The organism is Novosphingobium sp. Sphag1I, assembly GCF_056279125.1.
In genome coordinates this window covers 1-57,671 of the sequence record NZ_JBWBQS010000001.1, presented here as the reverse complement: position 1 = coordinate 57,671, position 57,671 = coordinate 1, and the positions used below count along the sequence as shown (strand labels likewise).

Sequence of the window (57,671 nt, the reverse complement as noted above, 5' to 3'; positions counted from 1 at the left end):
GAATTGCCGCAAATCTTCAACGTCCTGTTCGGCACGATGAGCTGGGTCGGACCGCGCCCCATCGTCGCGGGTGAGGTGATCCGTTACGGCCACCGCTTTACCGCCTATTGCAAGGTGCGCCCCGGCATCACCGGCCTGTGGCAGATCTCGGGCCGCAACGACACGTCCTATCGCCGCCGCGTGGCCATGGATGTCCTGTATGTCCGCACGCGTAGCCCGATGCTGTACAGCAAGATCATCTTTGGCACGATCCCGGCCGTGCTGCGCCAAAGCGGCTCTTATTAAGCTCTCTTGAGGCTATTATCGGGCGGTTGAGCTTATCAATTCAATCGACTGCTCCCGCCCGATCCCATTTCCCTCCCGAAATATCACATTTTAACAGGCCCCATCAGATCGGCGTTCGGTGCGATCTGGTGGGGCTTTTTTCATCGGCGCCTTATTGGACGTGGCGAACGACCGCCGCGCTCAAACCCGCAAACAAGACGCTCATGCCTAAATATGGAAAAACCCGTACTCCAATGGAATTTATGATAAACCAGTGATGCTAACGAAGAATAAGTCCTAGTTGTGTAGAAAGAGGGCACAGCAGAAGGATGTGTCAAATGAAACTGAACAGTGTGATCGGACTTTCTTTGGCAACCGCGAATAACGTGGACCACAATCCGCAGGACAATCGAGTTATCAAAGTGATGTTCGAAAAGCATTCTCGCCGCACCAGCAAGTATCGCATCGTGCCGCAGAAGGTTGTTTCGGAAACGGTTCGCTTTGACGGCAAATATTCTCCCGCAGTGCGCCTTGGCCTTCTGGCTGCTGGCACGGCACTGACTTGGGGCGCGGTTTTTGGTCTCGCCAACCTGCTTCTTAATTAACACATTACCGCTTCGATTCGGCCGCAGCCCATGCGGCCTCTCCCTCTTGCGCCTTGGGCTGTCGACGCAAACTGTCCCAGCCCTAGCAAGCCATTCGCTCCAATCTGGTTCGGCACGCCCCCGGCACGATCGGCCCCATGGCCCGTCATGCCGGGCATTTGCCGTGGTGGCATGCGTGGGCCACAAACCTATGGCCAGATCAGCACCAGAAATCCGCCCGAAACCTTAACCGGCAAACCCGGTGTTTGCTTCAAAACGAACACAGTTACGGCCTGATACATATTATTTCATGCTACGCACAATCACCTCATGCGGCTTGCTGATGCATGTCCGCAAACTTTCACCTGATCGCGTTGACGACAGGTTATTTGTCAGGAGTGATTGGTCCATGCGCTCAACACAAGCCGGCAGGCATTTTCTTGGCTTGGGTCTTGCTCTTATCCTGTCCATTCCCTTGGGAATGTCACAGGGTGTGGCCCAAACCGCCCCCGCCCCCCGCATCAACGCCGCCAATGTGGCCGATGCCGCCTCTTCCGTGCCCAGCGACTATCGCTTTGGCGCAGGGGACCGGTTGCGCATCACCGTTTACGGCGAAACCTCGCTGACCGGCGAATATGCGGTGACCAGCGGGGGCCTGATCTCCTTTCCACTGATTGGGGATGTGGTGGCGGGAAACCGGACACGCAGCGAGATTCAGACGACGATCCACGACCGACTGGCCGCGGGCTATCTGCATGATCCGCGCGTGGCGGTCGAAATCGTCGATTTCCGCAATTTCTATGTCCTGGGCGAAGTGAACAAGCCGGGCGAATATCCCTATCGCCCCAACCTCTCGCTGGAACAGGCCATCGCGACGGCGGGCGGCTTCACCTATCGCGCCAGCCAGAAGAAAATCATGGTCCGGCACAATAGCGAGGACAGCTATCACCCGGTCAAGGCCGACGCCAACACGCCCTTGCAACTGCAACCGGGCGACACGGTCAAGGTGGGTGAGCGCTTCTTCTGATCCGGGGCGGAGGGGCAATCGCCACGCGGTCAAAGCCCTCCCAAACCCGCAGCGCATTCCAACCCTTTGGCGGCAGGTAACAGGAGCATGGGATGATTGTTTCGGCCAGGCGCGATGACATTGACGGCCTGCGTTGCGTCGCCATTCTGTCGGTGCTGCTGTTCCATTTCGGGTTCAGCTTCATCCCCGGCGGTTATACCGGCGTCGATGTGTTCTTTGTGATTTCGGGTTATGTCATCACCAAGAGCATCCATCACGATATTGCCAAAGAGCGTTTCAGCATCGGCAATTTCTATTTCAAACGCTTTCGCCGCATCACGCCGGCCTTTGCCGCCACGCTGCTTTTGACCAGTGTTGCGTGCTATTTTCTGCTGCTGCCCGATGATCTGATCGATTTTGGCAAATCGGCGGCGGCGGCCAGCGGCTTTGCCTCTAATTTCTATTTCTGGAAAACATCGGGCTATTTTGCCAGCGCGGCGCAAACCAAACCTTTGCTGCACACTTGGTCGCTCTCGGTCGAAGAGCAATTCTATATTTTCGCGCCGATCCTGATCTATGCCCTGACGCGCCTGTCCACGCGCAAAAGCCTGTGGGCGCTGGCGGTCATCATGTTGATCAGCCTGTGCGCCAGCGTTGCCGCGATCTTTCTGGCGCCGACATTCGGCTTTTTCGGTCTGCCCTCGCGCGCTTGGGAATTGCTGATCGGGGTCTGGCTGGCCACGCGCGATCCCGATTTGTCATTGTCCCGAACACAGCGAGAAGCGCTTGGTTTTATCGGCGCGGGTTTGATCGGCGCGGGCATGTTGTTCCTGCATGAGGATGACCCGTTCCCCGGCTGGTATGCGCTGCTCCCCTGCCTTGGCACGGCATTCTGCATTGCGGCCGGGACGAATGCCCGTGGTCGTTCGGAATTGAGCATGGTGGGCCGCGCTCTGTCATGGCGTCCCGCCGTGTGGATCGGGTGGATTTCCTATTCGGTCTATCTGGTCCATTGGCCCATCGCCGCGCTGTTCCAATATCGCATGTTGCGCGCACCCACCCCGGTTGAGGGCCTGATCATGGCCGCCATCAGCCTGATGCTGGGCCTGCTGTCATGGCGCTTTATTGAACAGCCCACCCGCCATATCGATCCGCGTTACATGCGCCATGTGATTGTGGGCGGCGTGGCCACGGGGCTGGCCGGGGTGGCTTTTGGACTGGTTCCGGTAATGGGCGATGGCTTTGCCGGACGCTATCCCCTTTGGCATCAGCAAAAGGTCGCCGGTCTGGAGGATTGGGGCGGCGCGCAATGTTTCCATCAGGACCCCACCACGCCCATCGATTGGGATGCGGCCAAATGCACCCGCATCCACGGAGAAAAGGGGCGCATTCTGTTGTGGGGCGATTCCTTTGCCGCGCAATATACGCCGGGCATTTTGCGCCATGGCGCGCTGATCAACTCGGACGTGTTGCAATATACGTTTGCCGGATGCCCTCCGCTGCTCAGCTATAATTCGCTGGCGCGCACGGGATGTCGGAAATCGAACCAGCGTATCCCCGATCTGATCCGTCAGCAGCATATTGACACCGTCGTAATGGCCGCGAAATGGACCGATGTGCCCCGGCACACCCTGCTCGAATTGCCCGATACGATTGAGACTCTGCGCCGTGCCGGGGTGCGGGTGATCATCATCGGCCAATCGCCCGAATTTGCGATGGACGTTCAGCGGATCGACTATCTTTCGGGTCAAATGGCGCAGGGGGACAAAAGCCGGTGGATGACGTCGGTGGACGCCGATTTCAACGCAAAGATGGTCGCGCTCACCAAGGGTGCAAGCTTCATCGACCCGATGGGCGCCTTTTGCGATGGCCGCCTTTGCCAGTACAAGTCCGGCTCGGCCTATTACTTCGTCGATTACGGCCATTTCTCACGCGAAGGCAGTATGCGGGCGGTCGAGGCCTATTTCCCCTCGATGGCGCAACATCGCGGCGTGCAATTGTAATTTCATCTCTGAAAAGGGGCCAGACGGGTGAACAACCTTGCTGACACAATGATGACCGCTTCGACCGACGCGCCTGAACAGGTGACGGTCGCGATCTGCACCCTGCGCCGCCCCCAGATCGAGGATGCGCTGCGCTCTTTGGGGCAACAGATCATGCCCGATCAGACGCAGTTGCGCGTACTGGTGATCGACAATGATGACCATGATCGCCGCCGCTCCGACATCGTTGCGATGGGACGGGCAAACGGGCTGGATCTGGAATATATCCACGCGCCGCGCTTCAACATTTCCACGGCGCGCAATGCCGGGCTGGACGCCTGCACGACGCGCTGGCTGGCCTTTATGGATGATGATGAAGTGGCGATGGACGATTGGGTCGCCAACCTTCTGGCCCATCGCCAAGGGCAGCAAGCGGTGTTCGGCATCGCCCGCGCGATCTATCCCGAAAGCGGCGCGCCATCGTGGATCGCGGGGGAAGATTTCCACTCGAACCAGATGGCCCCGCAGGACCCGCCGTGGAAGGGGTATACGTGCAATGTCCTGATCGACATGGACTTTGTTCGCCGCCACGGGCTGCGCTTTCGCGAAGAACTGGGGCAAATCGGTGGGGAGGACACGATCTTCTTTCGCGAAATGTACATGCACGGTGGCAAGCTGGCCTATGCCCCCGGCGCAGTGGTCGAGGAACCTACGCCGCTTTCACGCATGACGCTGGGCTGGTTGATCAAGCGGCGGTTCCGCAGCGGACAGGTCCATTTCATCGTCCTGCGTCAGGATGGGCAGATGATCAAAGGTTCAGCCATGGCCATGGTCAAGGCCGGCATTTTCCTGCTACTGGCCGCGCTCAACCTGCCCCGCCCGCCCAAGGCCGCCGGCCATGTGTTGCGCGCCGCGCTGCACGTCGGGGTCTTTGCCTCGGCGCTGGGATTTGCACCCTATCGCGAATATTCCGCCCCGGCCTAGGGGCAAAGTGGATTAAAGGAAGATGCCTCCGGCGGGCAAAGGGCGGGTGCCCTTTGCAATCCCCTTACTGTCCCTGTTGCGCCCGAAAGGCAATGACGCGCCCCGACGCCGACCGACTGGTTTTGAAAGCCGCTTCGCGGCGGGGGGATGTCGGCAAAGTTTTTGGGGGGGCATAGCGCTGGCTATGGCCGGGATTGGTGGGAAGCTGCCGTTGGCTGTCGAGAGCGGCACGACTTCAGCGATCTTCAAGATTGGCCCGCCCGTGAAATGGCAATAACCAAGCACCATCATCGCACCCGGCCACTCAGTTTCACATTGCCCAATGATGCCGACCATCGTGTAGCGCGCAGCCCGTTGGGGAGCATGCTCAAGAACTTGCTCGCGAGCGTAGATGCCAATGCGATGACCTCTAACTGACCGATCAGAGTTTGAGCTATTAGCGTTGGCTTGGCTCGCACGCCTAAAGAGGGCGCGGCGCGCCCAGAAGCCTTGGACCGCCACACAGGTGCCGTTCAGCGCTTCAGCTCGCCGTAGCACGTCGTCGAACGAAAGATGAAGGGCAATTGTTCGATTGCATTTCGCCGGATCAGCCCAGGCCCCGCGTATAACGTCCCCTGAATTGTCAGGTGGGTTGCCGACCGTCTGCGCGGTAGCAGCTGTGGCGAATACCGCAACGGCAGTTGTCAGAAGAAAGCGAGCGTGCATGGTTCAAACTATCATGTGTCACTTCGTCCGCAAGTGGGGCGATTGCTGTCATTCAGGCAGCCGAAGCTTTGGCACCGTCTCCGGAGCGTTAGCTTCAAGACGGAAAACCTCAAAATCCGTCGATTTGCATCGACCAGCGCCGCCTCACATGGCGCAAAAGCTTCCGCGTCAATCACCTACTGCCCCCCACCTCCCGCACGCCGCCGCGATCAAGCGCGAACCGCAGGCCGCAGCATCCGCCGCCAGTCGCCGCCCGCCATGATCTGATGAACCACCCCCGCCACCAACAGGGCTGCCCCGCCCGACATGGCCCAAAGCGCAACCGTCCCCATCCAGCCATAGGCGACGGCCTGCGCCCCGCCGGCCAACACCACCGCCAGAGCGCCCACCATGCCCACCGCAGGCAGGCCAATCACGACCGCGCCGAAATCACGCAGCGGCATCAAATGACGGGTCAATCGCGCCGACCACAAGCACACCGCGACATTCTTGAGCGTGATCGCCCAAGCCACCTCCGCCATGCCGATCCAGCGCGCCAAAGCCACAAGGCCAATGGTCATCGCCGTCGAAATCAACGTGCGATTGCGCAGCAGCCGGTTTTGTCCATGGGTGGAAAAATAGGCCCCCTGAACATTGGCGATCACCCGCGAATATCCGCCAATCGCCATCGCTTGCACCACGGGCGCGGCCATCATCCATTGCGCGCCGAAAATCAGCGACACCACCGTATCGGCATGGACCACCAGAACCGCGCTGGGCACACCGAACAGAAAGGTCATCATCGCCATCGCCTTTCGGAAATCGCGGCTCAGACCATCGCCCTGATGCGCGGCAAACCGGGGTTGATAGAGCGTGGAAACAAAGGCCTGCGACGCGGCAATCTGGGCCATATCCACCCTCTTGCCCAGATTATACATAGCAAGGGTGGCGGGCGTCAGGATCGCACCGATCAACACCTGATCGAGGAAATTGTTGAGCGTACCGATCGCCCGCACCTGGCTGGACATCCATGCCACCGGCATCAGGGGCGCGGCCTTGCGCCAGTGGAGCGACACCGCCGCCCCGCCGCCCGCGACAATCACTGCCAGCCAGTTGAGCATGGATTGCCCCAGATAATAGCCCACCATGCCCCAGACCGGCCCCACCCGATCCGACATGGCCAGCCCCACCACAATACCGCCCACATTGCTCAACAACCCGCGCGAGGCCATGGCGCCATAGGCCTGCCTCCGGGCGAGCAAAGCGGTGGGATGCTGGGCCAGCGTGTCAAAGGTCAGTTTCGCCCCGACACAGACCGCCGCCAGTGTCAGCCCCGCACCGCCCATGCGCGGCAAGGACAACAACACCACGCCCATATAAATGGCACTGGCCCCCAAAGCGCAGGCCATCAGCAATCCGCCCGCCGCCGCGTCGCGCGCGCGATCCGCCTCGCGGTCGACCAGCATGGCCTCGTACAAGCCATTGGGACACAGGGCCTTCAACACCTCAACCCAGGCAAGGCAAAAGGCCATCACCCCCATGATGGTCGGGGGCAAATGGCGGCTGAAATAGACAAACATGCCCAACGGCGCCAACACCGCCAGCCCGGCATTGACCGCCGAAATCGCCGTATGCATTTTGCCATAACCGGCCGCCCCAGACATAAGTGCCCCCTAAATCCTTACGAAATTTGCGGCGATCAATCGCGCGCCATGGCGTCGGGCAATTGCCAGACGCGGATATAATCCAGCTGCATCTGCGCCGGAAATTGCGTGCTGGCGTCAGGATTGCCCGGCCATTTGCCCCCCACGGCCAGATTGGCCAAAATGTACATCGGCCGCCGCATCGCCGGGCAGGTCGGCGCCTCGGCCACCTGTTGCCCGTCAACATACCAGTGCAGGCGTTGTGCCGTCCATAACAGGCCAAATGTATGAAACGCCGTGGGATTGGCCAGTTTCCTGTCGCCCGCAGGCTGACTCCGCTGACCGGGGCAATGGGGGGTGAAATAGAGATGGTCCCCGCCAATCGCCTCAACAATGTCAATTTCCGGCGGCCAGCTTTTGTCTATCGGCAACAGCCAGAAGGCGGGCCACAATCCCTTTCCCACCGGCAAAGCGGCGCGCATTTCGAAATAGCCATAACGCTGGGCAAAGCTGAAGCGTGAGGCGATCATGCCGGAGGTGTAGTCCAGCCCCCAGATCGCCGCCTTGGTCGAAGGCGTCGCTTTTTCCGCGGTGATGGTCAAAACGCCATTGGCGACATGGAACGGATCGACGTTGATCGTTGCGGCGCCCACGCCGCGAAAAGCGCGATCAACATAGGCCTGCCGCTCTCCATTGCTGACCAAGCTGCGGCTTTCGACCGCCGATGGGCCGCCATAGCCGAATTGAGTGCGCCAACGTCCGGCAAAGCTGTTTTCGTCAAAGAGTGAGAAGTCGTCGAATTCATCCTGAAAGGTCAAATGCACGGCAAAAGGCAGGCTGGCCGAGGGCGCGGGTTCCGCCAAGGGCGTCGGCGGGCTTTCCTTTGCCCCGGCGCATCCGCCCGCCCATGAGAGCAAAGCCGTACAAGCCACGGCCCAGAGCCCAACACGGCCACGCCTAATCATAGCGCGCCATTTCCGCTTTACGATGCCCCGCATGCGGCCATGCCATGCCCCATGCGACCCAGACCAGCACCGTGGTATGATAGAAAGGCAGCGGCCCCAAAGCCTCAATCGGAATGCGCGTGCATTCATACGCAAGGATCGCCAGCCAACAGGCCGCGGCCGTTTCACCATGGCGCATAGACCGGAGCAACAGGCCCGCCGTCCCCACCAAGGCCGTGACACCCAGCACGGTCACGCCGACATAGCCAACCTCGACCAGGTTTTCGATGATCGTGTTGTGAAAATTGAAACCGGACCGCGCCGGAATACGCGCCCAGGTCCACAGTCCTTCGGCATCGATATTGCCCGGCACCCAGAACGCGCTGTAGCCCAGCCCCAGAACCGAATGACCGGCAATAATATCTTCCGATCTGGCCCAGAGATATTGGCGCCCGGTCAGCGTCGGATCCTTGTTGAACATAGCCAGCAAGGCCTGCATCAACGCATCGCCCGCCACCAGATAGGCGGTCAACGCCAGCAAAGCCGAAAGCGCCAGCAGGATCAGCAGCCACGCGCGAACAACCGGCCCCACACGCCCCATGACCACCATCAGCACCATCACCACGCAGCCACCGAAACCGGCCACAATCGCCCCTGCCGATTGCGAGAGGATAATGGCGTTCACCTCCGCCAACAGAGCAAGCAAGAGCAGGAAGGTGACAATCGGACGCTTCATCCAGATTTCGAAATGCAGCCCGACCATGGCCAGAATGCCGATGGCGGCAATATCACCAAACAGATTCTTGCCCGAATTGAAGCCGGAGAAAGCCGTTTGGCCCGGCGTCAGCCCCACCGCCACCGTTTGCCCCAAAACCAGCGCCAGAAGCAGATAGACCATGCCCGCCAGCGCAAGCCCGGCCAGCACGTCACCGGGGCGCGGAGAACCCGCCAGCCACAGGCCGATATAGATCGTAAAGATAAGCTCCAGACTGAGCCGAAGCGTGGTGATCGGTTCAATCGACCACGCAACCGAAAGCAAGGCAAAAAATCCCGGGGCGAACAAAATCCACCGCCCCTGCATCCGGCGCGTCGATTCCGCCGGGCGGAGGATTGTGATCACAGTGTAAAGGCCGATGAGCAGATAGGGCGAGGCCCCATGCGATTGGGGCAGGAACAGGAGCAGCGCAAAGGTCGCCAGCGAAATCCACGTTTCCCCCGTCATGCGCAGCGCGCCATGAATGGGGCGCACCGGGGCAACCGGACCCATGGGAATAGGCGAGAACAGAGGCTGACTGAATTGGTCCATGGATCACCCAGTAAAAAATGGGATAGATTCGAAGACGATCAGCCAGAATGCCGCCCCTTCTTCCTAAACGCTAATCCGCAAGGCCGTATAGGGGAAAGGACAGATGGATCGCCTTTGGAGGAGATCAGGCGCAAGTCGCACCCATCGGCATTTCACACCAGCGAAGCCGCAGGAACGAATCGACGCGGTCCCATAACGGTTTCATGCGCAAGATTGCGCCGAACGATTGTCGCGAAGATTTCTCCATCACCCCATATCGGCCCACCACGAAGGCAAATTCGCGGACCAATATTTAAGTATTAACCCTTAATTTAATAAACTTAATCCAAAATACCTCTTTTCTTGCAACCAAAATTACTCCAAGCTATTGTTTGCCACGGCATATTCACTTGATAAATTTTGGTTCATAGTGGTTTGAAAAGTATTTTTTTCGTATTTACCACTTTCTTCTTTGGACTAGAATGCAAAGCGAACTGGAGGGGAATGATTAGATTCGGTCCGCCAGTGCCAGTGGAGGCGATTTTATGGCTACCTATAACTATACCTATTCAACCAGCGCAGTGACCCAGACCCTCGATAACAGCGGCAACACCGTCTACGGCTCGGCCTATGGCGACACGTTCATCGGTGGCACCGGCAACGATTATCTTCTGGGCGGTGCAGGCGATGACAAGCTGTACGGCGGCGCCGGTAACGACCGTCTTGACGGTGGCGCAGGCAATGACACGCTTTGGGGCGGTTCGGGCATCGACCGCATGTCGGGCGGTGCGGGCAATGACACGTTCCTGATCAAGGCCGCCGATCTGGACGCCTCGCTCTCGGGCGCGACGACCCAGAAGCTGATCACCGATTTTCAGGGCGCTGCGACCTGGGTTTCGGGCAACAATGACCTGCTGCTGCTGACCGGCTTTGGCGCTGGTTCGACCCTGACCGTGACGGGTACGTCGACGCATTATACCGCCCCGACGACCAGCCCGGACGCTGTGCTCTATTACTACAACCTGCATGACGCCGCGACCGGCCATGACTATACGATCGGCATCGTGTCGCTCAATGGTCAGGCCCTGTCGTCGGCTTCGGGCGATATTAAGTGGTATTGATTTGATGTGAACGCATTCGCTGAATGCAGTCACTCAAAAAAAGGCGCCGGCGTGTTCGCACACGTCGGCGCCTTTTTTCATAAATCATAAAGAATCATACCGCGCGCCCGGACAAAGTCGATCCAAATACGCGGGTTCTTACTTATAATCCCACCAGAAAAGAGCCATTTGGATGAGCCATGGCCGGACAAGGCTGATAGATTTGACGGCGCAGGCGCTGAACCTTTGACGCCATGATGCGCAAGGTGATCGGCGGGCTGCACAGCTTATTTATAAAGGCGGTGCCATGCCGACATTCGACGTTTCGATCATCATGCCGAACTTCAATTGCGAACCCTATATCGCGCAATCGATCCGCTCGGCCCTGCAACAATGCGGCGTTTCGGTCGAGGTTGTGTTTGTCGATGACGCCTCATCCGACGGCAGCGTGGCGGTGGCACAGGCCATGGCCGATGAATTCCCCGGCCTTGTCCAAGTGCATCGGCTGGAACGCAATTCCGGGTCGGCTGTCGCGCGCAACATGGCGCTGCGCCACGCCAATGGCCGATGGCTGGCCGTTTTGGACAGCGATGATCTGATGTATCCGCACCGCCTTGCCAAGCTGATCGAGGCCGCCGATGAACAAGGCGCGGATATTATCGCCGATGATCTTTTGACCTTTTACGATGATGGCAAACGTGCGCCCCACGGCCTGCTGGGGGGCAATCATGCGCGCGGCGGGCATCATGTCTCGTTGGCCGATTTTGTGCGCGGCAATCCGATGTATGGCCGGTATGGTTCGCTCGGTTATGTCAAACCGATGGTGCGCGCCGAAAAATGGCGGGATAGCGGCGTCTGGTATGACCCCGCCCTACGGTTGGCGCAGGATTATGATTTCCTGCTACGCCTGCTCGAACATGGGCTGGAATTCTACCTTCTGCCCGAACCGTGGTATTTCTATCGCAAGCATTCCAGCTCCAATTCGGCCAAGTTGAAGCGCGCCCAGATTGAGGCGCTGAAGCAGGCCGATATCGAATTTTCACAGCGCATCGCGGGACAAACCGAGGTTGAGGCCGCCAGACTGGAACGACATGCGTCACTGGATCGGGCGCTGGCCTTTGACACGCTGGTCGGCGCGATCAAGGGGAGGCAATGGGGCGTCGCATTGGCCGAAATGGCCCGTAATCCGGGGGCGGCGGCCCTGCTTGCCTTGCCGATACAGGCGCGGGTGGATCGGATGCGGAGGCAACGCGCGACCGCCGATTTGCCCGGCGCATGTGCGGCGGTGCTGACGTCGCGGGTGCTGGATGATGAAGGCCGCGCCCGTCTGGACGCCATCGGCCTTGCCTTGCGGGAAAAGAGCCTCAGCCCCCGGTTGGTCCTGCCCTTTGCCCCTGACGCTCAAACGCCGGACAGCTTTCCTGCGGCTGATCTGGGCAGCTATGATCAAGTCTCCATGGCCGGGTGGGAGCGGCGCGGCGACCGCTATGTCAAAGTGGCCGGCCCTTCGTTTGAACCGCTGATCGTGGCGCAATCGGCCTATCCCAGCCTGGAGGCGGTGCTGGTCGATACGCCCAAGGCGGCGGATGCGGAAAGCTTTCTGATCAAGCCGGTCGAAACGCGCCTGGCGTGGGATGAACAAGCGGGCGCGCTGGTGGCGGCGTGACCATTGCCGAACCGCTGATGGATCGTGTGCGGGCTTTGGCCACGATTGATTATGTGCCCGAAGCCTTTTCCATGCAAAATCAAACCCCCATGGGGCGACAGGCGGCGGGCGAAGGATTTTTACGGGCCTATTTGAAACATTCCGGTGGCGATGATTTCGGCGCCCTCGTGCGTTCCGCCGCCGACGGAGCCAGCTTTGAACAGGTGGTCAAGCAATTGGCCCCGTCAGCCCGCGCCCATTGGATGAACACCCGTGACGTTTCGGGGCTGGAACAAGCCGGGACTCTGTTCTGCTATCACCCCAGCCTGACCGAACATGCGTGGCGCAGGCGCTATTTTGGCGCGGCGCGCTACAGCATCTGTGGCTTGACCCATACTTTGTCCAGCGACCGGGCGATGCGCGCGGTGACCGAATTGGTATCGGCGCCGTTCCATGCGTGGGACGCGCTGATTTGCCCGTCGCGGGCGATCCGCGATGTGACCCTGCGCCTGATTGAGCAGCAGCAGGCCTTCGCGGTGGAGCGCTATGGCGCGCGCGCGCTGGATTTGCCGCAATTGCCGGTGATCCCGCTGGCCGTGGCCGCGAATGACTTTGACGGGTTGGACGGATTGCGGAACAAGGCGCGGCAAAAGCTGGGTATCGACCGGCATGACGTGGCCTGTGTCTATGTTGGCCGCCTGTCCATGCATGCGAAAGCCAATCCGGCGCCGATGCTGATGGCGTTGGAGCGCGCAGCGGCCCATGTGCCCCATGGCGGAAAAATGGCGATGTTGTTTGTCGGTTGGTTCGCCAATGACCACCAACAGGCCGCCTTTCGCCAGGCGGCGGCACGATTGGCCCCGTCGGTCCGCGTTTCCTTTGTCGACGGGCGCAAGGCAAACCTGCGTAGGGAAGCGTGGGCGGCCGCCGACATCTTCTATCAATTGGCCGACAATGTTCAGGAAAGCTTTGGACTGGCCCCAGTCGAGGGCATGGCGGCGGGGCTGCCGGTGGTGGTGTCCGACTGGGACGGTTTTCGCGACAGTGTCGTGGATGGAGAAACCGGTTTTTTGATTCCCACCACTCAACCGCCGCCGGGACATGCCGGTGACATTGCGCGATTTTACGCCGAAGGGTGGATCAATTACGACGCCTATATCGGATCGGTCAGCCAGTTCACCAGCGCGGATATTGATGCGGCGGCAAAGGCTCTCTCGACACTGGCCGCCGATCCTGCGTTGCGGGTCAAGATGGGGGCCGCGGGCAAGGCGCGCGTCAAAGCCCTCTATGTCTGGCCCGTGGTGATCCGGGCGTATCAGGACCTGTGGGCCGAATTGGCCGAGATCAGGGCAAAGGCTCCGCCCGCGCTGATGCGCCACCAATCGCCCGATCCGGCGGCCAGCGATCCTTTCACCATCTTTGCGGGATTTGCCACGCGCCACCTGACGCCCAATGTTTGGGTGGGGCCGGGAGCCGATGCTGGGGTCAATCTGGACGCCACGCGGCTGGTCGAAAACTTGCTGCCTCCCGCCGAACTGATCGCCCGGATCGGGGCCATCATGAATGGTCAGAAGGTTCAGATCGGCGCCCTGATGACCGCGATCCCCGATGTGCCGCCGCCGATTTTGCTGCGCCATGCGGCGTGGTTGATCAAGGTGGGCTATCTGAACGTCGTTGAATAAGGCACATATGAAAAAGCCCCCTTGGCGGTGTGGAAACCGCCAAGGGGGCTTTTTCTATGCCTGATTACAGCTCATGCCCGCTGCGCCACAGGGCCTGACGGAAGGGTTCCAGCAGATATTCCATCAAAGTGCGCTTCTTCGCCTTGACCAGCACCTGTGCGGGCAGGCCCGGCTTCAAAGCGGAGGTCCGCCCCTTGAGCTGGTTGATCTTTTCAATATCGGCCGGATCGACCGTCACCTCGATCGTGTAATAGGATGTGTTCGACTTTTCATCCGACAGGATATCGGCCGAAACCCGCGTCACCTTGCCCTCAATCATCGGCAAACGACGTTCGTGCAGGGAAGGAAAGCGCAATTCGGCCACATCGCCGACACGCAGGTCATTGGCCTCATTGGGATTGACCTTGGCCGTGACGACCAGATTGGCCTCCTTGGGCACGATCTCCATCAATTTCTGGCCCGCGCCGATGACGCCGCCCACGGTAAAGACCGACAGGCCCACCACCGAACCCGATGCCGTCGCCCGGATCTTTGTGGCTTCGACCAGATGACGCGCCGCATTCCATTTGGGCAGGATGTCGGCCAGATTTTCATCCACCTTGCGCATTTCATCGGCGGCCACGCGGTCATTATCGGTGCCCAAAGACATCGACCGCATTTGCGTTTCGCCCAATTGCGCCCCCACCGAGGCGTGATCGGCCGACAGGCTGGCATTTTGTCCCGACAATTGCGCCCGCGCGCGTTCCAGTTCGCGCACGCGGTTCATACTGGCATAGCCTTGTTCGGCCAGAGCCCGCACGCCCGCCAATTCATCATCAAACAGCGACGCCTGCTTTTCGGCGGAGGTCAGTTGCTTGGTCAAGCCGCTGCGGCGTTCCTGCAACTGGGCAGCCTGTTTTTGCAGGATCCGACGCTGTTGCCCGATGGCGGTGTAATGCGCGTCCAGCACGGCCCGCTGAAGCCGCATGGCATCATCGGCCAGCTTGCGGTCTTGCGGATCGAGGTGAGCAAAGCTGACCGGTTCATACATGGCACGTTGACCGACCAATTCGGCCATCAAACGTGCCTTTTCCGCCTGAAGCCCGATCACCTGACTGGCCAGAGCGCGTTCATTGGCGACCACTTCGCCGCCGTTGAGTTCGAGCAGGATTTGGCCCGCTTTAACCTGCTGCCCTTCCTGAACATAAAGCGCGCTGACCACGCCGCCATCGCGGTGCTGGACCGTCTGGCGGTTGCCATAGACCGTCACTGCCCCTTCCGCCGTGGCGGCGCTGTCCAACGGAACCATGAAGGAGAAGATGCCAAAGCCCAGAAAGAACAGCAGGATAACAGCCCATCCGCCCCAGATATCGCGCTGGCTATCCTCCTCGATCGTTCTGATCCCGCTAGAGATCATCATCTTTTCGGTGCTGACGACCTCCATCGCAACGATATTACTGTCCGACATAGATCAATCCTCCGCCGCTTTTTCCGATGGTTGCGGCGCCATGACCGCTTGACCGCCCGACAGGCGCTCCATCACATCCTTGCGTGGGCCGAACATTTCCGCGCGGCCGTCACGAATGACCAGCAACTTGTCCACATCGGCCAGAATGCCCGCGCGATGGGCGACAACGACGATGGTCACCCGCCTTTTGCGCAATTCGGCCAAGGTTCGGATCAGATGCATCTCACCATCAGCGTCCAGCGCCGAATTGGGTTCGTCCAGCACCAGCAGGCGCGGCCCGCCAAACAGCGCCCGCGCCAAAGCCACGCGCTGTGCCTGTCCGACCGAAAGGCCGCTGCCATTATAGCTGAGTTCGGTGTCATACCCCTTGGGCAGGCGCAGGATGAATTCATGCACGCCGCTCAATTGCGCCACACGCACGACCTCGGCGTCGAGGCCGCCTTCGCCGGGGAAGGTTTCCTGAAAGCGGGCGATATTCTCTTTGATTGTCCCGCGAAACAGCGTCGGTTCCTGTGGGACATAGCCGATGGCGCTGGTCAATTGGCGTTCGGGCCAATCGGCCAGAGCGGCGCCATCAATGCGCACCGCGCCATTCACCAAAGGCGCAATCCCGACCAGCGCGCGCGCCAAAGTCGATTTGCCCGCCCCGCTCGGCCCGATCACGCCCAGCATATCGCCCGGCAGCAGGCCAAAGCTGATCCCCTGAAGCAGGAGGCGATCGCGCGCAGGAGATGCCACGCTCAAGGCTTCGACCTGAAGCCGCCCCTGAACCTCGGGCAGCCACGTGCGTTGCGGCACCGGCCCGACGCCTTCGAACAGGTTTCCGATCTGCTCATAGGCCGAACGCGCCTGCGCCAGACTTTTCCACGCGGCCGTGACCATTTCGATCGGCGACAAAGCGCGCGAAACCAGCAGCGAGGCCGCAAAGATCGCGCCGGGCGACATCTGCTGGCTGATCACCAGATAGGCGCCCAGCCCCAGCGCCAGCGATTGCAGCATCAACCGGATCGCCTTCACAAAGGATGTGATGACCGCCGTCTGCAACCCGGCCCGCGCCGTGATCAGATTGGTCGAAAGCCTCTCTCCAATCTGGATCCGGACAAAGGACGGGCGCATGCCCAAAGCGCCAATGACACCGGCATTGTTCAGCGCGCTGTCCATGGCCTGAAAAACCGACTGGTTTGCACCATGGACCTTTTGAATGGCCGCCTTGGTGATCTTTTCGTTCACCCAACTGAGCAAGCCAAGAATCAGCCCGCCCACGGTGGCAAAAATGCCCAGATAGGGGTGTAATATCGTACAAACGATGATGTAGATCGGCGCCCATGGCAGGTCGAACAGGGCCAGCATGCCTTGCCCGGTCAAAGCCCCGCGCAATTGGTCAAATTCACGCATCAGCGTGGAATTGGTGACCGTCCCGCTGTTGGCCCCCGCCCGCATCAGGGCGTCGAAAATCTTGCCCGACAGTTGCACGTCCAGCCGCTGGCTGGCGATCACGAACAAACGGGTGCGGATCAGGTCCAGCACCGCAATGGTCGCCGCCGAAGCGACAAACAACAGGGTGAGCAGCCCGAGCGTGGCAAAACCACGCGTCGGAACCACACGGTCATAGACCTGAAGCATATAAATCGTGGGTGCGAGATAGAGAATGTTCAGGAAGGCGCTGAAAATTCCCGCGTTCACAAAGAACACGCGGCACATTTTCAGCGCTTCCTGGATCTGCATCTCCCGCCCGGATTGGGGCATTCGCGCCTTATTCACGGCATCCTCCATTCCGCGGGGATCATATTCTCGCCCAATTTACGAATGATAGGTCGCAAGGCTACGATGATAGCCATAGGCCTCGCCCACGCCGATTGAGGCATATTTGCGGGTATCGACCAAAGACAGCGCCGTACCCACCACGCGAGCGCCGGATTGGTTAAGGATATCGACCGAAACCTTCGCGGCCTTGATGCTGGATTTGCGCCAGCGGCAGACCATCAGGGTCGAGTCCGAAAGCCAGCCCAGCAGGCGCGTATCGGCCACCGCCAGAACAGGCGCCGTATCGATGATGATGACGTCAAACTGTTGGCGCAACTGGGTCATCAGCGCGCCGATGGCTTCGGCCTGAAACGCGCCAGACGACATTTCCTTGACCAGAGCGGGCAGGACCACAAGGTTGCTCCGCTCATCCTTGACCAGTGCATCGGCCAGCGAAACCTTGCCATCGAGCACGTTGATCAGACCATGACGCGCGCCCGGAACCAGCAACTGGCTGGCCGAACAACGGCGCAAGTCGCCATCGATCAGCAACACCCGCGCATGCCCTTCGGCCAGAACGCGGGCCAAACTGATCGCCAGAGTCGTCTTGCCCTCACGCGGCAACGAGGAGGCCAGCGTAATGACCTTGGACGCGCCGGGCCGGTTCAATTTGAGGAAAGCGCCAATGTTGCGCACGGCCTCGGTATAGACCGAGAACGGGTAGTCGAGGACGTAATCCTCCGGCGCGCATTGCGCCTGAACCTTGGGCAGCTTGTTGATGTCGGGCAAACCGCCCGCATATTCAACATGCAGGTTCTTCACAATATCCTGACGCGTGCTGATGCTGTCATCCAGATATTCGGCCACCGCCACGGCCACCAGACCGAGCATGACCGCCACAATCCCGCCCAGCATCAGGGCCAGCGGATAATTGGGCCAAAGCGGCTTTTCACCGGGGCGCGCGATGGCGGCAATGCTGGCATCGGGCAGCGGAACCTTGACCTGCCCCTCAACTTCCTTCGAGCGCTGAAGGAAATTGGCATAGACGGTCTTGCTGGCCTCTGCCTTGCGCTGAAGATCGGACAGGCCGACCTGCGCCGAGCCATTGGCCACCAGCGAGCTGCGCGCACCGCCAAGGCTGGCCTGAAGCGAGGCAAGGTTCGAACTGGCCGCCGACACATCGGCACGCAGCGAGGCCAGAATTCGCGCCGTTTCCGCCGCGATCTGTTGACGCACATCGGCCAAATTGCGCTTGGCCCGGATCACATCGGGGTGCAGATCGCCATAACGCGCCTGCAATTCGGCCAGTTGCGCGCTCTGTTGCGATTCCTGGATGCGCATCGAACGGATCGTTTCGGACTGGACCACCGCGCCCACGCCGCCGCTGCCGCCGCTCGACAATTGCGACCGCGCGGCCTCGTAACGGGCCACGGTCTGGGCGTAATTGGCGCGCGCAGTGGCGATCTGCTCGTTAAGAGTCGAAACCTGCTGTTCGGCAACCGTTGCGCCCTGTGCGCTCATCAGGTTGTGCGAATTGATATAGGCCTGCAGCTTGGCATCGTCTTCCAAAGCCGTGCGGCGCAATTCATCGGCATGGGCCGAAACAAAGGTGCCGGCCTGTTCGGTCTCATTCTGCTTGGTCGCGCGCTGGGTCGCCAGATATTGCCGCGCAATGCTGTTGGCGATGGCGGCGGCCATGTCGGGCGATTGCGCCGTGGCCGTCACATCGATGACATAGGTCAGACCCGACCGCTGAATCCGCAGGCGGCCCAACAGGCTGGCCACGGCATTGCGTTCACCCGCCGTCATCGGCACGGCCTGTCCGCCGCTGTCCTTCACCGCGGGCAGCGCGGTCGAATTGGACGTATCCGCCCGGCGAAATTCCGGATTATCGGCCAGTTTCAACTCTCGCACGGTGGCCAGCGCCACTTCGGGCGCACCGATCAGGCGAGTTTGCGTATCGACCACATAAGTATCGGCGGGCAGGCCCGACATCACCGGCGTCCCGCCAATAGGATCGAGCTTGCGCGGTTCAATAAGAATGCTGGCCGTTGAAGAATAGATCGGCTTGGTCATGAACAAAGCCGCCAAAACGGCGCTCATCACCAACAATGCCACACAAACAAAAACAACGATTCGCCTTAGAAAAATCGCCAGAAGATGACGCGGATCGGGCAGGATCTCGCTTTTCTCCTGTGGTGGACTTTCATACCTAATCTCAGCTGATGCGGTGGCCATTAGCTTTCTCCTTACCGTAAGGGTATTCCGGTAACTCTTGGCCAAGCACAACCAAAGTTGGGTCCGAAACGAAGACGACCAGTCCAAAGCGGCTTTGGTTCGGAGAAGGTGATCGATCAAAGCGATCACGCCATGTGTTGAGTCGCGGCACGATATTAAACAGGCATTGAAAGCCCAGCGCCCGACCATCGACCTATGTTAACAATATTGGGAAATTCACCCGCGATTAACCGTCATCTTGTGTGCCATTTGCATGGAATTTTTCCATGCCGTCCGAATCGGGCGAGAGCGAGATGCCGAATGTCGAAAAAAGGGAGCCGCCTTGCCAGACATAACGCGATCAATGAGCATCCGTATTTGCATTCAATCCGATCTGGATAAAACCGTAATGGTTTTTCCGGGGCGATATTCACCCTCCTGAATCGCACAAATTGGCCGCGAAAAATGGATATTGCGCAATAATCCGAAAATCATTCTTGCGAAATGAATAGGTTCACGCCTCCGCGATAGTGCCATATTGGTAATTGACGCGAATGAAATGCGATCAATTCGGCGGCATCGCGGCATGAACCCTGCCCTCAACTGTGGCAAAACTCGTGCGTCAGCCAAAAGGGAGCGCCCGAGGCGAAACGCAGTTTGACCCCCTCACCTCATCTATCCACCACTCCAATTGGCAATCTGCCGGACAGGGATGGCGCCATACGGCTGCATCCCTCCCGCCTCAACGCCAACACCGCGTCGGACGGCGTCGCCTCGGCCAAGATGTCGCATGCCCGCCTGCCCTTTCTGGATGGATGGCGTGGCGCCTCGATCCTGCTCGTGCTTGCCGGACACTTCCTGAACATATCGTCTTTCGAGGCGGGCAAACTGGGCGTGGAATTGTTCTTCGTGCTCAGTGGGCGGCTGATGGCGGAAATCCTTTTTGTCCAGCAGATGCCCCTGCGGCAATTCTATCCCCGGCGGATCGCGCGTATCTATCCCGCGCTGCTGGCCATGGTGCTGGTCGCCACACTGGCGCTGATGCCCAGCGATCTGGCGATTGGGCCAAAATATGCGGCGGCGGCCATCCTGCTGGTTTACAATTATGCCGCTGCCCTTGGCTATCACGCCGGGGCGGTGGATCACATCTGGTCGCTGTGCGTCGAAGAGCATGCCTATATCACGCTGGGCCTGATCGCGACGATCAGCTCGCATCGCCCCCGGCTCGCATGGGCGCTGATCCTGACATTGTGCTTGCTCGCCATGGTCAATGGCGTGATCAGCACCGCGGTTCTGGGACAGGACTGGTATCAGGCCTATTGGCGTTCGGACGTGCATGTGGCCTCCATTCTGGCGCCTGCGGTCCTGTTTCTCAGCCGCCAATGGCATCCCGATTTCTGGGCGGTTCGCGCATGGATGGTTCCGGCGGCGCTGATTTTGGGGGCGGCCTGCTTTGTGGGTGATCTGCATCATCCGCCCTTTTGGACCGGCACGTTGGGCACGGCGTCCATCGCCTTTGCGGTGGTCTGGATCGACAAGGGCCCGGCATGGATGGTGCGCGCCCTGTCGTGGCGCGGGCTGGGGGCCATCGGCCTGCTCTCTTACTCGCTCTATCTCTGGCAACAGCCGTTTTACATCTATGCGCGCGATGGGGATCTGACGCTGCGCATGGGTGCCTTGGGCTGCGCGATCGCGGTAGCGCTGGTCAGCTATTTTGCGGTCGAAACGCCCGCTCGTGTCTGGCTGAACCGACGCTATGCGCGCTGGCTGGCGCAATCGCATGACAAATCGCGTGGCAAGGGGAAGAAATAATGGCCCCGCCCTATATCGCCTCTGTCGATCTCGATTTGCCGCCGCCCGGTCCGGCGGCACGGCCTAAAGTGCTCTATCTGGTGCATAACCGCGATGACGCGGCGGTGCGCCGCCGCCTGACCATGTTTGAAACGCATGGGGCCAAGGTAACTCTGGCGGGCTTTTGTCGCCACAATGCCCAAAAGGAGCCGATCGGTTCGGCCGCGATCATCGATCTGGGCGTCACGGCGGATGGCCGGTTGATGCAGCGCGCGTGGCTGGTCTTGCGCCATTGCCTATCGCCCGGTCGGTTAAGGCAGTGCGCAGAGCAGGCCGATGTCATCGTCGCGCGCAATCTGGAAACCTTGGTGATCGGGCGCCGGATTCTCTATCCGGGGCAAAGGCTTGTCTATGAATGCCTCGACATACATCGGCTGCTGTTGGGTCAGGGGTGGAAGACAAGGTTGCTGCACCGGATCGAACAATGGGCGCTGTCACGTACCGCCTTGATTCTGGTCAGCGCGCCGCTCTTCATGTCCGAATATTTCAAACAGCGGCGCGGATGGACGGGGCCGCATCTGCTGTCCGAAAACAAGGTGCCGCCGCAGGCCGTTCCCCATGCCGTGCCTCCGCCGCCCCCGGCCGGGCCGCCATGGGTCATCGGGTGGTTCGGCATGTTGCGCTGTCAACGCAGCCTGGCGATCCTGCGCCAACTGGCCGCAGAGGCGCAGGGGCGGATCAAAGTGGTGATCGCGGGTATCCCGTCCGAGGCGGAATTCGGCACCGATTTTACCGATAGATTGGCCGATGATCCGTATGTGGAATTCTTGGGTCGTTACAGCGCCGCTGATCTGCCCGACCTCTATCGCCGCATCCATTTCATCTGGGCCATCGACTATTTCGAGGAAGGGCTCAATTCCGCGTGGCTGCTGCCCAACCGCCTTTATGAAGGGCTGGCCCATGGCGCGATCCCGCTGGCACAGAACAATGTGGCGACCGGGCAGTGGCTGAACGAACATGGGGTGGGCGTCACGTTCGACGAACCGGCTACCGAATTATCCGCCTTTCTCGGCGGTCTTTCCACGCGAGACTATGCCGCATTGCATCAGGCCGTCAACACCCTGCCCGCAGAGGCGGTGTGTCAATCGGACGCCGAAAACCTCAAAGATTTCCATATCATCACAGGTGCCGCATGAACGCTATGACTCTGGAAAGTTCCAGCGCAACGGCGCAGTTACCACGTGCAGAAGAGGCATTGGCCCAGGCGCTGATCGTCATTCCCTGCCTGAATGAAGAAGCCCATCTGCCGGGCCTTCTCGATCAATTGCTGAAACAGAGCGGGGCGGCCACCATCGTCGTGGCCGACGGGGGCAGCACGGATCAAAGCCGCGCCATCGTCCGGCAATTGGCGGCGCAGCATTCCAACCTGATCCTGCTGGACAACCCGCGCCGGATTCAGAGCGCGGGTATGAATCTGGCGGTACAGCGGTTTGGCGCGGCGCATCGCTGGCTTGTTCGGATCGACGCACATTGCCTCTATCCCGACCATTACGCCGCCACTCTGATCGCCAGAGCGCAGGCGACCGGGGCCAGTTCCGTCGTGGTGCCGATGGTGACCGATGGCAAGGCGTGTTTTCAAAGCGCGGTGGCGGCGGCGCAAAATTCCCGGCTGGGCACGGGCGGCGCGGCCCATCGCCACATGGGGCATGGGCAATGGATCGAACATGGGCATCACGCGCTGTTCGATCTCTCGCTCTATTGTCAGGCGGGGGGGTATGATGAAGCCTTTTCGCACAATGAGGATGCCGAACTGGACAAGAGGCTGTCGGCGCTGGGCGGGCGCATATGGCTGGAACCGGCCTGTGCGCTGACCTATTTTCCGCGCCGGACGCCGCGGGCCTTGCTGCGGCAATATCGCGGATATGGCTATGGCAGAGCGCAGAATGTAGCGCGCCATCGCACACCGCTGCGCCTGCGACAGGCTATTCCCGTGCCCTTGGCCCCCGCCGGCTTGGTCGGCGCGCTGGCGCTGATGCTGTCGATGGTGGAACCTTGGGCCGCCCTGCTGGCCGTGCCGATGCTGTTATGGCTGTCGGCCTGCGCCGCCTATGGCGTGGTGCTGGCGGTGAAGGAGCGGTCGGGCTGTGTGCTCCTTTCCGGTCTTGCTCTGGCCACCATGCATTTTGGCTGGTCGATGGGCTTCTGGCAATTTGTGTTGACCCGCCCCGGCGATAGTGGAGCGCCATCGGCCATTGTTTTGGGCAATACAAACATTGGCCACTGAAAGACGCATCGCCCACACAAGATCGGCGGCTTAATTTAGGTTCGTCTTGGATGCGATCCTTTGCCCGAGTTTTTCGGAAAGAGCTATGAATACATGCACTTTCTGTAAATCATTTCGATCGGGTGATGTCTTGTCATGCGTATTGCTCAACTCTCTTTGGTAAAGACATCGCTGATGCTGGGCATCGCGGCGGTTGCGGTCATTCCGCATGGCGCGGGCGCGCAAAATATGGCCCGAAAGGTCCAGATCGCCCCCGTCATCACCCCCACGCAAGAAGGCGATGAGGCCGCCCTGCCCAAGGTTGATCCGGTATCAACCGCGGGCGAACCGATGGTGTGCCGTGCGGACATGGACTGCCCTCTGGCCGATCCGGTCCAAAAGACCCGCCCGCGCAGCCCGCGCGAAATGAACGTGTCGCCCCCCGTCACCAATCTGGGCGATGCCATTGCCTTGGCCTATAAAAACAATCCCCTGCTGCTGTCCGCCCGCGCGCAGACCCGCTCGGCCGATTATGGGGTGCCGGTGGCGCGTTCCGCCTATGGGCCTTCCTTGACGGTGACGATGGCCGACACATTCACCCGCACAAAGGAGGAATTGCTGGCCGGCCTTTGGGTCGGCGCACGCGGCTGGGCCTATACGGCCTCCGCCGTTTTGAGCCAGCCGCTCCTGACATTTGGTCGCAATGCCGCCAATGAACAGGCCGCCATCGCCGCCGTCGAATATCAGCGCGAGGCGCTGCGCCTGACCGAAATGCAGGTGTTGGGCAATGTCGTGGCCGCCTATATCGCGGTTCGGCGCGACACGGCCTTGTTGACCATCGCGCGCGAAAATGTGGCGATTCTGGACCTGCAATTGCAAGGCAACCGGGCAAGGTTCAAATATAAGGACCTGACCAAAACCGATCTGGACCAAACCGAATCCGAACGCGAAACCGCCGAGGCGGTCATGCTGCGGGCGCAGGGGCAATTGGGCGTCTCGCAAAAGCAATTTCTGCAATATGTCGGCGCGCCTCCGGGCGAACTGGCCGATATTACCTTGCCCGATGTGCCCTTCACCAATCTGGCCGATGCCTATTCCTTTGCCGAACAGAATAGCGCGCTGATCTCCTCCGCACGGGCCAAGGAACGCATTTCCCATGCGCAGGAACAGGCCGCCCGCGCCGAATTCCGCCCCCGCATCGATGCACAGGGCAGCGTCGGCTATTCCAGCAATTCGCCCTATAACAACCAGTTGCGCAACACGCAGGTCGTGGTGCAACTGGCGCTGACTCAACCTTTGTTCGATTCCGGCCTGCGCATGGGCCGATTGAACGAGGCCAAGGAAAACAATGAATCGGATTGGCGCCTGATCGATTCGGCCCTGCGCGACACGCGTGAGGCGGTGGGGACGGCATGGGACCAATTGGCCGCCGCGCGCCTTGGCATTGTCCATTTCCAGAACGCGATGGAGCGCGCCAAGAGCGCCTATGTCGGGGCCGTGCGCCAACAAAAGGCCGGCGACCGAAGCACGTTCGACGTGCTGGTTCTGGCCAGCACGTTCCAGTCTATGCGCAACAATTACTATAATGCCGTGGCCACAGAGGCTTCGGCCAAGCTCAACCTGCTTGGGGCGATGGGCCTATTGGAAACGCGTTTCCTGAACCCGAATGTGAAACTGTATGATCCGGCGGTCCACTATGACAAGGTGTCGAGGCAGGGCAATATCCCCGTCCTGACCCAGATCCTGTCGCATGTCGACCGCAGCTTTAACCCCGGCATCAGCCGCGCGCGCCCGGTCCGCGATGAGGGCGCCCGAGAGGCGCTGAAATCCAGCGTTACCGAGCCAAACCCATAAATGGCCTACAAAAAAGGGGGCGGATCAGTCAGCCTGATCCGCCCCTTTTCGATATGCTCCATTCCGCGCCCGGTCAGAGCGTCAGCACGGCCTGTATCATCACCCGGTTTTCATCAAACTGCCACTGCGGGTTTTGCGACGTCCGGCTTTGGTGCATCGCGTCCAGCGTCAGATTGAGGCGTCGGCTGACCAGATAGCGAACCTGTCCACCACCCGCGGCAACTTTGCTCTTGGGATCATTGCCCAGTGGGGTCAGGTCGGCATAGCTCCCCCGCCCCGCGATCAACAGGCGGGGTGACAATTCATGTTCGACCGACAGGCTGCCCTCGGTCACCCGTTGCCCTGCGGCATTGACCGAGGTGTTTTCATCAATCCGGCGGTCGGCCTTGATACGGACACTGGTGGAACGGCGCGGGGTCCAAACCACATCGGCGCTGAAGGCCAAACCGTTGAAGGATCGCAGGCGCGTATCGGCATAATCGACGCCCATCCAACCGGCCTTGACCATGCCGACCAGAGAATCGGTAAAGTCAAAGCGCAGCCCCGCCTCCACCCGCTTCTTGTGCGAATTGCGCAGCAGATTGTTCGTCTGCAACGCCTGGGCCACCGGCAGGCTGTATCGCGCCACCGTATAGGCGCCATTGGTGATGACCCTGACCCCTTCGGACAGGCGATAGCTGACGCTGCCCTGATAGGCGAGGAAGTCGCCGTTGCGGAATTGCTGATCGATCAGCGTTCCATCGCGGGCAATTGTATCCTGATATTCCAGCCGTGTTGCCTTGACCGCAGCGCTGACCTGAAACCGGCCAAAGCTTTGCTGCACCTTGCCCTCGGCAAAGTGGCGGTCATACATCACCGGTTTCAACGCATTGCTGGGACTGGTAAAATCGCTGCGGTCCAACGTGCCGCGCTCGCTGCTGATCACCGCGGTCACCGCCCCGGCCCGCCCGAAATCCAGCCGCCCGTCGATCACCCCGCCAAAGGTGGTTGTATCCTCCCGCCCATAACGCGCGTGCAGGTTATGTCCGGCAAACGCCTGAATATCGAAAGCGTGGCGCCCCCAATTGGAGGTCAGCATCATCTGACCATTCATGCGGGTGGTCACGTCGCTGGCCTTGTAATTGTTGTTGGCGAAGAGGTTGTCGCTCGCCTCCACCGACGTGGTCAGGCGGGGATAGAGAAAGAAGGAGCCGATGCGCCCGCCAATCGGAAAGAATTCCGGACGATAGCGCCCCATGACCGTCGCCGTGCTGGGAACGGTCAGCGTTTGCATCCGCACCTCGCTCGATTGCCCCTGCGTCACGATGGAGCGCCATTCAAGATCCGTCGATTGCGCCAAGGCGGGCGCCGAGGTCATCGCCAGCAACGCGCAAGCCCATCCCAAGGTCGACGAAGAAACAGAATGACAAATAGATGAAGCAATATTGGGCACAGCATGGCTCCTGATTGACCCGTATAGGTTAGGTATCATTCCTAGGTCAGGTCAATAACTTGGCCGTTACAATTGCATCGGATATCATTCCAATTAACCAAAACTGCGGCCACTTTGATCGGAGCCGCCGCGCCTCGCTCTCTTTTCGACTATTTCGATGCAAAGGCCCCCAAAGGCTTTATGCCCAAAACGACTGAAGCCGCCCCGCCTTATCGGCAGAGACGGCTCCAGCCCCCGACATAACCAGTGATCAATAGAACTTGATGTCCGAAGTCATGGCCAGGTGCTGTCCATTCTTCGACAGGATGCCGATCACATAATCGATGCCCGTCACACCGTCATGGATGTCATAATATCCCAGCGAGGAATTCGACGGATCATCGGCCATCCATGTGATGGTCGAACCGGCACCAAAACCATTGAGGACCAGCACGTCATTGCCACCGGCAACCCAGCAATTGGCGCCTTCAAAGTCGGTGATGACTTTCTGAACGCCGCTGCCGCCCATCGTGCCGTCCAGCGCGCTCCTCGACAGCATGAAGGTGTCATTGCCCGCGCCGCCGGTCAAAAAGCTCGATTCCGTGGTGGACTTGATGATATCCGCGCCCAGACCACCCTTGATCTCATTGGTCAGCGAACCGCCGGCCAGAGTCTGGGCAATATTGGTCAAACCCGTTTGCTCAATCGTCCCCGATGTCGCCAGCGCGGCCTGAACCTCGGCCGTGGTGGCGGTTTCGCTGATGCTATAGGCGTGGACATAGTCGATCTGCATCGTGGCCTTGTCGGGCGTCCCCACGATGCCCCCGCCCCAACCGCCGCCAACCGCCAGGTTGAGCAGCATGTACATCGGGGAATGCATGTCGTCGGGCGTGGCGGTCTTGGCCACAACGGCGCCGTCCAGATACCATACGATATCGGTCGCTGTCCAAAGCACGCCATAGGTGTGATAGTTCTGGGTCACATCGCTGACATGGACAACCGACTGAAGCGATTCGTTAAACTTGCCGTTCGCGCTGGTATGGGCGGTCATGTAAACCGTTTCGGGGTCCTTGCCCAATTGCTCCATCACGTCCAGTTCAGGCGGCCAGGTGCCATCGGCGGGCAGCAGCCAGAAGGCGGGCCACATGCCCTGCCCGGCGGGCAGCTTGGTGTTGACTTCGAAATAGCCATAGAGCTGCGAGAAGGTCGACTTGGTGGTCAGCAGGCCCGACGAATATTGCAGCCCCCAGTTTGATGCCGACTGTTCCGCCGTCAGCTTGGTTTCGGTGATGTTCAGGATGCCATTGGTGATCGAGAACGGATTGATCGGCGTCATCTTGCCGTCGGTGCCGCGCCAATTGGCATCGGTATAGACCTGGGCCTCGTCGTTCAGCGTACGGTTGCTCTTGGCCATCGCGCCGCCGTAACCATAGGTCGTGGTCCAGGTGCCCGAAGTGCCATTGTACAGGTTCAGGCTGTTGAATTCATCGGCAAAGGTCAGCTTCAGCTTGCTGGTGTTCAGGCTGCCGGTGATATCATTGGCGGTAAAGTCGCTGATCAGATGGTTGGTCAGGGTGACTGAGTCATTGGTGCCCAGCTTGATGACCACATCGCTGCCGACTTGCACCATCTTGGCCTTGATGCTTTCGAACGAGGTCAGACCCGATCCCGAAAGGCGCAGCGTATCGACGCCGGTGGTAAAGTCGACAATCTTGTCCATGCCTTCACCCGCCTTGTGAAAGAAGGTGTCAGCGCCGGTCCCGCCGATCAGGACGTCATTGCCCAGACCACCGTCCAGCCAGTGCGTGCCGCTGCTGGAGGCGATGATGTTGTCGAGAGCATTGCCCACGCCCCAGGTGTTGGTGCCATCAAGGCGCAGGTTTTCGAAATGATCGGCCAGTTTCCAGTTCACCGTCGAGTAAACCGTGTCGACACCATTGCCCGCCGTTTCGATCGGCTTGTCCTTGGTAGTATAGACATAATAGCTGTCATCACCGGCGCCGCCAACCATAGAGGTTCCGATGCCCTTGCTACGAAAAAGGTCAGCCTTCAAAGTACCCTCTACATAAGTAACACCAGTACCAATGCTGACACCGTTAGTGGGAGTTGAGCTGGCCTTCAACAGAACACCGGCGGCATTATAAGTTGAAACGATGCTACCCATTTGCTTCATCCTTTGACTTGATGAAGTCATTTATGGGCGCAATAAATTAACGGCCAAATCCACGGAACTGGTAAATAACCGGGTGATTTGACTTTCGATTTAGGAAATTTTTCAAAAGTTAATTACGTATATCGCCGGATCGCAAAATTCACTCCATAATTCCTATGTTAATAATTTCGTTCAAACGCGCCGACTTATCGCCACTCTGGAACAGATTTTTGCGAAACAATCGGTTTCATGCCCAATGATCGGATCATTTTTTCGCGACGACGCGATTAAAAAAATTTTCCCTGCCTCAATGACGCCATCGCAAATAGTAAATCGCATTTGACGCGATTCACGGTAACCATTCCCCCGCCCGCCTTGCGATCCGCGGCCAGAAGCCGTGAACTTATCCCCAACACAAAGAGAGGCGGCAAAGCCACATGGCAGTCGCGTCAGGCACAGCCCGCTGGCCGCCTGCGCCGCTTAAACACCGCAGACCGGAATCGAATTCGCGCCAGTGGAGGCAGGCCCAGAGAATATTGCGGACATGGCATGCCCAATCGGTGATTCGGCCAAACCCGAAATTCGCCGCCCAAAAATTATGATATGTCAGACATAAGGCGCCAATTACATGCCGCGCGCGGTGCAAATTGTCTGGGTACTTCACATGCTGCAATGCACACAGACCTGACCGCGTCAAAAATATTCGGTCATTTGCCGTTTCCTACACACTTGCCGCCGGAATCCTGTGCAAGGGGCCTCGACGAAAGCGCCTTCTGCTGATAGCGCATAGGTATGTTGTGCAGCCAAAGCATTCGAATTCACGCTTGCATTTGGCAAAGGCGAGGAACGCGATGACCCAAGACACCCTTTCCCTCGATTCGGTTATGACCGCCCCGACCCGCAATCAAAAGCTGATTGACTGGGTTGAAGAGGTCGCGGCCCTGACCCGGCCCAAGGAAATCGTGTGGTGTGATGGTTCTCAGGCCGAATGGGATCGCCTGACCTCGCAGCTGGTCGATGCCGGTACGCTGGTACGTCTGGCGCAGGATAAGCGCCCCAACAGCTTTTACACCCGTTCGGACCCGCGCGACGTGGCCCGCGTGGAAAGCCGCACCTTCATTTGCTCGGAAACGCCCGAAGGCGCAGGCCCGACCAACAACTGGCGCGACCCGGCCGAAACCCGCGAAACGTTGAACGGCCTGTTTGCAGGCTGCATGGAAGGGCGCACGATGTATGTCGTACCCTTCTGCATGGGCCCGCTGGGTTCGGAAAGCAGCGTGGTGGGCGTCGAGCTGACCGACAGCGCCTATGTCGTGCTGTCCATGCGCATCATGGCGCGCATGGGTCAACCCGCTCTGGACATGCTGGGCCGCGATGGTTTCTTCGTCCCTTGCGTCCACACGGTCGGCATGCCTCTGACCGAAGGTGTCAAGGACGTGGTGTGGCCCTGCAACGATGACAAGTGGATCGTCCACTATCCCGAAACGCGCGAAATCTGGTCTTATGGTTCGGGCTATGGCGGCAATGCGCTGTTGGGCAAGAAGTGCCTTGCGCTGCGCATCGCCAGCGTGATGGCGCGCGATGATGGCTGGCTGGCCGAACATATGCTGATCCTGAAGGTCACCCCGCCGGTGGGTGATGCGCATTATGTGGCGGCCGCTTTCCCCTCGGCGTGTGGCAAGACCAATATGGCGATGCTCGAATCCACCCTGCCCGGATGGAAGGTGGAAACCATCGGCGATGACATTGCATGGATGCGCCCCGGCAAGGATGGCCGCCTCTATGCGATCAACCCCGAGGCGGGCTTCTTTGGCGTGGCGCCGGGCACCGGCCCCGACACCAACAAGAATGCCATCGACACGCTTTATGCCAATGCCATCTACACCAACACGGCGCTGACCGCCGATGGCGACGTGTGGTGGGAAGGGTTGACCAAGGACGTTCCCGAGGGCCTGATCGACTGGCAGGGCAATCCCTATGATCCGGCCAGCGGCAAGCCTGCGGCCCACCCCAACGCCCGTTTCGCGGTGCCTGCATCACAGTGCCCCTCGATTGCGGCGGAATGGGAAGATCCGGCGGGCGTGCCGATCTCGGCCTTCCTGTTCGGCGGCCGCCGCGCGACCTCGGTGCCGCTGGTGACCGAAGCATTCGACTGGAACCACGGCGTGTATCTGGCGGCCAATCTTGCCTCGGAAGGCACGGCGGCGGCGGAAAACAAGATCGGCGCGCTGCGTCGCGATCCCTTCGCCATGCTGCCCTTCTGCGGCTATGCGATGGGCGATTATTTCAAGCATTGGGTCGATATGGCCGGCAAGGTCGCCAATGGCGGCGCGAACCTGCCCAAGATCTATCTGGTCAACTGGTTCCGCAAGAGCGGCGGCAAGTTCCTGTGGCCCGGCTATGGCGACAACATCCGCGTGGTCAAATGGGTGATCGAGCGCGCGCAGGGCAAGGCGGATGCGGAGGAAAGCGTCATTGGCCTGCATCCGGTCGAAGGCGGCATCGACCTGTCGGGCCTGTCCATCACGCCGGAACAATATGCCGAACTGATGACCGTCAGCACCGACAACTGGCGTGAAGAAGCCGAAGGCAACGGCCGCGATCTGGCCGCGCTGGGCACATTGCCGCAGGCCATCCTTGACCAGCAGGCCGCGCTGGAGGCGCGTCTGGCCAAGGCCTGATGAATTCAGACATGCCCTCGTCGCCATGCGGCGGGGGCATTGCATGGATTTGACAACAATTGCGTGACGTAATTGTTATTGGACCATTTCGGCATCAAGCCATTGACGAGCCATGCTGCAAATACGAAAAGGATAGGAGTTGTCCTAGAGGCCGCGGTCGGCCTGATCCAAGATCATGTCCGCATGGCGGCCCCTCCGTTCGCGGGGTCACGATTGGCGCGAGTATCCTGAATGAAAATCGCAGTTTTTGGCCTTGGTTATGTCGGGCTGTCCAACGCTGTTCTGCTTGCTCAGCACAATGAGGTCGCCGCCGTCGATATTTCGGCCGATCGCGTTGACATGCTCAATGCACGTAAATCGCCGATTTCCGATGCCGAGCTTGAGGATTTTCTGGCCAACCGCCCGCTCAATCTGCGTGCCACACTCAGCCCGGATGAAGCGCTTGCCGGGGCCGATTATGTGATCGTGGCAACGCCCACCAATTACGATGTCGAAACGAACAAGTTCGACACATCCTCGGTCGAGGCCGTGATCAAGACTGCCATGGAGCTTAATCCCAAGGCGACGATCGTGGTCAAATCCACCGTACCGGTCGGATTTGTGGAAAGCGTGCGTGCGCGTCTGGGCACACAGCAGGTTATCTTCAGCCCCGAATTCCTGCGCGAAGGGCGGGCGCTTTACGACAATCTCAACCCCTCGCGCATTATCGTGGGCGAACGTTCGGAACGCGCACGCATCTTTGCCGACCTGTTGTTGCAGGGCGCGGATAAAAAGGATGTCGAAGTCCTGTTCACCGACGCCAACGAGGCAGAGGCGATCAAGCTTTTCGCCAACACCTATCTGGCCATGCGTGTCGCCTTCTTCAACGAATTGGACAGCTATGCCATCGCGGGCGGCATGGACACGGGCCAGATCATCAATGGCATCTGCCTCGATCCGCGCATCGGGCGGCATTATAACAACCCCAGCTTTGGCTATGGCGGCTACTGCCTGCCCAAGGATACCAAGCAGCTTCTGGCCAATTATTCAGAGGTGCCGCAAAACCTGATCCGCGCGATTGTCGATGCGAACCGCACGCGCAAAGACTTTCTGGCTGACCAGATTATCGCCAAGAAGCCCAAAATGGTTGGCGTGTTCCGCCTTGTGATGAAGGCGGGTTCGGACAATTTCCGGCAATCCTCGATCCAGGGCATCATGAAGCGGGTCAAGGCCAAGGGCATCCCGGTCGTGGTTTACGAACCGTCGATGACGCAGGACGAATTCTTCGGCTCCAAGGTCTATCGCGATCTGGACGCCTTTAAGCAGGATTGCGATGTCATCATCGCCAACCGCATGACCTCGGCCATTGACGATGTGAAGGACAAGGTCTTCACCCGCGATCTGTTCGGATCGGATTGATCACCCCATGCGGTGATGGAAAACCAAATACCCCCGGTGCCGCGCGCCGGGGGTTTTCCTTGCGCGCTATGCCTTGCGCCGTTTGGGCCAGAGCGCGCCCATCACCACCCCCGCCCCCAATGCGCCCAGTGCAAAGGCGGCGGCATCCAATTCCGCATGATCGCGCCGCCAATGCGGGCGCAGGCGTTTCAGCAAGGGCTTGCGCCGCCCCAGCGGCTCGAACATTTCGCCCGGCCCTTCGGGGTCCAAAATCTTGTGATCGGCCAACCACATGCGCACCGCGTCCAGATCGGGCACCGCATAGGGCCGCAACGACCGCCCATCCCCGCGCAAGGCCTCGATTGTCTGGATGATCGATCCGGTCTGTTCGATGCTCTGTTCGATCACCTCGACCGGACAATCCAGATGTTCGGCCAGAAGCCCATTGCGAATCCCGGCAATTGTCGCACGTTCATCATCATTGGCAGGCCTTTCGGCATCGATCACCACATCGCATTCGGTATCCAGCCGCAGCGAGCGATTGTTGAAATTGGACGATCCCACGCGCAGGATCAGATCATCCACCACCGTCACCTTGGCATGAACATAGATCGGCTGTCCCCCGGCGGTATAGGGGTGATAGAGTCGCAGGCGGCCATAGGGATCCTGCTCATGCAGCGCCTCGACCAGACGGGCGCGGGCCGAATCCATCGCAACGGGTTCCAGCCAGCCTTGCGCCGAATGCGGGTGGACGATGACGAATTCCGGCCCATCGGGTTCGGACAATCTTTTGGCGATGGCCTCGGCCACCTTGCGTGAGGCGAAATACTGGCTCTCGGCATAGACGAACCGCCGCGCCCGCGCGATCAGGTCGACATAGAGCGCCTCAATATCATAGCGCGGTTCCTGATCGGCCATTTCCGGCACGGTCAGGGCGATGCCCACCTCCACCTCGGTAAAGTCGGTTTCCCGGCCATCGGGCCAGCAATCCGCGCCATGCTGGACCGGGGCGATGCGGTCGCCGCCTGACACCTCCCACCGGTCGCGGCACATCTGGCCAAGCGCCCCCGCGACGGGGCCTTGCAACATGGTGGTCGCATCATGCCACGGACCATAGGCGCGGCCATCGGGGCGGATACGGCGAGGCTCCTCATCGGCATGATCGCGCGTATCCCATCGGTCGACCGTCATGTCGATTCCGCCGCAAAAGGCGACATCATCATCGATCACCACCACCTTTTGATGATGCGACCCGGCCGGAGGATGATGGCCATCAAGCCGCACATGGATCTGTGGATCCTTTATCCATTTGGCGATGCGCAGCAGCGTTCGCCCATGGAACAGAGTCTTGATCGCGCCCGTATCCCACCGCAGAATATAGATATTCAGCCCCGGCGTCCGTTTGACCAGCCAGCTGAGAAAGGCCCCGACGCGCACCGGCGCCCCGTCATTTTCCCCATCACCAAAGCGGATTCTTGCGTCAAAATCCCATCCGACCAGCAGGATCTGCTTGCGCGCCTTCAACATCGCGGCCCGCGCCGCCTTGAAATAATCATCGGCGTCGATGATGACCTTGGCCCGGCGGGCATGTTCAATCCGCCAGCAATTGCGGTCCGGATCGAGCAGAGTTTGGTCCATACCCCTGATAACGGGCCAAACGCGCCATCGTTCCATGGGCCATCGCGTGACCATCAGTTTGGGAAAGTGGAGCGGGTGAAGGGAATCGAACCCTCGTATTCAGCTTGGGAAGCTGCTGCTCTACCATTGAGCTACACCCGCGAGCGCATGGAAAGCATGCCAGCTTTCATCCGCGTCGGCCGGAAACAGGGCAACACCCCATCAGGCAGGCGGGCCGATTGCCACACTCGGTCGGCATCGGTCAACACAAGTTTTCGCAATTTTGGCAGGCAAACGGGCTGGATACTTTCCTTTGCCGCCGATCTGCCTAAAACGCCGCGCCATGACCAACACGATCCGCCCCGCAACGCGCCAGGACCTCACGCTTATCGCCCAATTGATCCGTGATCTGGCCGAGTATGAAAAGCTCAGCCACGAGGTCCGTTTTGACGAAGCCACGTTGGAGCGCCACCTGTTCGGCCCGCGCCCAATGGCCGAAGTGGTGATTGGCCAGATCGATGGAACCCCGCAGGGCTTTGCCCTCTTCTTTCACAATTTCTCGACCTTTGAAGGGCGCCCCGGCATCTATCTGGAGGATCTCTATGTCCGCCCCGCCGCGCGCGGATCGGGGCTGGGCAAGGCGCTGCTGCTCCATTTGGCCGGTTTGGCACAGGATCGCGGCTGCGCAAGGCTGGAATGGAGCGTTCTGGACTGGAACGAACCATCCATCGGATTTTACCGCAGCCTTGGCGCAAAACCGATGGAACAATGGACCGTCATGCGCGTTGATGGCGCAACTTTGGCTCAACTCGCCGCTGACGGACGCGCTTCTGTCGCAGGTTAATGGAAAAATTTACCCCGTTGCCCTATTGCAACAGCCATGGGTATCGCGAATCAGAACGTATTGGTAAGCCGTCGTGGGTTGCTGGGTGGACTGGCCATTGGCACTGTTGCCATGGCAACGCCCTTGCGCGTGGCGGCGCGGGCATCGGGTCTTTCCGAATATGAACGCCGTGTGGTGGGCATTGCCCTGCGCGAACGTGATCGCGTCGGCGCCATGCTGGCTCGCCCGGACGTGGTGGCCATCGCCGATTTTGCCAAGCCTTCGCATGATGCGCGCCTGCATTTTGTCGATATGGTCGGCGGTTCGGTGCGTTCGCATCTGGTCGCGCATGGCCGCGGTTCGGACCCGGCCCATGTGGGCTGGCTCAAGCAATTTTCGAACAGCGTCGGTTCGCTGGCCACATCGCGCGGCGCCTATCTGACCGCGGGTCAGTATGAGGGCAAATATGGCGCCTCGATGCGCCTGCGCGGGCTGGATCTGGACAATTCCAATGCGTTTGATCGCGCCATTGTCATGCACCCTGCGTGGTATGCCGCGCCCGATATGCTGGCCAAGTTCGGCAAGCTGGGCCGGTCCGAAGGTTGCTTTGCCATGGCGCCCGAAGATTTCAGCCTGGTGCTCAACCATCTGGGTGCAGGCCGCCTGCTTTACGCCGATCGCATTGGCGAAGCGTGATTTTTAAGGCATGATCCCCTGAGAGTACCGCTTTCAGGGAGTTCCCCATGCCGCGCCTTGCCGACAAACTCTGCCTTGTCACCGGGGCCGCGCGCGGTATCGGCCTTGCCATTGCGCAGGCGTTTCATGCGCAGGGCGCGCAGGTCATCATCACCGATATTGACGCCGAGGAAGGACAGGCCGCCGCCGACGCGCTGGGCTGCCGCTTCATCACTCTGGACGTCAGCGACGAAGCCGCATGGGACGCGCTGGAGCGTGAGGTTCCGCATGTCGATGTCCTCGTCAACAATGCCGGGATCACCGGACTTGGCGACCATGAGCATAAGCATGACCCGGAAAATACACCGCTATCCGAATGGCGGCGGGTGCATGAGATCAATCTGGACGGGACATTTCTGGGTTGCCGCTATGCCATCCGGGCGATGAAGGCATCGGGCAAGGGCAGCATCATCAACATGTCCTCGCGCAGCGGCCTTGTCGGCATTCCGGGGGCTGCGGCCTATGCCTCATCCAAGGCGGCGATCCGCAACCATACCAAATCGGTGGCGCTTTATTGCGCGGGACAAGGCTGGGCGATCCGGTGCAATTCGATCCACCCCGCCGCGATCCTGACGCCGATCTGGGAACAGATGATCGCAACCGCCCCCGACCGCGAGGCTGCCTTGGCCGCGATGGTGGCCGATACGCCACTGCGCCGTTTTGGCCGGACCGATGAGGTGGCCGCCCTCGCCGTTCTGTTGGCCAGCGACGAGGCGACCTATATTACCGGCAGCGAAATGGACATTGATGGCGGCCTGCTGGCCGGATCGGCGGCGTCACCCAAATAAGGGGCGCCGCCGGCCCTCTTCCCCGGCCCTGCTACTCATTGAGAGTACACTGTGGGTGGCAGGGCCGGGGGAGAGGGCCGGCGCCGAGGCGTGACACGGATGTGTCACGCCAACGATCAGAGCGGATTATCCAGCTTGATCACTTCCTCATTGCTCTTGCGCTGGGTCGTGTGCAGCGCGCGGGGCGTGTGGAAGCTTTCGACCACTGGCGCGTCGCGGCCATAGAGGTCGTTAAAGCTGGCCAGCGTGCCGTTGATGTCACGGCCATAGGTGAAATAGGTCAGATAGACCGGGAAGGTGCGGGTCATGGGCACCTTCTTGTACTTGCCCGCCTCATAGGTCGCGACGGCGTCCTCCTGGCTCATCCCCGCGCCCAGAATGGCCATGGTCATGCCCAATTCCACCGCGCGGTCGGTGCGGATACAGCCATGCGAGAAAGCGCGCACCTGTGCATCGAACAGCTTTTTCGACGGCGTATCATGCAGATAGATCGCATGCGGATTGGGCATATCGATCTTCATCCGGCCCAGCGAGTTATTATTGCCCGGCTGCTGCACGACTTGCAGGCTGCCATCCTCCATCCGCGTGACCTTGTACCCTGCGCGCGGTTTGGCCAGCAATTGTTGCCCCAAGCCTTCGCCCACGACGATGGATTGCGGCACGGTCCATGTCGGGTTGAACACCACCGCTTCGACCTTTTCGGCCAATTGCGGCGTGGCGGTGCGCCCCGGCTTGCCCACGATGGTGCGATAGGTGCGGATGTTGCGGCCATTGACCGCAAGGCGCAGCTGAAATTCCGGCACATTGGTGATCAGATAGACCGGCCCCAGATCACGCGGCAGCCAGCGCCAGCGGTCCATATTGATGCGGATCGCATCGCGCAGCTTGGTCTGCGCCTTGGGCGTGGTGGCCAAAGCCTCCTTCAACGCGGCATAGTCGGGATAGGTCGGCGCAAGGCTGGCCAGCGTGCCGGGCACGTCATGGTTGGTTGTGGCGCGCTGCATCAGATCGGTGGTGGGGTTTTCGTCCTGATCGGGATCGACGGCGAACCATTGGATGCGGGCGGTCATCGGCGTGCGCCCGTCGCGCAGATCCTCGACCAGCCAGGCAAAGCTTTGGCTCGCCTGTGCGTCCAGCGTCGGCCCTGCGCCGCCCTTGATCGCGGCGCGCAATTGGTCGGGTTGATAATCGGCGGGGAACAGCCCTTCATCGCCAATTGCATTGATCGCGGCCAGCAAATCGACCGCATCACCCACGCTCCAATTGACCACGGCTTCCTGAACCGGGACCGCGCCGGGGGACGGGGCCGGAGTTGGGACCGATGTCGGGGCCGCACTGGGCGTGGCCGAGGGTGCGGGCTTTGGCGTGGCCGCTGTGGTGGAGGACGCGCTGGGGCGCGGGGTCGGCGATGCGCTGGGCGAAACCGTCGGTGCGGGATCGGCGGGGCGCACATTGGGCATTTTGCCCTGCCCCTGCTTGCCATTGATCGGCTTTTCCTGCGCCAGTAACGGATAGGCCCCCCACAGGCCAGCCCCCAAGCTCAGGATCATCGCGCCCGTCAACAGCTTGTGCGTGCTCTTCATTCTTCAACGCCCCTTTTCGCTCGACCTGCTACATTCAACTCAACGATGGCCAAGCACAGTTCGTCGTATACCATTCAGGATTGCCCCTGTCTGTTGGCTGAACACCACGCATCAGGCAAGCCCGGTTTAGCTTGCCATAGTGACGGCTTGGCGCAACCTCGCTAGGGTTTAACGATCATGACGCGCCCTTTGTTTCTTCCAATTTTCGCCGCGGCATGCGGAATCGCCACTTTCAGCATCATGGATGCGTTGATGAAGCGCGCCTCGATCGTGTCGGGGGTTCATGCCGCGCTGCTGTGGCGCAACCTGATCGGGGCCGGGATCGGCGTGGTGGTGTGGCAATGGGCGCATCCCGGCGTGTGGCCCGGACGCCGGTTGTGGATGCACGCCATGCGCGCCAGTGTGACCAGCGGCATGGCCTTCACCTTTTTCTGGGGCATTGTGCGCACGCCCATGGCGGTGGGCATGGCGCTGTCCTTTATCGCGCCGATCATTGCGCTTTTCATGGCAGGCCTTGCGCTTGGCGAAGCGATCACACGGCGCGCGCTGGCGGCCTCGGTGCTGGGGCTGGCCGGGGTGGGCGTGATCGCGCTGGGGCGGATGCAGGGCGGCGGCGCGCTGGAACGCGAGGCGATGCTGGGCATGGGGGCGATTTTGGGGTCGGCGGTGCTCTATGCCGCCAATCTGGTGATGCAGCGGCATCAGGCCCAAATGGCGCCCCCTGCCGAGATCGCCTTTTTCCAATCGCTCTTTACCGCGTTTTTTCTGTCGCTGGCCGCGCTGGTCGTGGGGTTCCCTGCTCTGCCGGTGGGGCCAGTCTGGGTGGATATTTCGGCGGCGGCGGCGCTTTCCTTCGTATCACTACTGGCCCTGTCATGGGGTTGGGCGCGGGCGCCGGCGCATCGCTTGCTGCCCATCGAATATTCGGCCTTTCTGTGGGCCGCATTGATGGGGTGGATATGGTTTGACGAAAACCTCGATTTCTATACGCTTGGCGGGGCGGCCCTGGTGGTGGCCGGATGCTGGGTTGGCGCGGGCGGTCAAAAGAGCGCCCAACACGTCGAACAGACCGCGCTATGAGGCCATTTTCCGATTATTGTTGATATGACTTCGCAATAGCAACAATATCATCACGACTCACCCGCATTCATCCCTTTTTCCACCTTTCGCGCCCTTGACGCGGGGCGGATTCACGCGCATCGGCCCTCATGCTGCAACCGCCCAAAGGCGGGCGAGATCGCGCCCGAACGCGCCTTTTCGTCTTTTTCGTCTCTGGGCCAATTGAGGTGAGGAAGACGCCCGTATGACCCAGGTCGGACAGGACTCGCTCGGCACCCGCTCGAAACTGAGCGCTGGTGGCAAGGAAGTCGCTTATTATTCGCTGAAGAAGGCCGCCGAAAAGTTCGGCGACATCAGCCGCCTGCCGTTCTCGATGAAGGTGCTGCTGGAAAACCTGCTGCGCTTTGAAGACGGCGGTTTCACCGTTTCGACCGCCGACATTCAGGCGGTTGTCGATTGGCAGAAGAACCCCAGCGAATCGAGCAACGAAATCCAGTATCGTCCCGCACGCGTTCTGCTGCAGGACTTCACGGGCGTGCCCTGCGTGGTCGACCTTGCCGCGATGCGCGATGCGATTGCAACGCTGGGCGGCGACACCTCGAAGATCAACCCGCTGGTTCCCGTCAACCTCGTCATCGACCACTCGGTGATGGTGGACGAATTCGGTCATCCCAAGGCGTTCGAAGAGAACATGGAGATCGAATATCAGCGCAACATGGAACGCTATGACTTCCTGAAGTGGGGTTCCAAGTCGCTCAACAATTTCTATGCCGTGCCGCCGGGCACCGGCATCTGCCACCAGGTGAACCTTGAGCACATCGCCCAGGCGGTGTGGACCTCGGTCGACCAGAATGGCGAAACCGTTGCCTATCCCGACACCTGCGTCGGCACCGACAGCCACACCACCATGGTCAACGGCCTTGGCGTGCTGGGCTGGGGCGTGGGCGGCATCGAGGCCGAAGCCGCGATGCTGGGTCAGCCCGTCTCGATGCTGATCCCCGAAGTGGTCGGCTTCAAGTTCACCGGCCGCCTCAAGGAAGGCGTGACCGCGACCGACCTCGTGCTGACCGCGACCAACATGCTGCGCAAGCATGGCGTGGTGGGCCGTTTCGTCGAATATTACGGCCCCGGCCTTGCCGACCTGACGCTGGCCGACCGCGCCACGCTGGCCAACATGGCGCCCGAATATGGCGCGACCTGCGGCTTCTTCGGCATTGACGAAAAGACCCTCGACTATCTGCGCCTGACGGGCCGCGATGAAGCTCAGATCGAGCTGGTCGAAGCCTATGCCAAGGAACAGGGTTTCTGGATCGACCCCGCCGTCGAACCGATCTTCTCCTCGACGCTCGAACTCGACCTCTCGACGGTCGTGCCTTCGCTCGCGGGTCCGAAGCGTCCGCAGGACCGCGTCTCGCTGCCCGAAGTCGATGACGTATTCAACGCCGACATGGCCAATGTCTACAAGAAGGCCCAGACCCGCGTTCCGGTCGAAGGCAAGGACTTCACCATCGGCGACGGCGACGTCACCATCGCGGCGATCACGTCCTGCACCAACACGTCGAACCCCGGCGTTCTGGTGGCCGCTGGCCTCGTGGCCAAGAAGGCCGACGAACTGGGCCTCAAGCCCAAGCCTTGGGTGAAGACCTCGCTGGCCCCCGGCTCGCAGGTTGTGACCGACTATCTGGAACGCGCTGGTCTTCAGTCGCACCTCGACAATGTCGGCTTCAACCTGGTTGGTTATGGCTGCACCACCTGCATCGGCAACTCGGGTCCTCTGGCCGAACCGATCAGCAAGGCGATCAACGAAAACGGCCTTGTTGCCGCCGCCGTGATCTCGGGCAACCGCAACTTTGAAGGCCGCGTGTCGCCTGACGTGCGCGCCAACTTCCTGGCCTCGCCGCCGCTGGTCGTCGCCTATGCCTTGAAGGGCACGGTGATCGAAGACTTCACGACGACCCCGATCGGCGTGTCGAAGGATGGCGTGGACGTGTTCCTCAAGGACATCTGGCCGACCAACGAAGAAGTCGCCACCACGATGGCCGGTTGCATGGACCGTCCGATGTTCGTCGCGCGCTATGCCGACGTGTACAAGGGCGACAAGCACTGGCAGGCGATCAACGTCACCGGTTCGGAAACCTACAGCTGGCAGGCCGGTTCGACCTATGTCGCCAACCCGCCCTACTTCGAAGGCATGACCATGGAACCGGCCCCGGTTCAGGACATCATCGAAGCCAAGCCGCTGCTGATCCTGGGCGATTCGATCACCACCGACCACATCAGCCCCGCCGGCAACATCAAGGCCGACAGCCCCGCTGGTGAATGGCTGATGGAACGTCAGGTCGCCAAGGCCGACTTCAACAGCTATGGCGCGCGCCGTGGCCACCACGAAGTGATGATGCGCGGCACCTTTGCCAACATCCGCATCAAGAACGAAATGGTCCCCGGCATCGAAGGCGGCATGAGCCGCTATGGTGAAGAAGTCGGCGCCGTGTTCGACGTTGCCCAGAAGCACAAGGCCGACGGTACGCCGCTGGTCGTGATCGCGGGCAAGGAATATGGCACCGGTTCGTCGCGTGACTGGGCCGCCAAGGGCACCAACCTGCTGGGCGTGCGCACCGTGATCGTCGAAAGCTTTGAGCGTATCCACCGCTCAAACCTGGTCGGCATGGGTGTTCTCCCGCTCCAGTTCAAGGATGGCGAAAACCGCCAGACGCTGGGCCTGGACGGCGATTGCAGCTTCACCATCAAGGGTGTTGCTTCGCTCAAGCCGCGTCAGGACGTGGAAGTGGAAGTCACCCGCAAGGATGGCACCAAGTTCACCTTCACCGCGCTGTGCCGCATCGATACCGCCAATGAAATCGAGTATTTCAACAATGGCGGCATCCTGCAGTACGTGCTGCGCAAGCTGGCCGCGTAAGCGATCGCTTGATGCCCAAAAAGAGGGGGCGGCCTTCGCGGGCCGCCCCTTTTTTGTGCGCGCAGGGTTTGTTCGGACCATGAAAAAAAGGCGCCGCCGGGTCGGTCCGGGGCGCCTTTTTCGTGTCGGTGGATGTGGGCTTAGGCAGGCTTGGCCTTGCCCTTGCGACGGCGGGCGAACATCGCCCCAGCCGCACCGCCAAACAGCAGCAACATCGGCGGCGCGGGCACCTGCGTCCCGCCCGTGGTCGAAGTGCTGGTGCTCGTGCTGGTTGTGCCGCCCGTGGTCGAGGTGCTGGTGGAAGTAGAGGTCGATGAAGACCCCGAAGTCGAAGTTGAACCAGAGGTAGAAGTCGAGCCCGAAGTCGAGGACGAGCCGGACGTAGACGTCGAGCCCGAAGTCGAGGACGAGCCAGAGGTCGACCCCGAAGTCGACCCCGAAGTCGACGTCGAACCGCTGGAATTCACCACGATCACATTGCCGCTGGTGCCGCCAAAGAAGCCGCCGATATAGCCGCCGCCAAAGCCCCAATTGCTGTAATAGCCCCGCGCGCGTTGGGCCGAAAGCGGGCTGGGCGCGGGCGCAGGCGCGACAGGGGCCAGATCAGCGGGCGGCAGGCCCGGCGGCGGCATCGGCACCATCGCGGTCTTGGTGGTGGTTTTGGCGCAGCAGGCCTGCTGGACGACCACCTGTTTGGTCACCACCTGCGTGCGGACGGCGGCTTTGCGCACCGGCGCCTTGGCGTGTTTGACATATTGCGGTTTGTTGCTGCTGGCCTTTTCCGCGACATGCACGGCGCCGCCGCCAATCAGCGCGGTGCCTGCCACCAGACCGGCAACTTTGGCGAGCCCCAAACGAACCGACATAACAATCTCTCTTTCCTGTTGGCGGCAGAGGCGTTCCATCCATTCGGACGAAAGGCGATTCTGCCCTCAGCAGAGAGATCGTTCAGGGGGAGCAAGGGAACAACCGCGAGGGGGCGCGGCATGTGTCCTGAATCGGGATTTGCCCGTATTCCTGCGCTTTTAACCGGCGCCCGTCCCACAATGGCACATGAATCGCCGGTTACTCGGCATCGCTTGCGTCGAACAGGCCGCCCTGCGATCCATTGCCGCTGGGCGGGGTCAAGCCCAGATGTTGCCAGCCACGGTCATTCAGGCAACGCCCGCGCGCCGTGCGGGCCACCATGCCGAGCTGGATCAGGTAGGGTTCGATCACTTCCTCAATCGTGTCACGCGGTTCTGACAGGCCCGCGGCCAGCGTGTCGGCCCCCACCGGCCCGCCTTTATAGATGTCGGCGATCATGTGCAGGTATCGGCGATCCTGTGCGTCCAGCCCGGCATTGTCGACCTCCAGCCGGGTCAGGGCGTTGTCGGCGATGGTCTGGGTGATCACCTCGCTGCCCGCGACATGGGCGAAATCGCGCACCCGGCGCAGCAGGCGGCCCGCCACACGCGGCGTACCGCGAGAGCGCCGCGCGATTTCCCGCGCGCCCTCCGCCGCAATGCCGATGCCCAGCAGACCCGCGCCGCGGGTGATGACCCGTTCGAGTTCGTCCACGGAATAGAATTGCAGGCGCACAGGAATGCCGAAACGGTCGCGCAATGGCGTTTGCAGCAAGCCCGCACGCGTCGTCGCCCCGATCAGTGTGAAAGGCGGCAGATCGATCCGCACCGAGCGCGCCGAAGGCCCCTCGCCAATCATCAGATCGAGCGCGCGGTCCTCCATCGCCGGATAGAGCACTTCCTCGACCACCGGATTGAGGCGGTGGATTTCGTCGATGAAAAGCACATCGCCATGTTCAAGATTGGTCAAGAGCGCCGCCAGATCGCCCGCCTTGGCGATCACCGGCCCAGAGGTGGCCTTGAAATTGACGCCCAACTCACGCGCGATAATCTGCGCCAGCGTGGTCTTGCCCAGCCCCGGCGGCCCGAAAAACAGCGTGTGATCGAGCGCCTCGCCCCGCGACTTGGCCGATTCGATGAAGACGTGCAGGTTGTCCTTGGCGGCCGCCTGTCCCACGAATTCGGCCAGCGATTTGGGACGCAGCGCGGCGTCCATATCCTCGATCTGACGATGGGCGGAAAGGAGGGGGTTATCGGTCATTTTGCTGCGGCCAAAATGATCTATTGCTCTCGACTCGTCGATTTACCGTATTGAAGATATCCGAATAAAAAATTTCGTCGAGATTCCAAAACGTCATCTTTGTTTGAACAGTTTCCCACAACAGCGTTTCTGGCAAAGAACCGTCCTCGCCTCGTCCAAAAGGAATTATGGACTCCGCCATTACATAGAGCTTAGCTGCCTGCACCATATAGCTCTCAATCATCCCCTTAATCCCGAGCATTCCATTCATTTCATTAGGATCTGATAGTTGACGGGAACGGCTGGCTAAAATTTGCATCTCCGCTAAAATTGCCCCAAGCAATGACGCTAAAGTAGGTTGAGGCACTGCCTCAACTACCTTCTCCAATTGATCAATGAGACGTCCCTCAAAAATCGGTGGGTTAAAATTTTCAGAACACGTCCGGCCATCAACGTTGTCGGCCAATCTGCCGACCCGCGCCAATTCCTGAGCGACACTCTTTGCATAAGCGCATATGTGACTTAGGTAGTGAGGCAAGGTTGAGCGCAGCGCGATATAACGGGCGTTCTGGCGATTTTTCTCAATGTCCTCTGCCTGTCTAATTTGCTGCTGCATTACCAGTATTGTGAGAAACGCCGCTAGCAGCGCCAACCCGCCACCGATCATCGTTTGCCACTCGAACAAGCACTGGCTGACATCCGTAATCCAATCAGCGGGCACCACACATCGAGCATGATCGGTAAACCCCATCACCCGCTCGCCTTCTTCAACGCCACGCGGATCAAGGCCGAAACACCCGCCTCCTCGCCCAGTTCGGCGATGGCGGCGTCGGTGGCGCTGGCGGCCACGTTGGGTTTGAAGCCAAGGTTCTGCAAGGCCGAAACGACGTCGCCCGCGACATTGCCCTCCGGCATCGCCACACCCGCCGAGACCGCCGCGCCTGCGGGACCGACCGGCAAAGCGCCCGCCTTGTCCTTCAATTCATTGACGATGCGCGCGGCCAGTTTCGGCCCCACGCCATTGGCCCGCGCCACCATCGCGGCGTCTCCGCCCGCACAGGCGCGCTGCAATTCCTCGACCGTCAGCGCCGACAGGATTGCCAAGGCCACCTTGGACCCAACCCCCTGCACCACGGTCAGCAGCTTGAACCACGCCCGTTCGCCCGCGCTGGTAAAACCGATCAGACGCATGTCCGTCTCGCTCACCTGCATCTCGGTGTAAACCGTGCAGGCGTCGCCCCGGATGCCCAGCGCCGTCAGCGTCCGCCCGGAGCAAAACACCAGATAGCCCACGCCATTGACGTCAATCACCGCCCAGTCAGGGCCGAAATCATCCAATATGCCGGTCAGTTTCGCGATCATGTCCGCACCCTAGACAAAGCGGAACGATTTGGGAACATTTTTTGAATGGGTGGAGGAGGGTTTGCCTCCGGCGGGCAAAGGGATTCATCCCTTTGCAATCCCATTAATGGGGTTGTGCGGGGTCGGACATGTTGTGGATGCGGCCTTTGTTTGAAAGCCTGCGGCGCGGCGAAGTAGCGCTCAAAAGCGCCGCAGGCTTTCAACCCATAGCCCAATACACCGCCCTGCGAACCCAAGCGCCACCCCAAACCGGGATTGTTAAGGGCCCCCGCCCTTAACCCGCCGGAGGCAAAACCCCCAAAAATCCTTACAAATGACTGCCCACATGATGCGCATGGGTAATCGCCACAGCCAGAGCGTCCGCAGCATCGGCTCCGGCCAGCTTCACGCCGGGCAACAACACCTTGAGCATATGCTGCACCTGCTCCTTGGCCGCGCCCCCCGTGCCGACCAGCGCTTTTTTCACCACTTTGGAAGGGTATTCCGACACCGGCAGCCCGGCGCGCGCCAGAGACAAAAGAGCCGCCCCCCGCGCCTGCCCCAGTTTCAGCGTCGATTGGGGGTTCACGTTGACGAAGATTTCCTCGACCACGCCAAAGTCCGGCCGATAGATCTCGATCACCCGCGCGATGGTCGTGTCCAACTCCAGCAGGCGCGAGGCCATCGAGGCTTCTTTATCGGTGCGGATCTGGCCATTGGCGACATGGCTGATGCGGCTGCCCGATTTGGCGACAATGCCCCAACCGGTGCAGACGAGGCCGGGATCGATGCCGAGAATTATCATGCGGCCCCTATAAAGCAAAAGGGCGGGAGGATCATCCCCCCGCCCATTAGTGAGATCACCGATAAGGTGGATCAGCCCAGCGTGGCCATCACTTCATCGGGAATTTCGTAATTGCCCCAGACGGTCTGGACGTCGTCGTCGTCTTCCAGCACGTCAATCAGCTTCAAAAGCGTAGCGGCGGCATCGGCATCGACGGTGGCCTTGATCTGCGGGCGCCATGCCAGCTTCACGCCTTCGGCCTCGCCCAGAACCTTTTCCAGTTCGCGCGCGACGGGGTGGAGCGAATCGACCGCGACCCAGATCGAGTGGCTGCCGGGGTTTTCATCGCCATCGCCCATATCCGATTCGACGTCCTCGGCGCCGGCTTCGATGGCCGCTTCCAGAACCTTGTCCTCGTCACCCACGCTGGCGGGATATTCGATCAGGCCGAGGCGGTCGAAACCATGCGACACCGCGCCCGACGCGCCCAGATTGCCACCGTTCTTGGCAAAGGCGGTGCGCACGTTGGTGGCGGTACGGTTGCGATTGTCGGTCAGCGCCTCAACGATGATGGCCACGCCGCCGGGGCCATAGCCCTCATAGCGCACTTCTTCATAGTTTTCCGCATCGCCCTTGCTCGCCTTGTCGATGGCGCGCTGGATATTGTCCTTGGGCATGGACTGGGCCTTGGCCGCGTTCACGGCGGCGCGCAGGCGCGGGTTCATGTCCGGGTCGGGCATGCCCATCTTGGCCGCAACGGTGATTTCGCGCGAAAGCTTGGAGAACATCGCCGAACGCTTCTTATCCTGAGCGCCCTTGCGGTGCATGATGTTCTTGAATTTGGAATGGCCTGCCATGGATCACTTCATATCGCTATGTGTGGAGTTGGCAGCGCCGATAGCCGAGATATGGCCTTTGGGCAAGGCGGGGGGCGGAAATCCGCCACCCCCGCCCCGGAATGCTCAGTCGATGCCCAGAGCGTTGAGGTAAACCTCCAGGATCGCTTCCTGTTCCTTGCGGTCGTCGGGCTTCATCTTGCGGATGCGGACCACCTGCTTCATCGCCTTGGGGTCATAGCCGGTGGCCTTGCCCTCGTTATAGACGTCCTTGATGTCGTCGCTGATGCCCTTCTTTTCTTCTTCCAGACGCTCGATACGCTCGATCAACAGGCGCAGGCGTTCGTCAGCTGCCATTTCAGCCATGGGTCAAATCTCCAAAATTGGGTCAATGTTGAGAATCGGTTTGCCGCGCCAGATAGCCGCCCATCGCCATTAGGGGAATATGGCCGAGGATTAATCCCCAGCGCTGCGACCAATGCCCGCCGTCAATGACCCGCCGCGTTCTTCGCCACACTCTCCTTCATCCGGGCCAATTGCTCGGGCGTGGCTTCGGTTTGATAGCGGGTTTTCCACTCATCGGCGGGCATGCCGTGGATCACCTCGCGCGCTGCCGCCTTGTCGAGCGGGGCGCCAGCGGCTACGATCCAGTCGGCAAGGCAATTACGGCAAAATCCGGAAAGGCCCATAAGGTCGATATTTTGCGCATCATGGCGATGACGCAGGTGGCGAACCAGCCGACGAAAGGCAGCAGCAGCATGCGCATCATCCAATTCGTCCAGCGGATCGGGAATCGTTTGTTCTGCATTCATATTCATGGGTCCATCCGGAGAGGGTTGTTCTTGGGTTTGCCATCAGCCTTTGCCATAGGCTGCACCTCGTCCGAAAGGGAGAAATCGGTGTGACGAAACTCAATCCGCGCGGCCGCAAGGTCAAAATTCTGGCAACGCTTGGCCCGGCCAGCCGTGATCAGGAGATGATCGAGAAGCTGGTACGTGCAGGGGCCGACGCTTTCCGCGTCAATATGAGCCATGCCGACCATGCAGTGCATACTGAAACCATCGCCAATGTGCGCGCGGTCGAAGCCAAGCTGAAAAAGCCCATTGCGATTCTGGCCGACCTTCAGGGGCCGAAGCTGCGCGTGGGCGCGTTCAAGGATGGCAGGGCGGTGATCCGCCATTCGGGCCACTTCACCTTTGACCGCAACCCGGAACCGGGCGATGAAAACCGCGTGTGCCTGCCGCACCCGGAACTGTTCGGCATCCTGCAAAAGGGTCAGCGCCTGCTGATCGACGACGGCAAGCTGCGTTTGCGCGTGATCCGCGCCGATGAAAACGAAATCCTGTGCAGCGCCGAAGTGGGCGGGGTGATTTCGGACCGCAAGGGCGTGAATATTCCCGACGCGGTGGTGCCGGTTCCGGCGCTGACCGAAAAGGACCGCCGCGATCTGGCCTTTGCGATCGAGCATGGCGCGGATTTCATCGGCCTGTCCTTTGTCCAGCGTCCCGAGGACGTGGCCGAATGCCGCCGCCTGATGGGCGGCCACGGCGCGCTGATCGCCAAGATCGAAAAGCCCGCCGCGCTCGAAACGCTCGAGGGCATCATCGAATTGTCGGACGGCATCATGGTGGCCCGCGGCGACCTTGGCGTCGAACTGCTGCCCGAAGAAGTGCCCCCGATCCAGAAGCGCATCGTGGAGTTGACACGCCGCAGCGGCAAGCCGGTGATCGTGGCGACCCAAATGCTCGAATCGATGATCGAAAGCCCGGCCCCCACCCGCGCCGAAGTGTCGGACGTGGCCAATGCGGTCTATGACGGCGCGGACGCGGTGATGCTCTCGGCCGAAACGGCGGCGGGCCAATGGCCCGAAGAAGCCGTGACGATCATGCACCGCATCGCCACGCAGGTCGAAAACGATTCCTACTATCGTCAGCGCGTCCATCTGGCCGAAATCAACCCCGACCAGACCACCGCCGACGCTCTGGCCAAGGCTTGCGCATCGATTGCCGATACGGTGACGCTGACGGGCCTGATCGTGTTCACGGGGTCCGGTTCGACCGCCCGCCGCGTGGCGCGTGAACGTCCCTCGGTGCCGATGCTGGTGCTGACGCCCAGCCACAATACGGCCCGCCGTTCGGCGCTGCTGTGGGGCGCGCATGCGGTCCACACGCGCGACATCGGTTCGTTCGAGGAAATGATCGCCAAGGGCAAGCGTATGGCACTGCGCCATGGGTTCGGCGTTGCCGGGTCCAAGCTTGTCGCGCTGGCGGGCGTTCCCTTTGGCACTCCGGGTGCGACGAACCTTCTTCATGTTGTCACCTTGCGCGGCAATGAACTTGAACTCTATCGTGCCGTCGAAGAAGACGGCAGCGATGCCGATTAAGATCACGGAGTAAACCTATGCATCCCCTCGCCCCGCCACTGGAACGCAGTCTTCGCGCGGTGGCGGGCGCGATGGGCGATGCACAGGACCCGTGGTGGATCATCGGCAGCGCGGCCGTTGCCCTGCTGGGCGCGACCTCGGTCACGGTGGCCGACCTTGACGTATTGTTGAGCGAGGCGGATGCGGCGCGCATTCTGCCCTCGCTGGGTCTGAACGCCGGACCGGGCGGGGTGGACAGCCGGTTTCGGTCAACCACCTATGCCCGCTGGGACGCGCCGGAATTGCCGGTCGAATTCATGGCCGGTTTCGCCCTGCGTCAGGGTGAGGCATGGGTCGATGTCGCCCCGACCACACGCGCCGCGCATCATCTGGGCGATGTGGTGCTTTACACGCCCGAACGCGCCGAAATGCGCGCCATCCTGCAAAGTTTCGGGCGACCCAAGGATCTGCGCCGCGCCGATCTACTCCGGTAAAAGGCTCGCTGCCTCAGCCAGACCGCTGTGGCATGCGGCAAGGTCTTCCGCCGAAATCGAATAGGGCGGCATCAGATAGGCCGTGTTGCCCAAGGGGCGAATGAGCAGCCCCCGTTCGCGGAAAAAGGCCAAAAGGCGCGGTTGCAGGGCAGAGAGATAGCCCCCCTGCGGCACGTCATAGTCCAGCGCGAGGATCGTGCCGCACTGGCGAACATTGCCGATCCCCTTGACGCCCGACAGCATCGCTGCCCCCTCACCCTGACGCGCAGCCAGAGTGTCGATGCGCGCCTGCACCGGTTCATCGCGCCATACGCCCAGATTGGCCACCGCCGCGGCGCAGGCAATCGCATTGGCCGTATAAGAGCTTGAATGATAAAAGGTCTTGGTCCGGTCCGGCGCATAGTGGGAGGCATAGATCGCCTCGGACGCCATCGTCACCGCCAGAGGCAGCGCGCCCCCGGTGATCCCCTTGGCAAGGCACAGAATATCCGGCTTCACCCCGGCCTGATCACAGGCCAGCATCGTGCCGGTGCGGCCCCATCCGGTCATCACCTCGTCGGCGATGAACAGCACGTCATGCGCCGCACAAATCCGCGCCATTTCGGCCAGAACCGAGGGCGGATAAAACAACATCCCCCCCGCGCCCAGCACCAAAGGCTCGACAATAAAGGCCGCCGCATCAGGGGCCGCGCAGAAGGCCGCCAAGGCGTCATAGGTCGCCTGCTCCGCGCCGGGGGCAGGATAGGGGATCGTGTCCACGCCGAACAGCAAAGGCTCATAGGCGGCATTATAGACGCCGCGCTCACCAATGCTCATCGCGCCGATTGTGTCGCCGTGATAGGAATGCTGCATCACGGCAATGCGCTGACGCTGGCCCTGCCCCAGATGGCGCCAATGGCCCAGCGCCATTTTCAGCGCGACCTCGACGCAGGTGGAGCCGGAATCGGAAAAGAACGCATAGGGAAGGCCTGTGATCGCCACCAAACCCGCCGCCAGATCCTGTGCGGGTCTGTGCGTCCATCCGGCAAAGATCAACTGGTCCAGCCGCCCCGCCTGCTCGGCAATGGCGCGCACGATGGGGGGATAGGCATGACCATGCGTCGTCACCCACCAGCTTGAGATCGCATCGACAATCCGTGCCCCATCGGCGGTGAACAGACTGGCCCCTTCGGCCCGTTCGACCAAGGGGATCGGTTCGCCCAGACCATGCTGGGTAAAAGGATGCCAGACGGGCGAACGCGTCACAGGTCGAAATCCGCCATTGCCGCCGCCAGAGTTTCGGGCGTCAACGGATCAAGGCGCGGCAAATGGCCAAGGCGGCGCAGGCCGGTATGGGCGCAAAGGAAGCGCATGCTTTCCTCCTCCGCCGGTCCCGCATCACCGATAAAGGCCAGACCCGCGATAGCGCAGCCCCGCGCACGCAAAGCTTCGACCGTCATCAACGTGTGGTTGATCGTGCCCAGCCCGGTGCGCGCAGCCACCACGACGGGAAGGCCCCAATCGGCAAACTGATCCGCATAAAGGCGCGTCTGCGTCAAAGGCACCAGCGCCCCGCCGGCCCCCTCGACCACCAGCGGACCATCGCCCTGCGGCAGAGTGAGGCGGGCCGGATCAATCTCCACCCCATCAATCCGCGCCGCCCAATGCGGGCTGGCGGGCGTGATCAGGCGGTACGCTTCGGGATGAACCAGAGTGCCGGGAACGAGACGCGCAATCGCCTCGCTGTCGGTTTCCTCCTCCAGCCCGGATTGCACCGGTTTCCAGTACCGCGCACCCAGCCGCGCCACCAGACCAGCGGCCAGCACCGTCTTGCCGATGCCCGTGTCGGTGCCCGTCACAACATAGCCACGCATGGATCAGGCCCGCGCGCCGAACAGGGCCGAGCCCACACGAATATGTGTCGCACCCAAAGTGATCGCGGTTTCAAAATCGCCGCTCATCCCCATCGACAGGCCGTTCAGCCCATGGTCCGCCGCCAGTTTGGCCAACAGGGCAAAGAAGGGCGCGGCCTCAATATCGGCGGGCGGCACGCACATCAGCCCGGCCAGCGGCAGCCCCGCCTCACGCATCTGCGCCAGCAAGGCGGGCAGATCGGCCACCGCGCAGCCGCCCTTCTGTTCCTCGGCGCCGATGTTGACCTGAATGAAGCAGGGGATGCGGCGGTCCAGTTTTTCCATCGCCTTGGCCAGAGCGGTCACCAGACTGGGGCGATCAACCGAATGAATGGCGTCGAACAGCGCCACCGCGTCCTCGGCCTTGTTCGATTGCAACTGGCCCACCAGATGCAGTTCGATATCGGGATAGCGGGCCTTGAGTTCCGGCCATTTGGCCTGCGCTTCCTGCACCCTGTTTTCGCCGAAAACCCGCTGCCCCTGCGCGATCAGGGGTTCGATTTCCTCGACCGGCTTGGTTTTGGAAATAGCGATCAGCGTGATGTCGCTGTCCTTGCGGCGGGCGATGCGGGCGGCGGCGGCGATTTTTTCGCGCACAGCCCCAAGCGAAGATTCTGGTTCCATCATGGCGCGGTGCTATAGCGCGATGATGCGTCCATGCCAGCCCCTTTCCCCCTTGCCGAAACTCTGGCTGATAACGGACGCGCGCAATGATGGCGTGCTGGATCGCATGCTGCGCACGATGCCAAGGGGCAGCGGGCTGATCTATCGGCACTATCACCTGCCCCCGGTGGAAAGGCGGGCACGGTTTGACGCTTTAGCACGAATGGCGCGGGCGCGGGGCATGGCGGTGGTTCTGGCGGGCGATGCGGCGCAAGCGCGGCGTTGGGGGGCCGATGGGGCCTATGGTCCGGGGCAATCTCTGGCCACGGCCCATTCCCTGCGTGAACTGGCGCGGGCAAGGGGGGCGGCGGGCGTGCTGCTCTCTCCGGTCTTTCCCACGCGCAGCCATCCGGGCGGGCGGACCCTGGGCGCGCTACGTTTCCGCCTGATCGCCGCGCACAGCCTGGTGCCGGTGATCGCCCTTGGCGGCATGACCCATGCCCGCGCCCGGGCGCTGAAATGGCCGCGCTGGGCCGCGATTGACGGGCTTTCCCCGGCGCATTGACGCGGCAATTCTTGACGGGGACTCCCTCAAAGGCGCATTATACCGGCAATTTCCACCCCTTTGTTGAAACGAGTGACCCATGGCCTCAAGGCCCATCAAGCACAGCGGCGCATCATGGCGCCTGATCCTGCGACGCAGCGTGTTGCGCAGCGCCGAATTGCTGGGCGCGGGGCTGTTGGGGCTGGCGGCGGTGCTGCTGGCCATCGCGCTGCTGACCTATCATCAGACCGACCCTTCGGCATCTACGGCTTCGGGCGGGGCGGTGCTGAACTGGCTGGGGCGGCCGGGGGCTTTTGTGGCCGATGGGGCGCTGTTGATGTTCGGGCCGATGGCGGGGCTGGCGGTGCCCTTGCTGCTGATCTTTGCCCGCCAGCTCTGGCTGGTGGCCGAGGCGGAGGATGCGGGCGAGGATGAGGACGTACCGCTGCACCAACAACACTGGCTGCGCCCGACGGCGGTGCTGGTGCTGGGCATGGCGCTGTTGGCCAGCGCGCTCTCGCTGGGCTTTGGCGAACATCCGGGCAATTTGCCCGCATCGCCGGGCGGCATCATGGGGCTGCTGGGCGCATCGATGATCAAGGGGCTGGCCGATCTCCTGCCCGAAGTGGCGCGGGGATGGGTTGCGGGCCTGTTGGGCGTGCTGGCCTTTGTGGGCGGGATTGCCGCCATCACGCGGGTCTTTGCCATCGACTGGGGCTGGGTTCTGACCATGCCGCTGCAACTGCGCCGCAAAAAGGCGCAAGGCGAGGAGGCCGAAGCCCCCGCCCGCCGCGAACCGCGCAAGGCCAAGACGATGACCCCCGAAGGGGAAACCGAGGCCGAGGTGCAGGACCTGCCCTTTACCCCCGACGAACCGGCCAGCGGCCCGCGCAAGGCGCCCCAGATCAGCGACCCGGCCACCAAGGCCAAGCCCGCCGAAATGGGCACTCTGGCCAAGCAGGGCGATCTGTTCGGCACTTGCGAATTGCCGGGCCTCGACATTCTGGCCGATCCGCCGCCCAATTCCGCGCCCAAGGTGGACAAGCTGGCGCTGGAACGTAACGCCAAGCTGCTGGAAACCGTGCTGGATGATTTCAACGTCAAGGGCGAGATTACCGGCGTGCGCACCGGGCCGGTCGTCACGATGTACGAACTGGAACCGGCGGCCGGCATCAAGGCTGCGCGCGTGGTGGGCCTTGCCGACGATATCGCCCGCAATATGAGCGCGATTTCCGCCCGCGTCTCGCCGGTGCCGGGGCGCACCGTCATGGCCATCGAATTGCCCAATGCCGACCGTCAGATGGTCAGCTTCAAGGAATTGATCGCATCGGAAAAATTCGTCGGCGCCAAGGGCCTGCTGCCGATGATTTTGGGCAAGGATATTGCGGGCGAACCGATCATCGCGGATCTGGCCACCATGCCCCACCTGCTGGTCGCGGGGACGACGGGTTCGGGTAAGTCGGTTGGTTTGAACTGTATCCTGCTGTCCCTGCTTTATCGCCTGACGCCTGCGCAGTGCCGGATGATTCTGGTCGATCCCAAGGTGCTGGAACTGAAGTCTTACGAGGACATCCCTCACCTGCTTTCGCCTGTCGTGACCGAGCCGGCCAAGGCGGTGCGGGCGCTGAAATGGGCGGTCGAGGAAATGGAGCGCCGTTATCGCCAGATGAGCGAGATCAACGTGCGCAACATCGTCAATTTCAACGAAAAGGTGCGCAGCAATGCGGCCAAGGGCAAGCCTTTGGGCCGCCGCATCTCGGTCGGTTTCGACCCCGAAACGGGCGAAGAATTGTACGAGGACAAGCAGCTCGATTACGAAGTGCTGCCGCTGATCGTGGTCATCGTCGACGAGCTGGCCGACCTGATGGTGACGGTGGGCAAGGAGATCGAAGTGCTGATCCAACGCCTTGCCCAGAAATCGCGCGCGGCGGGCATCCACCTCATCATGGCGACCCAGCGCCCGTCGGTGGACGTCATCACCGGCGTCATCAAGGCCAACCTGCCCACGCGCATCTCCTTTGCCGTGACCAGCCGCATCGATTCGCGCACTATCCTTGGCGAACAGGGGGCCGAGCAATTGCTGGGCAAGGGCGACATGCTGTTCAAGCCGTCGAGCGGGCCGATCGTGCGCGTCCACGGACCTTTCGTCTCGGACGAGGAGGTCGAGCATGTCGCCGACCACTGGCGCGCGCAGGGCAAGCCCAATTACGTCGATTCGGTGACCGAAGAGCCGGAAGAAGGCAGCTTCGGCTTTGACGATCTGGACGCGACGGCCAGCGACAATCCCGAAGAGCGCAAATATCGCCAAGCCTGCCACATCGTGTTCGAAAGCCAGAAGGCTTCGACAAGCTGGCTGCAACGCCAGATGGGCGTGGGATACAACACCGCCGCCAAATGGATTGAACGCATGGAAAGCGATGGCCTTGTCGGCCCCGCCAACCATGTCGGCCGCCGCGAGATCTATCGCGACAAGGACGGCAACCCGCTTTGATCACCCCATGGTCGTGGGCGGGAACTTTTGCCCCGCTCACGACTTATCCCCATGCTGCGCGTGCGAAAGCCGATGAACCGTTGTTAAGCTACGGTGGGGCGCGGCCTCCGCACATTCCCTGATTACGATCCTCTGGCTACACATTGGCCATCGACGCCAACAAGCGGCGGCGGTAACGCCAAAGGGGTTTTCAGTGGTCCGGGTTTCCTTTTTCAACGTAAAGCTGATCCGCGCCGCTATCGCTCTGATTTTCGCCGCTTTCATCTCGGTTCCGGCCTCGGCGCAGGTGCTGCAATGCGCTCCCTACGCCCGCGAAGTTTCCGGCATCGCTCTGTCGGGCCGCGCCGCCGGTTGGTGGGATCAGGCCGAAGGTCGCTATGACCGCGGCACCGCCCCCAAGGCGGGCGCAGTTCTGGCTTTCCGCGCCACTCACTCGATGCGCGCCGGCCACGTCGCCATGGTGTCCAAGGTGATCGACGAACGCCACGTTCTGCTGAACCACGCCAACTGGTCGCGCCCCGGCATGATCGAGCGCAGCGCCATGGCCGAAGACGTTTCGGCCAATGGCGACTGGTCGGAAGTGCGCGTGTTCTACGCCCCCATCGGCAAGCTCGGCCTGCGCTCCTCGCCCACCTATGGCTTCATCTATGCCAACAAGGCCGACCGTTTCGATGGCGCCAAGCTGGCGATGCGGGACTAAGTTAGAGGCTTGAAGGTGCCTCCGGCAGGTTAAGGGTCTAGACCCTTAACAATCCCAAGACTGTAGAGGTCACTCACGAGATCACCCGAAGCGCAACGGTTCAGCGCCGCAGGCTTTATAAACCGCTTCGCGGATTGGCGCTTATCTGCCGATCACACATCACCCCATAAACGGGATTGCAAAGGGATGAATCCCTTTGCCCGCCGGAGGCATAATCATCCCGGCCACCCACCTTCCGGCGCAAACGCTTCGGCAATCTCCCCCGACACCCGCGTCAAACGCAGCGTTTCCTTGTCCAGCATCGCCCATGTGCTGCGCGCCGAAACGATGACCTTGCCCGCATCGTTGCGGAAATCGATCCGGCGGTCGAAACGCGCGCCGGTCGGGCCTTCGGGGATGAAGGTTTCGGCGGTCACACTCTGCCCCTGGCTGATATTGCCGCGATAGTCGATCTCGTGCCGCGTCACGACCCAGACATAGCGTTCGACATGATCGGGCGCGGCGTCCTGCATCCAGTGCGCGGTGGCAATCGCCTCCATCCACTGAACCCAGACGGCATTGTTGACGTGGCCCATGATGTCGATGTGATCGGGGCCTGCGGTAAAGGTTTGGGTGAAGCGATTGGGCATAGGGGGAATTTGGGGGCGGGCGTCAGGAAGGCAAGGTGGACTTGTAACGGATTTGTGCCGGTCACCTATCTCACTATGCCACCTTGGCCTCGAATGCGAGGGGGCTGATGCCGCCCAGATATGAATGGCGCCTACGTGGGTTGTAGAAGCCGTTGATGTACTGGAAGATGGCGGTCTCGGCCTGACGCCTGGTTGGCCAGGTTTGGCGCCAGAGCACCTCGGCCTTCAGGCTTTTGAAGAAGGTTTCGACAGCCGCATTGTCGTAGCAATTACCTTTGCCCGACATCGAGGGCCGTAAACCGTGGGCCAGCAGTTTTTTCTGGAAGTCGTAAGAGCAATATTGGCTGCCGCGATCAGAATGGAAAATGCAGTCCTTGGGCGGTTGACGCAGGTTTATGGCCATTTCCAGCGCCCTGATTGCCAGGTCTTTCTTCATCCGGTCGCTGACTGCCCAACCAACGACACGCCGACTGAACAGATCAATGACGACAGCCAGATAAAGCCAGCCCTCGGTGGTCCATATATAGCTGATATCGCCTGCCCATTTCTGGTTCGGCGCAGCGGCCAGGAAATCCCCGTCCAGCAAATTGGGGGCAACGCCAAGGTGGTGTTGGCTATCGGTGGTAACCTTGTGGCGACGGGTGCGAAT

47 protein-coding genes and 1 tRNA gene (1 of these 48 running past the window's edge) are annotated in these 57,671 nt (G+C 60.9%); 24 read left to right on the top strand and 24 right to left on the bottom strand.

Annotation, left to right across the window (positions count from 1 at the left end):
- The 5 genes from ACZ9HU_RS00240 to ACZ9HU_RS00220 all read left to right on the top strand — a co-directional run.
- Positions 1-285: the 3' end of a sugar transferase gene (locus tag ACZ9HU_RS00240; RefSeq protein ID WP_476100980.1), read on the top strand. 471 nt of this gene lie to the left of the window's left edge; 285 of the gene's 756 nt are visible here — the last part of the coding sequence; its start codon lies beyond the left edge, outside the window; the stop codon is at positions 283-285.
- Positions 286-602: 317 nt separating this feature from the next.
- Entirely contained in the window at positions 603-869 is a 267-nt protein-coding gene (locus ACZ9HU_RS00235) for a hypothetical protein (RefSeq protein WP_476100978.1), read from the top strand.
- 460 nt (positions 870-1,329) lie between these two features.
- Positions 1,330-1,875, top strand: coding sequence for a polysaccharide biosynthesis/export family protein (locus ACZ9HU_RS00230; protein ID WP_476100976.1), 546 nt, complete (start codon positions 1,330-1,332; stop codon positions 1,873-1,875).
- Positions 1,876-1,967: 92 nt separating this feature from the next.
- On the top strand, positions 1,968-3,857 hold the full coding sequence (locus ACZ9HU_RS00225) for an acyltransferase family protein (protein WP_476100974.1): 1,890 nt from the start codon (positions 1,968-1,970) through the stop codon (positions 3,855-3,857).
- 27 nt (positions 3,858-3,884) lie between these two features.
- The gene (locus ACZ9HU_RS00220; RefSeq protein ID WP_476100972.1) at positions 3,885-4,820 is read left to right on the top strand and encodes a glycosyltransferase family 2 protein; all 936 of its coding nucleotides are present in this window, start codon (positions 3,885-3,887) and stop codon (positions 4,818-4,820) included.
- Positions 4,821-5,734: 914 nt separating this feature from the next.
- Here the strand turns inward: ACZ9HU_RS00220 and ACZ9HU_RS00215 are convergent.
- The 3 genes from ACZ9HU_RS00215 to ACZ9HU_RS00205 are packed head-to-tail and all read right to left on the bottom strand — an operon-like array spanning position 5,735 to position 9,358.
- Entirely contained in the window at positions 5,735-7,168 is a 1,434-nt protein-coding gene (locus ACZ9HU_RS00215) for an oligosaccharide flippase family protein (RefSeq protein ID WP_476100970.1), read from the bottom strand.
- 35 nt (positions 7,169-7,203) lie between these two features.
- Positions 7,204-8,079, bottom strand: a complete 876-nt coding sequence (locus tag ACZ9HU_RS00210) for a glycoside hydrolase family 16 protein (protein ID WP_476100968.1) — start codon at positions 8,077-8,079, stop codon at positions 7,204-7,206.
- Positions 8,080-8,104: 25 nt separating this feature from the next.
- Positions 8,105-9,358: an O-antigen ligase family protein gene (locus ACZ9HU_RS00205; RefSeq protein WP_476100966.1), complete on the bottom strand. Its 1,254-nt coding sequence runs from the start codon at positions 9,356-9,358 to the stop codon at positions 8,105-8,107.
- Positions 9,359-9,921: 563 nt separating this feature from the next.
- Here ACZ9HU_RS00205 and ACZ9HU_RS00200 point away from each other — a divergent pair.
- The 3 genes from ACZ9HU_RS00200 to ACZ9HU_RS00190 all read left to right on the top strand — a co-directional run bounded on the left by ACZ9HU_RS00200 (position 9,922) and on the right by ACZ9HU_RS00190 (position 13,803).
- Positions 9,922-10,497 (top strand): calcium-binding protein, encoded by a 576-nt coding sequence (locus ACZ9HU_RS00200; RefSeq protein WP_476100964.1) that lies wholly within the window; start codon positions 9,922-9,924, stop codon positions 10,495-10,497.
- Between the two features lie 286 nt (positions 10,498-10,783).
- The gene (locus ACZ9HU_RS00195; protein ID WP_476100962.1) at positions 10,784-12,142 is read left to right on the top strand and encodes a glycosyltransferase family 2 protein; all 1,359 of its coding nucleotides are present in this window, start codon (positions 10,784-10,786) and stop codon (positions 12,140-12,142) included.
- A complete protein-coding gene (locus ACZ9HU_RS00190; RefSeq protein ID WP_476100960.1) occupies positions 12,139-13,803 on the top strand; it encodes a glycosyltransferase family 4 protein in 1,665 nt (554 codons plus the stop codon). Before ACZ9HU_RS00195 ends, ACZ9HU_RS00190 begins: the two co-directional genes overlap by 4 nt.
- Before the next feature lie 64 nt (positions 13,804-13,867).
- On the opposite strand, the gene ACZ9HU_RS00185 is transcribed toward ACZ9HU_RS00190, so the two are convergent.
- Genes ACZ9HU_RS00185 through ACZ9HU_RS00175 form a run of 3 tightly spaced genes read right to left on the bottom strand, consistent with a single transcriptional unit; the run spans position 13,868 to position 19,231 of the window.
- On the bottom strand, positions 13,868-15,250 hold the full coding sequence (locus ACZ9HU_RS00185; protein ID WP_476100958.1) for an HlyD family type I secretion periplasmic adaptor subunit: 1,383 nt from the start codon (positions 15,248-15,250) through the stop codon (positions 13,868-13,870).
- Between the two features lie 3 nt (positions 15,251-15,253).
- Positions 15,254-17,011 (bottom strand): type I secretion system permease/ATPase, encoded by a 1,758-nt coding sequence (locus tag ACZ9HU_RS00180; RefSeq protein WP_476100956.1) that lies wholly within the window; start codon positions 17,009-17,011, stop codon positions 15,254-15,256.
- 39 nt (positions 17,012-17,050) lie between these two features.
- The gene (locus ACZ9HU_RS00175) at positions 17,051-19,231 is read right to left on the bottom strand and encodes a GumC family protein (RefSeq protein WP_476100954.1); all 2,181 of its coding nucleotides are present in this window, start codon (positions 19,229-19,231) and stop codon (positions 17,051-17,053) included.
- 636 nt (positions 19,232-19,867) lie between these two features.
- On the opposite strand from ACZ9HU_RS00175, the gene ACZ9HU_RS00170 reads away from it, so the two are divergent.
- From ACZ9HU_RS00170 to ACZ9HU_RS00155, 4 genes are all read left to right on the top strand, one after another.
- Positions 19,868-21,022, top strand: a complete 1,155-nt coding sequence (locus ACZ9HU_RS00170) for an acyltransferase family protein (RefSeq protein WP_476100952.1) — start codon at positions 19,868-19,870, stop codon at positions 21,020-21,022.
- A complete protein-coding gene (locus ACZ9HU_RS00165; protein WP_476100950.1) occupies positions 21,022-22,197 on the top strand; it encodes a glycosyltransferase family protein in 1,176 nt (391 codons plus the stop codon). The genes ACZ9HU_RS00170 and ACZ9HU_RS00165 overlap by 1 nt, the downstream gene beginning before the upstream one ends.
- Positions 22,194-23,285 carry a glycosyltransferase family 2 protein gene (locus ACZ9HU_RS00160; protein WP_476100948.1) on the top strand — a complete coding sequence of 364 codons (1,092 nt, stop codon included), beginning with the start codon at positions 22,194-22,196 and terminating at the stop codon, positions 23,283-23,285. The genes ACZ9HU_RS00165 and ACZ9HU_RS00160 overlap by 4 nt, the downstream gene beginning before the upstream one ends.
- A 135-nt stretch (positions 23,286-23,420) precedes the next feature.
- Positions 23,421-25,118, top strand: a complete 1,698-nt coding sequence (locus ACZ9HU_RS00155) for a TolC family protein (RefSeq protein WP_476100946.1) — start codon at positions 23,421-23,423, stop codon at positions 25,116-25,118.
- A 73-nt stretch (positions 25,119-25,191) separates the two neighbouring features.
- On the opposite strand, the gene ACZ9HU_RS00150 is transcribed toward ACZ9HU_RS00155, so the two are convergent.
- Together ACZ9HU_RS00150 and ACZ9HU_RS00145 are read right to left on the bottom strand one after the other, a co-directional pair.
- Entirely contained in the window at positions 25,192-26,475 is a 1,284-nt protein-coding gene (locus tag ACZ9HU_RS00150) for an outer membrane beta-barrel protein (RefSeq protein ID WP_476100944.1), read from the bottom strand.
- A 325-nt stretch (positions 26,476-26,800) separates the two neighbouring features.
- A complete protein-coding gene (locus tag ACZ9HU_RS00145; protein WP_476100942.1) occupies positions 26,801-28,540 on the bottom strand; it encodes a glycoside hydrolase family 16 protein in 1,740 nt (579 codons plus the stop codon).
- Between the two features lie 992 nt (positions 28,541-29,532).
- On the opposite strand from ACZ9HU_RS00145, the gene ACZ9HU_RS00140 reads away from it, so the two are divergent.
- Complete coding sequence (locus ACZ9HU_RS00140) at positions 29,533-31,362, top strand: phosphoenolpyruvate carboxykinase (GTP) (RefSeq protein ID WP_476100940.1); 1,830 nt, start codon at positions 29,533-29,535, stop codon at positions 31,360-31,362.
- Between the two features lie 231 nt (positions 31,363-31,593).
- Positions 31,594-32,760, top strand: coding sequence for a nucleotide sugar dehydrogenase (locus ACZ9HU_RS00135; protein WP_476100938.1), 1,167 nt, complete (start codon positions 31,594-31,596; stop codon positions 32,758-32,760).
- Positions 32,761-32,826: 66 nt separating this feature from the next.
- On the opposite strand, the gene ACZ9HU_RS00130 is transcribed toward ACZ9HU_RS00135, so the two are convergent.
- Both ACZ9HU_RS00130 and ACZ9HU_RS00125 read right to left on the bottom strand, forming a co-directional pair.
- Positions 32,827-34,377: a phospholipase D-like domain-containing protein gene (locus tag ACZ9HU_RS00130; RefSeq protein ID WP_476100936.1), complete on the bottom strand. Its 1,551-nt coding sequence runs from the start codon at positions 34,375-34,377 to the stop codon at positions 32,827-32,829.
- 67 nt (positions 34,378-34,444) lie between these two features.
- Positions 34,445-34,518: transfer RNA gene (locus ACZ9HU_RS00125), tRNA-Gly, on the bottom strand.
- A gap of 181 nt (positions 34,519-34,699) precedes the next feature.
- Here ACZ9HU_RS00125 and ACZ9HU_RS00120 point away from each other — a divergent pair.
- The 3 genes from ACZ9HU_RS00120 to ACZ9HU_RS00110 are packed head-to-tail and all read left to right on the top strand — an operon-like array spanning position 34,700 to position 36,702.
- On the top strand, positions 34,700-35,200 hold the full coding sequence (locus ACZ9HU_RS00120) for an N-acetyltransferase family protein (RefSeq protein ID WP_476100934.1): 501 nt from the start codon (positions 34,700-34,702) through the stop codon (positions 35,198-35,200).
- Positions 35,201-35,236: 36 nt separating this feature from the next.
- A complete protein-coding gene (locus tag ACZ9HU_RS00115; protein WP_476100932.1) occupies positions 35,237-35,875 on the top strand; it encodes a murein L,D-transpeptidase catalytic domain-containing protein in 639 nt (212 codons plus the stop codon).
- 47 nt (positions 35,876-35,922) lie between these two features.
- Positions 35,923-36,702 carry an SDR family oxidoreductase gene (locus ACZ9HU_RS00110; protein ID WP_476100930.1) on the top strand — a complete coding sequence of 260 codons (780 nt, stop codon included), beginning with the start codon at positions 35,923-35,925 and terminating at the stop codon, positions 36,700-36,702.
- A gap of 116 nt (positions 36,703-36,818) precedes the next feature.
- On the opposite strand, the gene ACZ9HU_RS00105 is transcribed toward ACZ9HU_RS00110, so the two are convergent.
- Positions 36,819-38,285, bottom strand: coding sequence for a L,D-transpeptidase family protein (locus tag ACZ9HU_RS00105; RefSeq protein WP_476100928.1), 1,467 nt, complete (start codon positions 38,283-38,285; stop codon positions 36,819-36,821).
- 177 nt (positions 38,286-38,462) lie between these two features.
- Here ACZ9HU_RS00105 and ACZ9HU_RS00100 point away from each other — a divergent pair, with 177 nt between their 5' ends.
- Both ACZ9HU_RS00100 and acnA read left to right on the top strand, forming a co-directional pair.
- Entirely contained in the window at positions 38,463-39,365 is a 903-nt protein-coding gene (locus ACZ9HU_RS00100) for a DMT family transporter (RefSeq protein WP_476100926.1), read from the top strand.
- A gap of 223 nt (positions 39,366-39,588) precedes the next feature.
- Complete coding sequence (gene acnA / locus ACZ9HU_RS00095) at positions 39,589-42,261, top strand: aconitate hydratase AcnA (RefSeq protein WP_476100924.1); 2,673 nt, start codon at positions 39,589-39,591, stop codon at positions 42,259-42,261.
- A gap of 140 nt (positions 42,262-42,401) precedes the next feature.
- On the opposite strand, the gene ACZ9HU_RS00090 is transcribed toward acnA, so the two are convergent.
- The 8 genes from ACZ9HU_RS00090 to ACZ9HU_RS00055 form a co-directional block, all read right to left on the bottom strand.
- On the bottom strand, positions 42,402-43,127 hold the full coding sequence (locus tag ACZ9HU_RS00090) for a PEP-CTERM sorting domain-containing protein (protein ID WP_476100922.1): 726 nt from the start codon (positions 43,125-43,127) through the stop codon (positions 42,402-42,404).
- 199 nt (positions 43,128-43,326) lie between these two features.
- Entirely contained in the window at positions 43,327-44,367 is a 1,041-nt protein-coding gene (gene ruvB, locus ACZ9HU_RS00085; protein WP_476100920.1) for a Holliday junction branch migration DNA helicase RuvB, read from the bottom strand.
- The gene (locus ACZ9HU_RS00080) at positions 44,357-45,097 is read right to left on the bottom strand and encodes a hypothetical protein (protein ID WP_476100918.1); all 741 of its coding nucleotides are present in this window, start codon (positions 45,095-45,097) and stop codon (positions 44,357-44,359) included. The genes ruvB and ACZ9HU_RS00080 overlap by 11 nt, the downstream gene beginning before the upstream one ends.
- Positions 45,097-45,708, bottom strand: coding sequence for a Holliday junction branch migration protein RuvA (gene ruvA, locus ACZ9HU_RS00075; protein ID WP_476100916.1), 612 nt, complete (start codon positions 45,706-45,708; stop codon positions 45,097-45,099). Before ruvA ends, ACZ9HU_RS00080 begins: the two co-directional genes overlap by 1 nt.
- A 307-nt stretch (positions 45,709-46,015) precedes the next feature.
- Entirely contained in the window at positions 46,016-46,492 is a 477-nt protein-coding gene (ruvC, locus tag ACZ9HU_RS00070; protein WP_476100914.1) for a crossover junction endodeoxyribonuclease RuvC, read from the bottom strand.
- A gap of 71 nt (positions 46,493-46,563) precedes the next feature.
- A complete protein-coding gene (locus ACZ9HU_RS00065) occupies positions 46,564-47,328 on the bottom strand; it encodes a YebC/PmpR family DNA-binding transcriptional regulator (protein ID WP_476100911.1) in 765 nt (254 codons plus the stop codon).
- Positions 47,329-47,433: 105 nt separating this feature from the next.
- On the bottom strand, positions 47,434-47,673 hold the full coding sequence (locus tag ACZ9HU_RS00060; RefSeq protein ID WP_168603441.1) for a DUF2312 domain-containing protein: 240 nt from the start codon (positions 47,671-47,673) through the stop codon (positions 47,434-47,436).
- Positions 47,674-47,795: 122 nt separating this feature from the next.
- On the bottom strand, positions 47,796-48,125 hold the full coding sequence (locus ACZ9HU_RS00055; protein WP_476100908.1) for a DUF1244 domain-containing protein: 330 nt from the start codon (positions 48,123-48,125) through the stop codon (positions 47,796-47,798).
- 83 nt (positions 48,126-48,208) lie between these two features.
- Here ACZ9HU_RS00055 and pyk point away from each other — a divergent pair, with 83 nt between their 5' ends.
- Together pyk and ACZ9HU_RS00045 are read left to right on the top strand one after the other, a co-directional pair.
- Positions 48,209-49,690 carry a pyruvate kinase gene (gene pyk, locus ACZ9HU_RS00050; protein WP_476100906.1) on the top strand — a complete coding sequence of 494 codons (1,482 nt, stop codon included), beginning with the start codon at positions 48,209-48,211 and terminating at the stop codon, positions 49,688-49,690.
- A 17-nt stretch (positions 49,691-49,707) separates the two neighbouring features.
- Positions 49,708-50,163: a hypothetical protein gene (locus ACZ9HU_RS00045; RefSeq protein WP_476100904.1), complete on the top strand. Its 456-nt coding sequence runs from the start codon at positions 49,708-49,710 to the stop codon at positions 50,161-50,163.
- Here the strand turns inward: ACZ9HU_RS00045 and ACZ9HU_RS00040 are convergent.
- Genes ACZ9HU_RS00040 through ACZ9HU_RS00030 form a run of 3 tightly spaced genes read right to left on the bottom strand, consistent with a single transcriptional unit; the run spans position 50,152 to position 52,682 of the window.
- Complete coding sequence (locus ACZ9HU_RS00040) at positions 50,152-51,408, bottom strand: adenosylmethionine--8-amino-7-oxononanoate transaminase (RefSeq protein ID WP_476100902.1); 1,257 nt, start codon at positions 51,406-51,408, stop codon at positions 50,152-50,154. The genes ACZ9HU_RS00045 and ACZ9HU_RS00040 overlap by 12 nt on opposite strands.
- Entirely contained in the window at positions 51,405-52,016 is a 612-nt protein-coding gene (bioD, locus tag ACZ9HU_RS00035) for a dethiobiotin synthase (protein ID WP_476100900.1), read from the bottom strand. The genes ACZ9HU_RS00040 and bioD overlap by 4 nt, the downstream gene beginning before the upstream one ends.
- 3 nt (positions 52,017-52,019) lie before the next feature.
- A complete protein-coding gene (locus ACZ9HU_RS00030) occupies positions 52,020-52,682 on the bottom strand; it encodes a YggS family pyridoxal phosphate-dependent enzyme (RefSeq protein ID WP_476100897.1) in 663 nt (220 codons plus the stop codon).
- Between ACZ9HU_RS00030 and ACZ9HU_RS00025 the strand changes: the two genes are divergently transcribed.
- The 3 genes from ACZ9HU_RS00025 to ACZ9HU_RS00015 all read left to right on the top strand — a co-directional run bounded on the left by ACZ9HU_RS00025 (position 52,681) and on the right by ACZ9HU_RS00015 (position 56,393).
- Positions 52,681-53,223 (top strand): thiamine phosphate synthase, encoded by a 543-nt coding sequence (locus tag ACZ9HU_RS00025; protein ID WP_476100895.1) that lies wholly within the window; start codon positions 52,681-52,683, stop codon positions 53,221-53,223. The genes ACZ9HU_RS00030 and ACZ9HU_RS00025 overlap by 2 nt on opposite strands.
- A gap of 79 nt (positions 53,224-53,302) precedes the next feature.
- Entirely contained in the window at positions 53,303-55,693 is a 2,391-nt protein-coding gene (locus ACZ9HU_RS00020) for an FtsK/SpoIIIE family DNA translocase (protein ID WP_476100893.1), read from the top strand.
- Between the two features lie 193 nt (positions 55,694-55,886).
- The gene (locus ACZ9HU_RS00015; protein ID WP_476100891.1) at positions 55,887-56,393 is read left to right on the top strand and encodes a CHAP domain-containing protein; all 507 of its coding nucleotides are present in this window, start codon (positions 55,887-55,889) and stop codon (positions 56,391-56,393) included.
- 215 nt (positions 56,394-56,608) lie between these two features.
- Here the strand turns inward: ACZ9HU_RS00015 and ACZ9HU_RS00010 are convergent, their stop codons facing one another.
- Positions 56,609-57,022 carry an acyl-CoA thioesterase gene (locus ACZ9HU_RS00010; RefSeq protein ID WP_476100889.1) on the bottom strand — a complete coding sequence of 138 codons (414 nt, stop codon included), beginning with the start codon at positions 57,020-57,022 and terminating at the stop codon, positions 56,609-56,611.
- 73 nt (positions 57,023-57,095) lie between these two features.
- The coding region (locus tag ACZ9HU_RS00005; protein WP_476100887.1) for an IS3 family transposase at positions 57,096-57,671 on the bottom strand (576 nt) is incomplete at its 5' end.

Excerpts from the sequence above, each read along its gene's own strand:
- ACZ9HU_RS00110 (WP_476100930.1), top strand. The coding sequence starts at position 35,923 with ATGCCGCGCCTTGCCGACAAACTCTGCCTTGTCACCGGGGCCGCGCGC.
- ACZ9HU_RS00130 (WP_476100936.1), bottom strand. The coding sequence starts at position 34,377 with ATGGACCAAACTCTGCTCGATCCGGACCGCAATTGCTGGCGGATTGAA.
- ACZ9HU_RS00195 (WP_476100962.1), top strand. The coding sequence starts at position 10,784 with ATGCCGACATTCGACGTTTCGATCATCATGCCGAACTTCAATTGCGAA.
- ACZ9HU_RS00060 (WP_168603441.1), bottom strand. The coding sequence starts at position 47,673 with ATGGCTGAAATGGCAGCTGACGAACGCCTGCGCCTGTTGATCGAGCGT.
- ruvA (WP_476100916.1), bottom strand. The coding sequence starts at position 45,708 with ATGATCGCGAAACTGACCGGCATATTGGATGATTTCGGCCCTGACTGG.
- ACZ9HU_RS00235 (WP_476100978.1), top strand. The coding sequence starts at position 603 with ATGAAACTGAACAGTGTGATCGGACTTTCTTTGGCAACCGCGAATAAC.
- ACZ9HU_RS00200 (WP_476100964.1), top strand. The coding sequence starts at position 9,922 with ATGGCTACCTATAACTATACCTATTCAACCAGCGCAGTGACCCAGACC.
- ACZ9HU_RS00205 (WP_476100966.1), bottom strand. The coding sequence starts at position 9,358 with ATGGGTCCGGTTGCCCCGGTGCGCCCCATTCATGGCGCGCTGCGCATG.
- ACZ9HU_RS00160 (WP_476100948.1), top strand. The coding sequence starts at position 22,194 with ATGAACGCTATGACTCTGGAAAGTTCCAGCGCAACGGCGCAGTTACCA.
- ruvB (WP_476100920.1), bottom strand. The coding sequence starts at position 44,367 with ATGACCGATAACCCCCTCCTTTCCGCCCATCGTCAGATCGAGGATATG.
- ACZ9HU_RS00105 (WP_476100928.1), bottom strand. The coding sequence starts at position 38,285 with ATGAAGAGCACGCACAAGCTGTTGACGGGCGCGATGATCCTGAGCTTG.
- ACZ9HU_RS00175 (WP_476100954.1), bottom strand. The coding sequence starts at position 19,231 with ATGGCCACCGCATCAGCTGAGATTAGGTATGAAAGTCCACCACAGGAG.
- ACZ9HU_RS00120 (WP_476100934.1), top strand. The coding sequence starts at position 34,700 with ATGACCAACACGATCCGCCCCGCAACGCGCCAGGACCTCACGCTTATC.
- ACZ9HU_RS00100 (WP_476100926.1), top strand. The coding sequence starts at position 38,463 with ATGACGCGCCCTTTGTTTCTTCCAATTTTCGCCGCGGCATGCGGAATC.
- ACZ9HU_RS00185 (WP_476100958.1), bottom strand. The coding sequence starts at position 15,250 with ATGTCGGACAGTAATATCGTTGCGATGGAGGTCGTCAGCACCGAAAAG.
- ACZ9HU_RS00230 (WP_476100976.1), top strand. The coding sequence starts at position 1,330 with ATGTCACAGGGTGTGGCCCAAACCGCCCCCGCCCCCCGCATCAACGCC.
- ACZ9HU_RS00215 (WP_476100970.1), bottom strand. The coding sequence starts at position 7,168 with ATGTCTGGGGCGGCCGGTTATGGCAAAATGCATACGGCGATTTCGGCG.
- ruvC (WP_476100914.1), bottom strand. The coding sequence starts at position 46,492 with ATGATAATTCTCGGCATCGATCCCGGCCTCGTCTGCACCGGTTGGGGC.
- acnA (WP_476100924.1), top strand. The coding sequence starts at position 39,589 with ATGACCCAGGTCGGACAGGACTCGCTCGGCACCCGCTCGAAACTGAGC.
- ACZ9HU_RS00090 (WP_476100922.1), bottom strand. The coding sequence starts at position 43,127 with ATGTCGGTTCGTTTGGGGCTCGCCAAAGTTGCCGGTCTGGTGGCAGGC.
- ACZ9HU_RS00140 (WP_476100940.1), top strand. The coding sequence starts at position 29,533 with ATGACCCAAGACACCCTTTCCCTCGATTCGGTTATGACCGCCCCGACC.
- ACZ9HU_RS00030 (WP_476100897.1), bottom strand. The coding sequence starts at position 52,682 with ATGATGGAACCAGAATCTTCGCTTGGGGCTGTGCGCGAAAAAATCGCC.
- ACZ9HU_RS00020 (WP_476100893.1), top strand. The coding sequence starts at position 53,303 with ATGGCCTCAAGGCCCATCAAGCACAGCGGCGCATCATGGCGCCTGATC.
- ACZ9HU_RS00010 (WP_476100889.1), bottom strand. The coding sequence starts at position 57,022 with ATGCCCAATCGCTTCACCCAAACCTTTACCGCAGGCCCCGATCACATC.
- ACZ9HU_RS00165 (WP_476100950.1), top strand. The coding sequence starts at position 21,022 with ATGGCCCCGCCCTATATCGCCTCTGTCGATCTCGATTTGCCGCCGCCC.
- ACZ9HU_RS00055 (WP_476100908.1), bottom strand. The coding sequence starts at position 48,125 with ATGAATATGAATGCAGAACAAACGATTCCCGATCCGCTGGACGAATTG.
- ACZ9HU_RS00080 (WP_476100918.1), bottom strand. The coding sequence starts at position 45,097 with ATGGGGTTTACCGATCATGCTCGATGTGTGGTGCCCGCTGATTGGATT.
- ACZ9HU_RS00225 (WP_476100974.1), top strand. The coding sequence starts at position 1,968 with ATGATTGTTTCGGCCAGGCGCGATGACATTGACGGCCTGCGTTGCGTC.
- ACZ9HU_RS00065 (WP_476100911.1), bottom strand. The coding sequence starts at position 47,328 with ATGGCAGGCCATTCCAAATTCAAGAACATCATGCACCGCAAGGGCGCT.
- ACZ9HU_RS00115 (WP_476100932.1), top strand. The coding sequence starts at position 35,237 with ATGGGTATCGCGAATCAGAACGTATTGGTAAGCCGTCGTGGGTTGCTG.
- ACZ9HU_RS00045 (WP_476100904.1), top strand. The coding sequence starts at position 49,708 with ATGCATCCCCTCGCCCCGCCACTGGAACGCAGTCTTCGCGCGGTGGCG.
- ACZ9HU_RS00135 (WP_476100938.1), top strand. The coding sequence starts at position 31,594 with ATGAAAATCGCAGTTTTTGGCCTTGGTTATGTCGGGCTGTCCAACGCT.
- ACZ9HU_RS00150 (WP_476100944.1), bottom strand. The coding sequence starts at position 26,475 with ATGACCTCGGCGCCCGCCTTGGCGCAATCGACGGATCTTGAATGGCGC.
- bioD (WP_476100900.1), bottom strand. The coding sequence starts at position 52,016 with ATGCGTGGCTATGTTGTGACGGGCACCGACACGGGCATCGGCAAGACG.
- ACZ9HU_RS00025 (WP_476100895.1), top strand. The coding sequence starts at position 52,681 with ATGGCGCGGTGCTATAGCGCGATGATGCGTCCATGCCAGCCCCTTTCC.
- ACZ9HU_RS00155 (WP_476100946.1), top strand. The coding sequence starts at position 23,421 with ATGCGTATTGCTCAACTCTCTTTGGTAAAGACATCGCTGATGCTGGGC.
- ACZ9HU_RS00145 (WP_476100942.1), bottom strand. The coding sequence starts at position 28,540 with ATGGTTGGCGGCGCCGGTGATGACAGCTATTATGTCTATACTACCAAG.